Raw genomic sequence first — 57,671 nt, 5'->3', positions numbered from 1 at the left:
TATACAATATTGTAGTTGCCAGCGATAACCCGCTGCCAAAAATCCCTCTTTTTTTGTTTGACGGAGAAGTAATTATAAACAAGATGCAAAAGGAAAGCGTAGACTATGTCCGCAATTCTACAAGTTTCAGGTTAGGAAATTCCTTGCTCAGCCCTTTTATTTTTATTAAAAGATTGATTCATAAATGAACCGGGCCCGCATCATAGCTTATTATTTGCCACAATTCCACCCTGTTCCTGAAAACGATGAGTGGTGGGGAAAGGGATTCACGGAATGGACCAATGTGGGAAAGGCTAAACCGCTTTTTAAAAAGCATGACCAGCCAAAACTTCCTGCAGATTTGGGCTATTACGATCTGCGTATTCCTGAGGTCAGGGAGGAACAGGCCCGGCTTGCCAAATCTTACGGAATTGAAGGATTCTGTTATTGGCATTATTGGTTCGGAAATGGCAAAAGACTACTTGAAAAACCGTTTCAGGAAGTGCTCGAAAGCGGAAATCCGGACTTTGGATTCTGCCTGGCCTGGGCAAATGTAAAATGGGGAGGACTTGCCTATGGCGACCTGTTTAAAAGATTGCTTATAGATCAGGAATATCCTGGTATAGATGATTATACCGCGCATTTTAATGAATTGCTGCCGGCTTTCCTGGATAAGCGCTATCTGCGAATAGACAATAAGCCCATATTCACTGTTTACAATCCTGCCGGCTTACCAGACCCAAAGTTATTTACAGATCATTGGCAGAAGCTGGCCAAGGCAAATGGTCTGGATGGAATCTACTTTATCGCTTACCAGCATTTTGGTTATCCCTATTCCGAAAACGGGTTTGATGCATTGACTCCACCAAGCCCCAGTCACTTATTCCTTCGCATAAAGAGTACATTAAAAGAAAAAATCGTCAGGAAATTAACGCCGTACAAATGGCTTCAATATAAGTACAGATCCTTTCATCTGAGGGATTTATACAGGCATTCGCAGCTTGTTGATGCAAGTGATTATTCCGATGTTCCCAAAGACATCAAATTTTTTCCGAGTTGCGTGCCGAATTGGGATCATACGCCACGAAGCGGGCATAAAGGTCAGGTCATCGTTGAAGCATCTCCGGAACATTTTTACAGGAATCTGCAGAATTGTTATCGCAGAATCAAGGATTATAAACCTGATGAGCAGATTATTTTCATCAAAGCTTGGAACGAGTGGGCCGAAGGGAATTATCTCGAACCCGACCAGAAAACAGGCTTCGCAAACCTGGAACAGATACGTAAATTCCAGGATGGACTAAACAATCAAGACGTACCGGACAAGCGATAGAATTAAACAGCAAACTATGCGAATCGGTTTAAATCCGCACAAAGACGTTCCCCATAACCCGACAGATTTTCTGCATCAGGTAATCATTCCAGTCTATATTCCGAATTTTGACGGATATTTTGAAGAGGCATTCGAGATTTTTAGGTTATGTCTGTCTTCAGTCCTTTCTACATCACACGAAAGAACATATATTACTATTGTAGATAATGGAAGTTGCAGGGAGTTGTGCGAATTTCTCGATGCCGAATTCAAAGAAGGCCATATCCATGAAGTCATACATACTTCAAACATTGGAAAACTAAATGCTATATTCAAGGGAATTGTCGGGCATAACATGGAACTAGTGACCATTTGTGATGCCGATACTCTTTTTGTTTCAGGATGGCAGCAGGAAACCATAAAAATATTTGCAAACATACCCAAGGCGGGCATTGTTGGCATTGTTCCCCAAATGCGTCAATTCAATTACGCCACCGGACCTGTAATATGCGATAATCTTTTTAATGGTAAATTGAAATTCGTCGAGGTGCCAGATTCCGAATCCATGATGAAATTTTATGACAGTGTAGGTTGGAAAAGAGATTATCCGGAAATTTGCACAAAATTGTCACTTGGGCTTGAGTGGTCAGATGATTTGAAAGTACTCATTGGGACCGGACATTTTGTTTCAACGTACAAAAGGGATATTTTTAAGGAAGTCCAATCCTTCATTCCCTTTAAACTTGGAGGTATCAGCGAAAGATATCTCGACCATAAATTGTTGGAATATGGATACTGGCGGCTAAATACCCTGCATAATTACGCGTTCCACATGGGCAATAAAGTTGAGGACTGGCTGAAAGATTTTAAACAACCTGAACAGGAAATGCCCGTAATGGAATATGGGTTTCCGACGTTCAAAAAAGTTTCAAAAGTCTCACTTTTCTTAAAGAACAAATTCAGATACAGGATGTTCAAAAATGAATTCATATTCAATTCATTCCTGACTTGGGCAAAATTGCCTAAAAAGTACCATGACGCTTTTTCCATAAAATAAGTTGCATATGGATACACTTTCGCAGAATCTGAAGACCCTGACGCCGACAAAAAATACAGCTCCAAGGTTTGCCATCCTGATTTCCACCAAAAACCGGTGCCGTGATTTAGAAATCACATTGAAGTCACTATCGGCATTTCTCGACAAAGAAAACATTTCCTGCACTGTTTATGACGATGGATCAGCTGACGGGACTTCGCATATGATTAAAACTCAATATCCGGAAGTAACCGTATTGCGAAACGAAATCAGCAAAGGGTATCTTTTTTGCCGAAACCAAATGCTTAATGCTTCCAATGCAGACTATGCCATTTCACTCGATGACGATGCCAATTTCCTTTCGGCCGACGCATTGGGAACCATCTCAGCCTGGTTTGAAACGCATCCTGAATGCGGACTGATTGCATTTCGGATTTTCTGGGGGCTCGATTTGCCAAAAAATGAAACTGATTTGTCAGAGCCGCAGCGCGTCCGTGGTTTTGTAGGTTGCGGCCACGTATGGAAAATGACTGCCTGGAAGGCAATTCCAGATTATCCCGAATGGTTTGGTTTTTACGGAGAAGAGGAATTCGCAGCCCAACATTTATTCCTGAAAAGGCTGGAGGTACATTATGTACCATCAATACTAGTACATCATCGGGTCGATATGAAAGGGCGGCAAAAAGACAGTTCGTATAAAATACGAATGAGACGTTCGCTGGCTTCGGGCTGGTACTTGTTTTATTTATTCCTTCCGCCTGAAAAAATTGCCAGAAAAATGGCTTCTTCAATCACGGCAAAAATTAAATTGGCTTTTCGTGAAAGAACCATTGTTCCCATACGATTGTTGTTTCAGGCAACCGCAGATCTAATAGCCAAAACACCCTTCCTGATTCGCGAACGCAGTGCTTTTTCACGGTCGCAATACAAAGAATTTCAGCAAATTCCCGGAACAAAAGTATATTGGAACCCCAACGGTGATGACATATGAAAACAATAGCTATCATACCTGCCCGCGGCGGATCCAAAAGACTTCCGGGAAAGAATTTGCTTTTACTTGGTGAAATCCCGCTTATTGCCCACAGCATTCTGTATGCATTGGCCCAACCTGAAATTGAAGCTGTTTTTGTTTCTACAGATGATCCCGACATTGCCGCTACTTCGAGTCGGTATGGAGCAGAAGTCATTATACGTCCACACGAAATTTCCGGAGATCACGAACCGACAGTTACTGCGCTTCAGCATGTTTTGGAGCATACGGGTCTGGCCGACGTGGATGTGGTGTTGTTGCAACCGACGAATCCGTTGCGACCAAAGGCACTTTTTTCAGATTGTTTTCGGATTTTTTCAGAAGGAAACCATCCGGGTCTTTTTACCGTGAGTCGGCACCATCACAAACTCGGCAAAATAGAAGGTGAGCGTTTTCTGCCATTCAATTATGAGCCGGGCCAACGCAGCCAGGATCTCGAACCTCTGTTTTATGAAAACGGTTTATTGTATATTAGCCGGGCTGAGGTCATACGCGAATCCAAAGTCATTTCCGGCGATGCGTTCCCATATGTAGTCGATCATATTTTCGGGACTGTAGATATTGATACAGCTGATGATTTGGACTACGCGGCATATCTTTTAAAAAAGCACCAACACTAACAGCATGAATCCATTTATTGAAATTTCCGGCAGAAAGATCGGTCCAGATTTTCCGCCACTTGTCATAGCCGAAATAGGCATCAACCACGAAGGTTCGCTACAGACCGCTTTTGAAATGGTCGATGCCGCACACAGGGCAGGGGCCGAAGTGGTAAAACACCAGACCCACATTGTGGCCGACGAGATGAGCTCCGTCGCCAAAAAAGTAATCCCCGGCAATGCCGATGTCTCGATCTATGAAATCATGGAACGGTGTGCGTTAGACGAAGACGAAGAACTCCAACTCAAAAATTACGTCGAAAGCAAAGGCATGATCTTTATTTCGACACCTTTCTCAAGGGCCGCTGCCGAACGTTTAAAAAAGTTCGATGTCCCGGCTTACAAGATCGGATCGGGCGAATGCAACAATTATCCGTTGCTCGAACATCTGGCATCATTCGGGAAACCGATTATCCTCAGTACCGGAATGAACACGATAGAAAGTGTTGCAAAAGCGGTGGCCATTTTCGATAAACACAATGTTCCCGTAGCCTTATTGCATACGACGAATCTGTATCCGACGCCAATCCATTTGGTTCGTTTTGGAGCCATGACGCAACTTCACGAAGCATTTCCAGATAAAGTTTTCGGTCTTTCTGACCATACGCTGAATAACAACGCCTGTCTTGGAGCCGTCGCCCTTGGAGCATCGATACTTGAACGGCATTTCACCGATCACATGGCCCGCACCGGTCCGGATATTATCTGCAGCATGGACGAACAGGCTTGCCGCGAACTGATCGTTTCATCAGAAGAAATCTGGCAGATGCGCGGCGGGACAAAAGAGCCTGCAAAAGAAGAACAGGTCACCATAGATTTTGCTTTTGCTACCGTTTGCAGCATCAAACCCATTGCAAAAGGAGAGACGCTTACCAAGGAAAACATTTGGGTAAAGCGTCCCGGAACCGGAAAAATCCTGGCGGAACATTTCGATTCCTTGCTTGGAAAACAGGCGACCCGCGACATTTCACAGGACGAACAACTTGATTTTTCAGATTTCAACTGACGAATAAGCATGCGTAAAGTACTTTTCCTCACCGGGACACGCGCTGATTTTGGCAAGATAAAATCCCTCATTACCGTTCTGGAAAACGAACCCGGATTTGAGGTATTTGTTTTTGTAACCGGAATGCACCTGCAAAAAGAATACGGATACACGGTATTGGAGATCGAACGCTGCAATTTCCGCCATGTCCATACCTTTGAAAACCATACGCATGAAACTACCATGGATCTTACTTTGGCCAGAACCATCGAAGGATTGTCGGCTTATGTAAAACAAAGTGAACCTGATATGATCGTAGTCCACGGCGACCGGGTTGAAACCCTTGCCGGCGCCATCGTGGGTTCGCTCAATAATATTCTTGTAGCGCATATTGAAGGGGGCGAATTGTCCGGAACGGTGGATGAACTGATCCGGCATTCGGTAAGCAAGCTGAGCCATGTACATTTCGTGGCAAATGATGAGGCACACAAGCGCCTGATCCAGATGGGCGAACTGGAATCTTCAGTCTTTATTACCGGCTCGCCAGATATTGATATCATGTTCTCTGATTCATTGCCGGAACTTGAGGAGGTCTTCAACTATTACGAAATCCCGTTTGATACATATGGGATAGTCATGTTTCATCCTGTCACTACGGAATCGACGGAGATGGAGCAATATGCCACTGATTTTGTCGATGCGCTTTTGGAAGACAATCGTAACTACGTAGTTATCTATCCCAATAACGACCTCGGTAGCCGATACATTCTCGACGCCTATAAAAAACTGACCGGTTCGCGCTTCAGGGTTTTTCCATCGCTGCGGTTTGAATATTTCCTGACATTACTCAGGAATGCCTCTTTTGTGATCGGGAACAGCAGTGCCGGAATACGCGAGGCACCATATTATGGAATTCCGGTCATAAATATCGGAACGCGTCAGCAGAACAGGGCTCTGAATGCAGATATTATAAACTGCGGATATGGTGCCGAAGAAATAGCCGCATCATTGCAGGTAATAGAATCCCATAATGTAAATCCTGTAAGCGAAGGTTTCGGATTGGGGAATAGTGCCAGGCTTTTTGTTGACTGTCTTAAAAATGAGGCGTTATGGATTGTGGATCATCAGAAACAATTCCGTGATGTCAATTGAAAAAATGTTTGAGCGATCTGGTTTAACGCGACTAGTGTGAATCAGGTAAAATTGTATCATTGCAAAAATTCCAATACATGAATCTTGATTCGATCCTGCCTCTGATTGCAAAAACACAAAGTTCGTTTTCACCAGAGGAATTCCATCACGCGGTAAATGTGACATTTCACAATATTGAAGCAGAATCTTATGATACGCTTCACGCGGGAATGTGGGAAAGCCTTTTTGAGCAGATTGATTTGTTGTCTTCAGATGCCATGGGTGCCACAAATACAGGTGACAACCTAAAAATGCTCGATGTTGGATGCGGAACCGGCCTTAGTTCCCAATTATTGCTTAGGACCAAGCTTGGAAATACAGTTTCAGATGTTACCCTGCTCGACACTTCTCAAAACATGCTTGCCCAGGCCGAGTTGAAATCGCGGAGTTGGGGTAAAAAAGTGGAATGTATCAATGATTCCATAGATGGTGTCGAAGGTGTTTTTGATATCATCATCATTTCATCTGTATTGCACCACATTCCGGATCTCAACAGTTTTTTCAGCAAAGTATCTGATTTGCAAAAAGCAGGCGGAATTCTCATTCATCTCCAGGATCCGAATGGAGATTATTTCAATGATCCGGAATATATCGAACGAACACGGATATTATCCGGACTCAACAGACAGGATTCAAATGAATCTGCAAGTATCTTAAATACGGTAAAGAAAATTTTACGTCCGTTATTCGGAAAGAAAAGTTATATAGACAGGGTGAATGATGATCTGATACGTCAGAAGGTGATAAAACGTCGCATGACTTCTGAGGAAATTTGGAGCGTAACCGATATCCATGTTGAAAATCTTCCGTTTTCCATCGGCAAAGGCATATCGATGCAGAATGTAAAGACGATGCTTGAACAATACAGGTTGGCATCTCAGCGGTCTTATGCTTTTTTTGGAGACCTTAAAAGCGATCTTCCAGCGGAATTGCAGGAAACAGAAGCAGCCCTGATAAAAAGCCGGGCTCTGAACGGGCGCAATGTATCGGCTGTGTGGATAAGAGAATAAACTACATTGTCTAATCTGAATGAACTACTAAAGTTTCAGCAACAGATTTTAAAAATTATCTTTGGCCCGCCATGATTCCTGATACGCAAAACAAGATAGTCATACTGCTTCCGGACGGGGTCGGGTTACGGACTTTTGCGTACACCAAACTGCCGCAACTTGCCACAGATGGCTCATGCGATTTGATTTTTTGGAACAACACGGCAATGTCACTGTCCTCTCTGGGTTTGAATGAGGTCATTTTTTCAGGGTCACGTCTACATCCTTTAACAGATTTATACAAAAACGCCCGTAAGGAAATCGAGCTGAATCTTTTTTCCGGAAGGTTCAAAGACAACGTGTATGATACGTATCGTTTTCCTCTAAAGGCCAGGAATTTCAAGTCAGGAATGCGCATCCTGTTCACAAAGTATCTGATAACACGCTTTGGTTCAGATACTGGGCTGGCAAAAATCAGGAGTCGCATTCATCAACTGGAAAGAAGTACAGAAGCGTATAAAAAATCGGTGGATTTTCTTAAAACGAATAAACCGGATTTGCTTTTCTGCAGCAATCAGCGCCACAGTTCGGCTATTGCCCCCATTCTCGCTGCCCGGGATTTGGGAATAAAAACAGCGACGTTCATTTTTTCATGGGACAATTTACCCAAAGCGACAATGGTACTCGAATGCGATTACTATTTTGTTTGGAGCGGGTTGATGAAAAAGCAACTTCTGGAATATTACCCTTACATAAGCGAAGAACAAATCGTGGTTTGCGGAACGACCCAATTTGAATCGCATTATGACGAAAACGAAATGCTGTCCAAAGAAGTGTTTTTCCGCCTGAACAACCTTGATGCTTCCAAAGAGTATGTTTGTTATTCGGGTGATGATATCACTACCTCGCCAGATGATCCTTCATATCTCAGAGATACGGCATTAGCCATCGAAAAGCTCAATTTACAAGGTTATCAATTGGGTATTCTGTTCCGGCGATGTCCTGTAGATTTCAGTTCCCGTTATGATGATGTCCTCAATGAATTTTCGCATCTGATTACTGCTGTTGATCCAATTTGGGAAGCTCGCGGGGAATCGTGGCAATCTGTCGTAGCCATGCCTGAAGATTCGAAGCTGCTTGCCAATACGGCCCGTCATACCTTTGGGGCTATAAATTTAGGGTCTTCTATGGTTTTTGATTTTGCGGCCCATCAAAAGCCATGCGCTTATATTAATTACAATCATCCGGAACGCTCAGACAAATCATGGGATATCGATAAGATATACAAATATGTGCATTTCAGATCCATGCCTTCGAAGGAATCGGTCATTTGGCTCGATTCACCGGAAAGCATAGCTGGCGCCATCCTGCAAATGCTCGAAAATCCAAAACCGACGATAGATCACGCAACGCAATGGTTTGAAAAAATCACATTGATGCCAGCCAATTCCGCATCAGAACGTATCTTTAAGGCCATGCAAGAAATAATAACCGGAGCATGACTGTAAAACAAATTCTTCAGCAGGATCTTTTACGCTATGACATACGTAAGCCCGTGAGCCTGTTTTTGCTTCTTAAATTAGCATTTACACATGTGGCTCCGGGTGTCAAATTCAGTATTGCATTCCGGTATTGCCAGCATTACAGGCGCAAGAACCGGGTGCTGTTTTATTTCTTCTTCAGATTACTCAGACGTGTAAAATACAAATATGGCTTTGATATTTCTTACAGGACCGTCATTGGGCCAGGTCTTTACATTGGGCATTTTGGAGGCATCGTGATTCACGGAGATACGGTAATCGGTTCTAATTGTAATTTATCGCAAGGAATGACCATTGGTGTTTTGGCCAGAGGGAAAAATGCCGGAATACCTAAAATAGGAGATCGTGTTTTTATTGGTCCCGGAGCTTTGATTCTGGGAGGAATTTCTATTGGTAACGATGTTCTTATAGGAGCAAATTCTGTTGTTACGTTTGATGTAGCAGATTTTAATGTTGTAGCTGCTCCGGCTTCCGCCGTCATTTCTCAAAAAGGCTCGGACGGATATATCATAAATACGCAATGACTACGACCGTAGGTTTCATCACACCGGAATATCCGCACGGTTCTGTTCGTCAAACCGCAGGAATTGGTACAAGTCTGGGCAATCTGGTACCTGAGCTTGTGAAAAAGGGCATACGAGTCATCTTATTTGTTTACGGACAGGATGCCGATGAGGAAATTGCAGAAGACGGTTACATTCTGTATCGTATCAAAAACAGGAACTATCGTTTCGCAGGTTGGTATTTCAACAGAAAATTTCTCCAGGATTTCATCAGCCAAAAAATAAGAATCCATACTATAAATATAATCGAAGCTCCTGACTGGACTGGCATTACAGCCTTTTGTAGTTTTCCGGTCCCGTTGGTAATGAGGTTTCATGGTAGCGATACCTATTTTTGCCATCTGGAGAAACGCCCGCAAAAATGGAAGAATCGCTGGTTTGAAAAAGTTGCCGCCAAAAATGCAGATGCTTTTGTAGCACCCACAAAATTTGCCGCAGAGCTCAGTGCATCGTTACTGGAAATAAAAAAGCCCGTCGAGGTAATTTACAATGGGTTGTCTACTGATAAATTCAAGAATCAGACTCCTTTGGATTTTGATTCCGGTTTGCTGCTTTATACCGGAACGCTGATTCGGAAAAAAGGAGTTCTCGAATTACCTGCCATACTAAAAGAAGTATGGAAAAAATATCCAAATGCCAGGCTCGTTTTGATAGGAGGTGATGCGCCTGACATAAAAACCGGACATCAATCTACCTGGCAATTGATACAGGAAAGCATAGATGCAGAAAAGCGACATCTGGTAGAATGGCTAGGAAAAATACCGTATCAGCAAATGCAGCAGCACATACTGAAAGCACAAGTTTGCCTATATCCAACATTTGCAGAAACAATGGGAATGGTAACTATTGAAGCCATGGCGATGCAAAAGCCGGTTGTGAGCAGTAATTTTGGCTGGGTCAGTGAAATCATGGAAGATGGCAAAAGTGGTTTTATGGAAGATCCGACGAATCACGGTGATTTTGCCCAAAAGATAGCAATGCTTTTATCTGATAACGAATTGTGTTACCAAATTGGAAAAAATGCACGCGAATTTGTTTCGGCAAAGTTCGATTCAAAAATGATTGCAGAAAAAAACATCGCTTTTTACCAACAGATTTTAAAGAATCTAACTCAAACATGAGGTCATGTTGCCAGAATCTGTTTCTTTTGCCACGGGCAATCAAAAACCAAATAATCCATTAGAATAGTTAAAAGAATGACGCATATCGGATTTTCCCGATTCACCACATCAAACGGCGAGACCATATTGTACAAAGGTTCACCGAATTTACCTATGCTCGAAATGCTTGCTGATGGCCCTGGAGATATTTGGCACAGTTCGTTGGATTTTGGATTCAGGGATGCTTTTCCGGATTTGGTGTACCAAACGGCTACGTTCTTTTGGTTTTTAAATGACTTTCACGGGCTCGACCAAAGCGTAAGCTGGCGCCTCGACCCGGATAATTTTGCTGTACGTGAAACGGTATGGGATCAGTTGGGAGGTTTTGACCTGATTTACACAAATCCGTTCATGCAAGCTCTTGATTTTGCCTATAATGCACTGCGGAATCAAGGTGCGGTTCCATTGTATCAAAAGGGGCTTTTTACAAATGCGGCTCTAAATACGCATAGCATCAGCAGAGAAGATCGCTACGGTTTTTTTGCCAGGAATTTTAAAAAACAACACTCGTTATTCATGCTATATCGCAAAGGTTTTTGGAATATAGCAGAATGGGTTGCGTTGTCAAAAGCCAGGAAAAAATATCCTTTTCGTCCAATGACTGCTTTTATTCCTTCGCGCAATCTTGAGCCATTGAAAGGAAAGCCTGCTGTAAGTTACATCATCCCGACCATGAACCGTCAGGATTACACACTGCAGTTGCTTGATGATTTGCAAAACCAGGAATATTTGCCTTTGGAGGTTATTGTGGTTGATGCAACCCAGCCGGATATGAGAGATGAATCGCTATATGATCCTTCAAAATACAGTTTTGACCTTAAAGTTTTCTGGCAGCAAACCAAAGGAAGTTGCCGCGCCAGGAATGAAGCAATAACTGCTTGTACGGGAGAATATATCCTGTTTGGTGATGATGATATTCGGATTCCACCAGATTTTGTCGAAAAACATTTGCGGTTTCTTCAGACAAATAAAGTAGATGCTTCCGGTGGCCTTGATATTCGGGCAGATGATTACAGGGATAACCTTTCACAGTTGACCAGCAAACTGGCCGGGTTGGAAAAACGGGAGTTTGCGGCTGGTGTAGTTCGGATTTTCAGTAATTCAAACGGATGCGTCAAACGCGATAAGGTTCTTGAAGTAGGTGGAAACGACATCAATTATGATGGAGGTTATGGCGAAGATGGAGATTTTGCCTATTCGCTGATCAAGCAAGGTACGCTTGTCCTGACGAATCCGTACTCAGTCAACCTACACCTCAAACCGCCCGCCGGAGGATACAGGGTTTGGGGTGCGCAGGCCAGGCAATTGGGCAAGACCAGAAAAATACAGCCTTGGGAATTGGATCATCCTGTAAAATGGCTCAGGCCGGCTCCAAGTCCTACGGTCATGTATTTTTATTACAAGCATCACGGGAAAGAACTGATCAAAGAGTATAAGCACAAATACTTCTTCACCTTTCTTTTTAAAGGATCGTTGACAAAATTGCCCAAACGTCTTTTCAACCTGCCGTACCGAATCATGCAGTTCAATAAATCTGTCGGATATGCAAAACGACTGGTTGATCTTGGAAAAAGAAGTTCCTGATGAAACTCAGCCTTATCATTTGTACATATATGCGGCCGGAGCCATGTAAGAACTTACTTGAATCCATTAAGGTTCAGACCTTATATCCGGACGAAATCCTGATTATTGACGGATCGAGAGACGAATTTACCAAAGGCATGATTGAATCATCTGGTTATGAAAACGTCCAATATTTTAAAGTCCCTGATGAGTCACGTGGACTGACAAGACAGCGTAATTATGGTCTCGATCGTGTGGATCCATCGTCAAAAATCATTTGTTATGTAGATGATGATACGATACTGGAACCCGATTATTTTGAAAATATCGTCGACACATTTGAGAAAAATCCTTTGGTAGCCGGAGTAGGCGGAGTTGCCATCAATGAAAACAAGTGGTTGCCGGCTATTCCAGGAAAGGCATATGATAAACACAAGTATTATTGTTTGGATGGATTCGTTTATCGTGACGGACAACGAAACGTGATTCGCAATTATCTGGGGCTTAACAGCCCTTTACTGCCCGGATGCATGCCGGATTTCTCACATGGGCGTACTTCCGGTTATCCGTTGAACGGCAAACAATATGAAGTGGATTTGCTCATAGGCATGTCCTTCGCATTCAGGCATGACGTCTTCAATCAAATACGTTTTTCCCAATATTTTGAAGGCTATGGCCTGTATGAAGATGCCGATTTTAGCCTAAGGGCAAAGAAATTCGGAAAAAACATCATCAATACCAAAGTTCGGCTGAGTCATTTTCACGATCCCGGAGGACGTCCGGATAAATATAAATATGGAAAAATGGTAGTGCGTAATGGCTGGTATGTTTGGCGTGTGGGCTATCCGAAACCATCTGTAAAAGCAAAAATCAAATGGCATGCAGTGACGCTTTTGCTCGCAACCATAAGATTGGGGAATAGCTTTACGGAGAAGGACAAGAAAGAAGCCTTTCGGGAGGCGATGGGACGATATTCGGCATGGTTGAAACTACTTATAATCAAGCCTCAAATAATTTCCTGAACAGATATTAAAATCATTTCATCTGTTAAAACAAAACAATTTATGCGAACCGTACTCATTGCCCATAATTATTCAACCGATTCGTTTGCGGCAATGAGCCACGAATTGGCCCATTATCTGGCACGTCAGGGTTTCAGGGTTATTTTTGTTTCCCATCGGCCTTATTTTAAAGAACCGTTCCATGCGAATGTTTCGCCGGGTGAAGTAATCGTTTATTCCTGGCCTACCCAAAATCGTCCCGGCTCAATGGCTGATTTTTACTGGTTTGCAAAACTATTCAATAAATACAAGCCACAAAACGTCATTGGGCATTTTGTGGGTGCCAATATTGTTATTCCCGTTGCCAAGATTCTGTCGCTGGGCAGATGTAAAACTATTGGCCATTACCATACAATACACTTTTTTGAAAAGTCCAAGTCACTCTTTCAGCGTATTAAGGAACTGCGCAAACGGGTTTTGTATCATGTTTTTTGCGATACCATAGTCTGTCCCTCGGCGGTGGCCCAGCGTGATTTAAAACAGAATTTCAATTACACCAAAACACATGTGCTGCTTAATCCGCTGCCAGATAGATTTAAAGGGTCGTCATCTGTAAAAAGCCAGGACACTATCATTCTGGTTTATTTAGGACGAATGCTACGTTCAAAAGGGGTGGAAGTGCTGCTCAAGGCATTTGGAAATCACATCAGGAAATTTCCCCAATCTAAATTGCGTCTGACTTTGGCGGGGCCGGGACAAAAGGAAGAAATAGAATCAATGCTTACATTAGCGCCAACGGCCATTTACGATGGAGTTAAAGATTACAGCGAGATTGATTCATATCTTCGCACAGCCGATTTTGTAATCTTGCCTTCACTTGCCGATACATTGCCGCTGGTTGGTGTCGAAGCACTTATGAACAAAGTTCCGTTGCTCATTTCTACGTTGGCCGGTATTTCGGAATATCTTGAAGAAGACCGTGAGTGCCTCAAATTTTATCCGGATGTCGATTCGATTCAAAATCTTTTGGAACGGGTAGAACTGGAATCTTTCGATTGGCATCGGCTACAAAGTAATTCGCGATTGACATATAAAGACCTTTTTTCAATGGAAAGTTATTGCGCTAAATTTCTTGGGTTACTTTCCTGATTTCGCGTTGATTTATTGTGTGTAAAGTGTGGTTTTATAAGCTCGGATAAAATCCAAAAGACTAAATTTGCCCGAATCTTCTTCTTTCTGTATACGCCACAACAATTTTATGGATTTGAACTTTATCAATACCTTTTGCCAGCGGCTGAACCTGCGTTTGCAGCCAGTTGTTCTCGTCTTAAGTGTATTGTATGTTGTTCTTATGGCACTTGTTTTTCTGTCACGGCCAGCCCACGGAGATGAATTTATCTTTATAGGCGATTTGCAATTTGTAATGGATAACGGATTTTGGGCAGCATCGGCCAGTCAGGTTTCATTACCCCAAATGTTACTTGCCTACCCCTTGGCATTACTGTTTAGCCCGCTTGTGGCATTGCGGACAATCAATGTATTGATTATGCTTTTTCTGCTGTACTATATAGTCAGAATTAGGAAACTCAATACAGACGTGGTCATTTATTTCCTGTTCTATTTCGGTACGGCCCATTTCTTTTTTAGCGGAATTAGCGATGTTTTATTCATTGCAGGTATGGTTGTCTTTTTTACCGAAACCATGCTGTATCTGGACGATACAAAGGACAGTAACCTTAATTGGGGGTTTTTAGGTCTCATTGTTGCTTTTTTTACCAGGGAGATTGTTCTTTTTTATCTTCTTGCAGTCATTCTGGGATGTTATCTTGTTTACAGTACCGGATGGCGCCCTCGATTGAAAAAGTCAATCCCACACCTTTTTCTGATAACATTTTTTGTGGTACTGAATATTCCCGGCATGCTGCGTAACGGTAAACTTTCCTATGATGACAGGGTTCCTGAAACAGTCAAAAATGCCAATATGTGGCAATTGAGGTATTTGTCCCGGATTATGATCGACCAGGGGTTTATTGCTGATTACACCTATGCAGACTGGGATGAAGTTTTGTATTACATGGAAGAAAACGGGCAGCAATCATTACCTTCAGATGCATTGGGAACACTTGTCACGAATCCCGAACTGACCATTATTGAATTCTTTCAAAACCTAGCCGACAGCGTCTTTTTTTCGGTACACGCTATTGGTTTTATGATGTTGTTTTGCTTTTTCTACTTTATGAGAGGCTACTTTTTTGGCAATGAAGGCCTGTTTGGATTGTTTGTTCCAATGAGTTTTGCATTTGTGATGATATTGGTTTCATTAATTGCCATATCCTTTATTGAATCACGTTGGTATGCGTCCATTCTGTTGCCGGTCACCATTTTTTTTTCAGAACAAGCCAGAAGAGAAAAATACAGTCATTCTTTTTTGACGGCAAATTTTGCCACACTTTGTCTCATGATGCTGTACGGAATGTTTATCTTACAATAAGCCACAATTCATGACTTTTGCCATAATAACCCATGTAGTGCATACAGAATACGGCTCCCAAATTTTCGGATACGGACCTTATGTACGTGAAATGAACTTGTGGAATGCCAAGGCCGATAAAATCCTTATTGTAGCTCCTATTTCCAAAAAAACGCCGGATCAAATCGATCTGCCTTATGACAAACCCGTAACGTTCATTTCGGTGCCGGCATTCAATGTCACTTCTGTAAAAGATTTTTTTTTGACGCTTGTAAATATCCCGGTTATTTTGTTCCGGATTTTTTCGGTCATGAGAAAAGCCGACCACATCCATTTGCGTTGTCCCGGAAACATGGGGCTGTTGGGATGTTTTGTCCAGATATTGTTTCCCCAAAAAAAGAAAACGGCCAAGTATGCAGGAAATTGGGATCCGGAATCAAAGCAACCGTTTAGCTACAGGCTCCAGCGATACCTGCTTTCAAACAATTTCCTGACCCGCAACATGACGGTTTTGGTCTATGGCGATTTTAACGACAAATCGGCTAACATAAAACCGTTTTTCACGGCGACTTACAAAGAATCAGATAAAGAGCCAGTTGCAATCCGGGAATTCAATCAACCCATCCGGTTTTTGTTTGTCGGCAGTTTGTCAAAAGGGAAACGACCAGAATACGCGATAGACATTGTGCGGAATCTGTATCGGAAAGGCAAAAATGTAAAGCTCGATATTTACGGAGATGGATTGCTACGCGATGATTTAAAAGCCTATATTCAGCAAAATAATGCTTCGGATTACATCGAACTCCACGGCAATCAGCAGGAACAGGTAGTCCGCAAAGCCTATCAGTCACATCATTTCCTTGTGCTTCCGTCAAAAAGCGAAGGCTGGCCCAAAGTCGTTGCCGAAGCTATGTTCTGGGGTTGTGTCCCAATCTCCACCAAAGTTTCCTGCGTGCCTTACATGATTGGAAATGGTGCAAGAGGAAATTTGCTCGAAATGAATTTATTGGCAGATGTCACTCAAATAGAAAATCTGTTGGGTGACGAAACAAAATACAGTAACATGGCAAAACAGGGCATTTCGTGGTCACGCCAATTTACCTTAGATTTGTTCGATAGCCAAATAGCGCAATTGATGCAGGAATGAGAATCGTCCAGATTATAGATTCACTCGAAATTGGAGGTGCCGAACGCATGGCTGTGAATTACGCAAACGCCATTTTCAAGAGAACCGGATTTTCTGCCCTGGTCAGCACAAGGCATGACGGGCCTTTGAAATCGGCTGTTGGTGATGATGTAGTAACGTTATCTCTCCAACGAAAAAATACGCTTGATTTTGGGGCGATTATGAGGCTTCGGAAATTTTGTGTCGCCCATAACATTACACATGCACACGCACACGGCACAAGCTATTTTGTGGCGGCAATGCTAAAATTCGTCTATCCGGGTATCAAAGTAATCTGGCACGATCACTACGGATTGAGCGACTTTCTCGACCAACGCAAATTTGGGCTTCTGAAAACATTTTCCGGATATTTTTGTGGAATTATTACGGTCAATGAAAAGCTCAGAGCTTGGGCAATCAATGAACTCAAATGTCCCAAAGTCATCTTTCTGCCCAATTATACAAATTTTGGAGTCGATGAAATCCGTCAGCATGAAACTTCAGTACTCTGCGGAAATCCCCAAAGTAAAATTCTGTGTCTGGCGAATTTACGTGAACAAAAAGATCATTTCCTGTTGATAAAGGTTGCGCAAAAGATTCGTTTGGCATTCCCTGACTGGAGTTTCCATCTGGTAGGAAAAGATTTCAAAGATGAATATTCGCGTGAGCTTCGGGAAACCATCCAAAACGAAAATTTAGAAGGAAGCGTCTTTTTGTACGGATCGCGTCCGGATTCCGCAAAAATAATTTCCGAATCTGAAATTTGTATCCTTACCTCAAAATCAGAAGGTTTGCCCGTGGCGCTCATTGAATACGGAATGCAGCATAAAGCAGTTGTGGCAACTTCGGTCGGTGATATTCCAAAAGTGATTGCCGATGGCGAAACTGGTTTTCTTGCAGAATCCGGCAATGAGGCGGAATTTTCGGAAAAACTTATAAAACTGATGTCTTCCCGCGAACTTCGGGCAGCGTTTGGATCGAAACTCAAAAAGACCATTGAGGAAAACTATTCTGAAAAGGCAGTCATAGAACAGTATTTTAAATTCATACAGCAGTCATGTCCGTAATCAAAACTATAACCCGGACAGAATTCAGGAAAATGATTTACGAGAAATTGAAATCGAAATACCTGGAATGGTCTGTATATGGAATGGTGCTTTCGTATTTCTACAATATGTCTGTCATAACGTATAGCGCTACAGGAAATAATGAATTGAGGCTGTATGATTTTGCAGGCTTTCTTTTGGTTTTTCATTACTTCCGGAATTTTGCCCTAATCAATACTTATATAAGAAGCGTAAAGGTTTTTAGTGCTTTGTATGATTTTCTGGTATATGCGCTGCTTACTCTTTTCTTTACTGCCATTTCAAGCATTACGTCAAATAAACTACTTTATATAATCCAGAGTTTTTTATACTACTATCATTTTTTTATTTTTTTCCTTAACGGCGTTTTTATTTCGATACTAATTTTAAAGCCCGGATTTATTGAAAAAATAACAAAATTCAGCCTTTACTTATGTTGTGCTGCTCTTTTGGTTGTAATTCTTCAGAATTTTGGGGTAATCCCTTTTTTATGGAATGAAGAATACAGGAGAAGTTATCTTGGTTTTATGTCTGGGACTTTTGGCCCAAATAAGATTGTGGTAGGGATGACCTGCGTGCTCATTTTGGGTATGTCCATGGGGCTTGTTAATGAAAAGCGCATCAAACTCAATAAAATTTTGCTGTTAATAACAATAGTGCTTTGTCTTATAACGCTTGTCATGTCCGGGTCAAGGACATCTTATGTAGCCGGAGCCATTTTGCTGGGATATTTTTCACTCAGGGAACCGTTAAGTTTTGTTTATTCGTCTATCGCAATTTTTTTTATTTCAATTGGGTTGGCAACATTTCAGCCTCAGGTTATAGAAAAGGCATTCGAAGTCTACCAGGGTAGGGTCGAAAAAAAAATTAACAACCCTGATGATATCCAAGAGGCTAAAGTGGGGGATTTATATGAAGATCTTGGTGCAGGTAGAAAGGAAATTTTTGTGAAATATATAGGGCTCATTGCAGAAGAATTTTATTACATCCCTTTCGGCAGGGGATTTAATAACCGTCTTGAAACCCGGTCGTCAGCACATAATATGTATTTAAGTCTTATATATGAGGTGGGATTGTTGGGAATGGTATTCTATTTCCGATGGCTTTGCATGTACCTTTTTGTTAAGATGCCACATTTCAGGAAGTTGCGTGTAGCAATGCAGGGATTGACAATATCTGCATTGGTATCGTTATTTTTTGGGGAGCATTTTTATGTTTACCGGGCTTTGTTTGGGCTGCTGGGATTATTTCTGTTTGTAATGACAGTAATGTCTTCCCCTATATTTTTGATAGACGAAGAAGAATAGCAAGATCAGGTTGGATTTTATGTGCTTTGCGGGATATTTCATCCTCGGAAATCAATGGAATCCCGATTATTTGAATTTTTCAAAAATCTTCATGTCTGTGTCCGGTTAATAGACCGTTTATTATATTTGCAAGTGACCTGATAAAACCCTGTATAAAAGTGATAATCTCAACTCTACAGTTGCCATTGCAAAGCCTTTAGAATGAAGAAAATTTTGTATATCGGCAACAAGCTAATGATTCATGGACAAACGGCTACTACAATAGAAACACTTGGCCCTATGCTTGAATCCGAAGGTTTCACGGTATATTATGCCTCAACGGTCAAAAATAAGTTCTTCCGGATGTGTGATATGATTGGGGCTTTGTTACGTCGGTCTTTCTCCATAGATTATGTCATTATAGATACTTACGGAGCTGTTAACTTTTGGTACGCGTTGATAATAAGTCAATTGTGCCGTATGTTGCATATAAAGTATATTCCTTTTCTGCACGGAGGTGATTTGCCCAAACGCCTCAACAAGAGCCCGTTCTTTTGCAGGTTGCTTTTCAACCATTCGTACAGGAACATTGCTCCGTCCGGATATTTGATTTCGATTTTCCAACAAAAAGGATTTTCAGATATTAAATATATTCCAAACACCATAGATATCGCTAATTATCCATTTAAAAAACGTTCATCCGTTCATCCGAAATTATTGTGGGTGCGTGCCATATCTACCATTTATAATCCTGTAATGGCTTTGGATGTCTATGAACAGCTCCTTAAGAAATTCCCGGGATCGAGCCTTTGCATCGTCGGTCCTGATAAGAATGGATATTTGCCTAAAGTTATTTCCCACGCCAATAAAAAGAATCTCGATGTGCTTTTTACCGGGCGATTATCAAAGCCGGAATGGATTTCCCTATCTCAGGAATATGATGTTTTTATCAATACCACGCGCTACGATAATATGCCGGTAAGCGTAATAGAAGCGATGGCTTTAGGATTGCCGGTCGTTTCTACCAATGTGGGCGGAATACCTTTTTTGCTTAAAAATGAAGAGACGGCTTTACTCGTAGAAAGCGAAGATGTAACGGCAATGGCCAATAGTATTTCCAGATTAGTTGAAAATCCAGAAATGTGTGAAAGAATGGTTGTTAAGGGCAGAGAAATGGTTGACGATTTTGATTGGAAAATTGTCCGTCAAAAGTGGTTTGACGTTTTAAAATAACCCAGAGGTCGGATATTATTCCTTAAATTGCGGCCTGAACGCCAAAACGACACTTTCACATGAACGCTAAAAAGATGCATTTCGAGATTTCGGAGCGCAAACTGCTTTTGAGGATCTTCGACATCCTGGCGGTTTTTGGAGTGCTCTTTTTTCTTGAAAGCGTCAGTCAGTTTGACTACCTTATTTTATCCGGAGAACGGTTGTGGCCATCCATTTTTCTGGCCTTTTACATTACCGTTGTCGGAAGTGTGTTCGAAATGTATAACCTTCAGGTAGCCAGCAATCAGTTCCAGATTACAAGAAGCATCATGCTTACAGCTTCGGTGACTGTCCTGGTCTATCTCCTTACGCCTATATATACCCCATTGCTTCCGTCGAACAGGATCCAGATTCTGTATTTTTATCTGGCTGTGCTTGGGGCGCTTTTTATCTGGAGATCCATTTATGTACGTTTTCTTGCATCGCAACGGTTTTTGAAAAAAGCGGTGCTTATTTGCGATGGGGCTCAGTTGAAAGAACTGGTAGCAGGGTTGAACACCACATATCCTCACTACACTATTGTAGGTTTTGTGAATACCGATAGCCAGGGCAGCAGCAATCCGGTCTCTAAAAATATAGTCGGAATAGATCCATCAGATTTGACTCTTTTCGCCCAGAAAAACTCGGTTTCAGAAATTGTTGTCGCATCCCAAAAGACAGATGGCATCACCACATTACTTTACAATCAGCTGATCCATATGCTCGAAGGAGGTTTCATTATTCGTGAATATACCCAGGTGTATGAAGAAATTACACAACGCATACCGGTTCAATATGTGTCTCAGGATTTCTACAGATATTTTCCCTTCAGCAGAAGCAACCAGAACCATTTGTACCTACTTATCATACGGATACTTGAAATTCTCTTTTCAATAACCGGAATCCTTATTGGTCTTAGCATTTTGCCGCTCATTGTAATTGGCAACCTCATTGGCAACCGCGGAAAATTATTCTACACCCAAGAGCGTGTCGGGAAAAACGGGGAAATTTTCAACATCCTGAAATTCAGGACCATGGTTAAAAATGCCGAAGCCAACGGAGCTGTCTTTACCACGACGAACGATGCGCGTATCACGCCTTTTGGCAAGTTCATGAGAAAGGCGCGTCTGGATGAATTTCCTCAATTCATCAATATCCTGAAAGGCGATATGGCCGTCATAGGTCCGCGGCCGGAACGACCTGTCTTTGTAAATGAAATCGCCGAACTCATGCCGTTTTATGAAACACGTCATGTTGTAAAACCTGGACTTACAGGTTGGGCTCAGGTCAATTATTCTTATGGGGATTCTATTTCGGACAGTCTTATGAAGTTACAGTATGACTTGTATTACATCAAGCACCGAAGCATTTTTCTCGATGTCAACATTGTGGTCAAAACGCTTAGTACAGTACTTTTCTACCGCGGTCAGTAGTTAATTGTTAACAGATAACGGTTAACAGTTACTTGTTTTGCAGAAAAGCATCCGTTAGTTAGTCTATATACTATTGGTTTTGCCTTATTTTGATTAAACCGAAACCAGCAGAATCAGTAACTTATTTTTAGAGATAACCGATAACTGTTATCTGTCAACCTTTAACCTTTTTCTAGATTGAAGTGCCCAAGTAAGCAGGATAATTCCGTGAGCGACTATCATAGGAAGCATGATTAGCAGATGGATTTTGGTAATCATGCAACCCAGATACAGCAAAAGACAAATCAGGTTAATCCAGCTCCATATAAATAGCTGCCTGTCTGATTTGCGCAGGTAAGCGATGACCAGTCCGAATAGCAACGGATTCACCAAGAGGGCGTTGTAATCCCATTTCAATTCTTCATGGAACGAGTACAATCCCTGAAAACAAAAGAAAGCACCGAGTAAGGAAACAATCGTAAAGTAAGACAGTACAAGGGTTTTATTGCGCCAGAAAACAAGCAATGCGAGGAAAATCAGATAAACAAAAACATTGTTCCAGATTGAAAACGGCATGACCGGATCGTCAAAAACAAGCCATGAAATGTTCTTTTCCAACAAAGGTTTGTTCCGATATTGAGCTGCATTCACACTTTCCCAAAGTTCGATCGGCAGGAAAATATTTTCGGCTTTTCGGTCTACTTTCGGCCCGAAGAACAAGCTCGTTCCCCATTGCTCGAAAAAGTGGCCTTCAAAACCAGTGTACATCAAATCCCGGTAACTGACTTCTTTGTTTCCAACTTTCTTAAGCACTTTACTTCCCAAAACATCATTGATCAATTCCATGACTTTGGTCGTGCAGTTGTTGTCGAGGAACTTGTAGGTGTAGAATTTTTCGGGTCCTTGGAGCGATTTATTCAGCCGGTCAAAAAGTACCTGTTTCTTATCCTGCGGAAAATTGAGCAACTGTTCGAATACCGATCGTTTGTCGTATTGGTATTCATATATAAAGTCATTGAACGAACTCGCCGACGCAAAGTACTGCATATCGCCCTTTACGAAACGCAACACGAAATTCGGTGTCCGGAAATCAAAAGTGCCGTAATTGTAAACCCTGTCGATTCCGGTTACAGGATCATTGATCCGCAAAGCCGTATGTCCGAAAAGCGAATACAATTGATCGCCCTTTCCACACGTAATAAGGCTTACGCGAGCTTTGTCCGATAAGGTCTGGGAAAAGGCCGATACAGTAAAAAGGAATAGCAAAAATGCCTTAAACGGGAATCGCATGGAAATAGATTTGCCGCAAGTTACGAATTAGCGGAAAATGCCAAGGTCAACCTTGACCGAAAAGATATTCGAATACAACGCCGCACTCTGGTCGCCCAAATCGGTGAGTGCATAATCGATTTGTATGCCTTTGTATTTGAAACCGACGCCCACATTTGGCTGGAAACCGATTCGGTCCGATCCGTCAAGCTGCGTCAGCGTCTGGAAGTTGCCGACACCTGCGCGTAAAAAAACCATGTCGATGTAACCGCCTTCGAATCCCAAAGCCGGATCGATACTTACTGCAGATGTGGAAATGATGTCGTTCGTCTGCTCAAAGCGTGCATTAAGATTAAACGCAGCAAGCAGTGTCATTTCATTATGGAATTCATATAGCCTTGAAATTCCCAGAGCTAATTTTGGCATCGTAATCTCGGCACTTTCCGGTAGTTCCTGATTTTCGCCGGGAATGGCACTGCTGATTTTCTCGTATTCCTTCTCGTCTATGGACCAAACGTTATATGTGGTGGTGATGTCGCGTGCCATGATCCCGAATTTCCAGTCGTTGCGCTCGAACTGTATGCCCACGTCAAAACCGAACCCCCACGAATTGGCGAATTTTCCAATGACCCGACGAATCACTTTTGCATTTACGCCGTATTGCCAACCCGGAACCTGGAGTTTCCGTCCGTATGAAAATACAAACGCATAATCGGCGGTAGAGAATAAGCTGATGCGGTTGTAATCGATGTTTCCCTGTTCATCTATGAGCTGGGTGGTATTCATGATGTCGTCGACCCCGAATCGCATGGCCGAAAAACCAAAGGCGCTTCGGTCGTCTATCGGCATTGCAAACCCAATATAATCGTATTGGGCAATGTTTGCGAAGTAACTTGCGTGCATCGCGCTGACCTGTTTGTCTTCGAGATTGATGAGCCCGGCCGGATTCCAATAGACCGAATTCACATCATTCGTACTTGCGACAACGGCGTTCGACATACCCAAAGCGGCCGCATCGACACCTATATTCATGAATTCATTGGAGTATTTCCGCACAGCTTGGGCCTGACCAATGCAGGCTGTCAGTAAAAGCAACAGCGGAAATTTTTTCAAAGCAGGTTTTTTTTAACTTTTTGGTCCGATAGTTCGGCCCGCGTGCAAAAGTAAGGTTTTTTTGTGTGCGCCAAAGACCTCCAAAAGCGCGTAAAATCTGATTTAAAACGGCTTTGGACCCACAATATTGTGCTACATTTGTACATCAACCTTAACTTTTGCGAATGCGCTTATTGTCCCAGCTTCCCAATTTGCTGACCCTTCTTAACCTGTTTTCCGGCTGTATCGCTTTGGGTTTTGCCTTTTCCTTCGGGCCTGAAAATTACTGGCTTCCGTTTGCATTTGTCGCCCTCGGGATTTTCTTTGATTTCTTCGACGGTTTTTTTGCACGTATGTTCAAGACCTCTTCAGAGCTCGGCTTGCAACTGGATTCATTGGCAGATATGGTTACAAGCGGCGTAGTTCCGGGATTGATACTTTTCAGGATGCTCGATCCACAGATTCTTTCAACATTCGGATTACCATTATGGCTTCAATATGCCGCATTTCTGGTCACGTTGGCTTCGTGCTGGCGACTGGCTAATTTCAACCTCGATACACGGCAGACGGTTTCCTTCATCGGATTGCCAACACCTGCAAACGCATTGCTTATCACAAGCCTTCCGATACTCAAATTCGAAGGCTCATTTATGTGGTTCGAACTTTTGATAACGCCATGGGTTTTATTCGGGCTGATTGTTTTCAGCTGCTACATGCTCAACGCCGAAATTCCCTTGTTCTCGCTCAAGATCAAAAAGACGGGCCTTAAGAATTATTTGCTGCCGATAGGATTTTTGCTGTTTTCATTGCTGATGCTGATTGCCTTCGGAATAAAATCGACACCGGCCATCATTCTCGCTTACATCGCAACATCCATCGTTTCCAATTTCTTTAAAAAAACGAATGGCAGCCACGCGTAAACGGTCTTCGGCCAAACCCGCAACCCGACGAGGTAAAAAAGGCTCCAGGATAAAATGGGGCTGGATTGCTACTTTGGTTTTTGTAATGGCATTGGCTTTTGCAGCCTGGCATTACAGAAGCGGGATTGCCTATTATTTCAGCTTTAAGTCGCGTTACGCAAACCAGCAAAAAGAAGGGACGCTTTCTGCCGTGCACACGATCCAGGTTTTGTCAAAACACGAAGGAAAATCCATTGGGTTCGATGTGTCTGAATACCAAGGAAAAATTACATGGGACGCGATTGGCAAAGCCGAAGGGAAATACCCGCTCGATTTCGTATTCATCCGTTCCACGGCCGGAAGCGACAAAACCGATAAAAAATTCGACGACAATTGGACGGGTGCCAAAAAAGCGGGATTCATGCGTGGTGCCTACCATTATTACCGTCCCAACGAAAATTCGCTTCAGCAAGCCGGAAATTTCATCCTCAATACACCGTTGCGAAAAGGTGATCTGCCTCCAATCCTCGATATTGAACAAATGCCTGAGAACCAATCTATGGACAGGCTCAAACTTGGGCTTCACAAATGGCTCGATGCCGTCGAAAAGCACTACGGCGTGCAACCCATAATCTATACAGGCGAAAAATACTATGATTCTTTTTTGGCCGAAGAATTCAGCGAATACACGTTCTGGATTGCGAACTACAACTTTTTTGTCGAAGAAATCGAATCCGGCTGGATGTTCTGGCAATTTACCGAGAGCGCTGAAGTTCCTGGAATTCCGGGCAAAGTAGATTTGAATGTGTTTAACGGACCAAAAGAACGGCTGGAGTATTTTGGGATGGAGTAGTTGGGCGTTATCGTTGCTGTCGATATTTCAACTCATCGACATAAAATTTTAGGTAACTTTACTCTCAATCGAATACTATTTTAAGCCTGCAACCAACGGCCATCCGCGAAATAGCTGCAAACACAATGATAGGAAAAACGACAACACATATTACTTTATCGGCTCTGCTTGTCTTCTCATTTTGCAAAGCCCAGAGATCTGATTTTATCGTCACCACATCACATGATACCATTTATGTCGATAAGACGGATCTGACCGATTTTGAATTCAAGACCGAGACTGCGGGCAAAAAGAAACGATACAGTTTTGATGAAGTAATCAATTATTACATTTCCAGCGAGGACAAACATTACGAGCGGATACCACTTGAAAAGAAAGAGCCCAAACCTGTAGACAGATATGATTATAAAGCAAATGACGATTCTTATGTCACGGATTATGACAGCCGTAAAAAATACAAGTACCTGCAAAGACTTACCGTTGGCAAAGTAAAATTATTCACCGAAGTGGTCATGGAAGGCACGCTTATCGTCGGCATTGGCGGTGCGTCCAGTGGTGTAGCCGCGCGCAAAAACGAAATTTTCTATATTTCAGTCTACGATTCAAAACCGGAACTTCTTAGTGACTATGGGAAATTAAAACTGACAAAGGAAGTAGCCGAATTGCTAAAGGTGTATCTGTATGGAGATGACCAGACAAAGAATCGATTGGATCAGTTGCTGTCAGCAAAGCCTGTCGCCGGCCAGGATCAGATTGTAAAGTTGATTAATGAGTATAATGCCAGGATAGGATTGGGCAAATGACGTTGGCAGCTGTTTCAACCGGTGCGTAAAGCAATTAAGAAAACAATCGCCTGTAATACTGAATGGTCTAGTGCGGGAAATAGGAATGGTATCGTGCTCAAAAAAGAATTATTCCTTCACGGAAAAATCAATCTTCTTCTTCCGCAACTCAAAATTCTGTCCTAAATAAACGCGTCGGACCATTTCATCCTGAACCAATTCCTCAGGCTGGCCGGCCTTTAAGATGCCACCTTCAAACATAAGATAGGTTTTGTCAGTAATGGCAAGGGTTTCCTGTACGTTATGGTCTGTAATGAGGATGCCGATATTTTTGTTCTTAAGTTGGGCCACGATGCGCTGGATGTCTTCTACGGCAACGGGATCGACACCTGCGAATGGTTCGTCAAGCAAGATGAACTTTGGATCGGTGGCCAATGCACGTGCGATTTCGGTGCGTCGTCTTTCACCTCCGGATAATAAATCGCCGCGGTTGGTGCGTATATGCTGAAGCGAAAACTCGTCGAGAAGTGATTCCATTTTGGCTTCCTGTTCCTGTTTGGAAAGTTTGGTAAGCTGTAATACGCTGAGGATGTTGTCTTCTATGCTTAGTTTCCTGAAAACCGATGCTTCCTGCGCCAGATAGCCAATTCCGTATTGGGCGCGCTTATACATAGGAAAGTCGGTGATTTCCTGATCGTCAAGCCAGATTGATCCCTGATTTGGCTTTACTAAGCCTACGATCATGTAGAATGAAGTGGTTTTCCCGGCACCGTTCGGCCCTAAAAGTCCTACGATTTCACCTTGGTTGACTTCTACCGAAATGCCTTTTACAACAGTTCTTTTTTTGTAGGTTTTGATAAGATTATCAGCACGTAGGATCATAATTTGAAAATTGGGTAATTTGAAAATTTGAAAATGACTCGCTATAATAATCAAATATCAAATTTGCTCACAAAATAACTGGATTTAAACGGTAAATCGTAAGATGTTAAGAAATATTTCTTAGGTCATTGCTCATAGTTAACTGACCGATTTACTCGTTTGCCCATTTCCAAGTTTTCAAATTTTCAAATTCTCCTCATTCTCCAAAGCCTCCCAAAACTCATAAGCGCGTCTCAAATGCGGGATCACGATAGTTCCGCCAACAAGCGTCGCGATGCTCATGGCTTCCATCATTTCCTGTTTGGTGACACCTTCTTTGTATGAGGTTTCAAGATGGTATTTGACACAATCGTCGCAACGCAAAACCGCCGATGCTACAAGCCCGAGCAATTCCTTGGTCTTAACATCGAGCGCTCCGGCCGAATAGGCGTTTGTGTCTAGGTTGAAGATGCGCTTGATGACAAGGTTATCGTCGGCAAGCAGTTTTTCGTTCATTTTAGAACGGTAGTCATTGAATTCCTGGACTTGGTTTGACATAATCTATTCGTTAACTTTTGCCTGATTTTCGGCGGCTAATTCAGCTTTTGTTTTTTTGTTCCCGACGATGGCTGCAATCCAAATGCTGGCTTCATAGATGAGCAACATCGGGATCGATACGATAACCTGTGAAACAACATCGGGAGGTGTGACGATAGCCGCTACGACCAAAACCCCTACGATAGCCCAACGACGGTATTTCCTGAGGAATGAGGCCGTTACCAATCCGAGTTTCGCAAGGAAATAAATGATGATCGGCAATTCAAAGAAAAGACCGGATGCAATCAGCGATGTCTTCACCATGCCCATGTAAGAATCAATGTTGAACTGGTTCTGGACTACGGCACTCACTTTGAATGTCGCGACGAAATTGACCGACATGGGAATAATGAGGTAATACCCGAACAAGACACCCAGGAAAAACAATATGGATGAAATGAAGATGAACGTCAGCGCTCCTTTTCGTTCCTTTTCATACAAAGCCGGGCTGATGAAGCGCCAGATTTCCCAAAGAATGTACGGAAACGCAAGGATAAAGCCTCCGGCCACGCACATCCACACGAGAATGTTGACCTGGCCTTCCATTTCTGTATTCTGGATGATAAAGTTAAAATCGTCCGCGGTGATGCAGATATCGGATAAATTCCAGTCGTGGGCCAATTCACAAAAGTAAGTATAGGTAAAGAAATTGGCATTCAGCGGAGCAAAGACAATGTGGTCAAAGATAAAATCGCTGACAAAAAACACGACTGTGGCACCAATCAATACGCCGACGGTGCAACGAACCAGAATCCAACGCAGTACTTCAAGGTGATCCATGAACGTCATTTCGTCCATGTTCTTTTTTTCGCGTTTGGCCATTATACTACTCCTTCTTTTAAAATATCATGTAAATGTATCACGCCTTTATACTGGGAACCGTCGAGCACGATGAGTTGCGTGATTGAAAAATCTTCCATAAGGTTCAGGGCGTCGGTGACCATATCGGTCGGTTTGATGCTTTTTGGGCTTCTTGTCATAATGTCTGCGGCTCGTAAATCACTGAAATTGTCTCGGTCATTGAGCATACGCCGGATGTCGCCATCGGTAATAATCCCGACTACATGACCCTCTTCAACTACGGCAGTAACGCCCAATCGGTTTTCGGAAATCGAAACAATGACGTTTTTTATAGGTGCGTCACAAGAAACTTCGGGTTTGCGTGAACCGTCGAGCATATCGGCCACACGCAACAATAATTTCTTTCCGAGTGCGCCGCCCGGATGGTATTTCGCGAAATCTTCGGCCGAAAATCCCCTCATTTCCATCAGGCACACGGCAAGTGCATCACCCATGACGAGTTGTGCCGTCGTGCTGTTGGTGGGAGCGAGGTTGATGGGGTCGGCCTCGGCATCTACATGGGTATTTAAAATGAAATCCGATTGTTTCGCCAAAAACGACGTAGTGTTTCCTGTTATGGCGATTAATGTATTCCCGAATTTTTTGATGATCGGAACCAAAACCTTGATTTCCGGACTGTTCCCGCTTTTTGAAATACAGATGACGACATCGTCTGGCTGGACCATTCCCAAATCTCCGTGGATGGCTTCGGATGCATGCAGGAATACGGACGGAGTTCCCGTGGAATTCATCGTAGCCACGATTTTCTGGGCGATTATGGCACTTTTGCCTATACCGGTAACAACAAGTCGCCCGCGAGACTCGAAAATGGTTTGGACAGATCTTGAAAAATCTTCGGTCAAAAGTGTTGTCAAATTCGCAATCGACTGGCTTTCAGTAAATATGGTGCGTCGGGCCGATTCCAATATGTTATGAGAATTCATCAAATGTGATGCGGGGTAAAAGTTGTAATAATAAAAGTTTATCGTATCTTTAGGGAAACAAACGTACAAAAAATACCATTATTTCTCAGGATGACCCCACCCGAAATTGACATACACCAACAATTAAGGAAGTATTTTGGTTTTGGCCAATTCAAGGGATTGCAGGAACAAGTCATACGCAGCATTCTTTCCAAAACGGATACGTTCGTAATCATGCCTACAGGCGGTGGTAAATCCTTATGTTACCAATTGCCGGCATTAATGCAGGAAGGAACCGCGATTGTCGTTTCGCCCCTCATAGCCCTAATGAAAAACCAGGTTGACGCCATTCGCGGACTGTCTTCGGAAGACGGTGTGGCGCATGTGCTCAATTCTTCGCTGAACAAAACCGAAATCACCCAGGTTAAGAAAGATATAGAATCAGGAAAGACCAAATTGCTTTACGTCGCCCCGGAATCACTGACCAAAGACGAATACGCCGATTTCCTCAAAGCCCAGAAATTATCTTTTGTCGCCATTGACGAAGCCCATTGCATTTCTGAATGGGGCCATGATTTCCGTCCGGAATACCGCAATCTCAAAAGCATCATCAAATCTTTGGGCGATGTGCCAATCATAGGCCTTACGGCAACCGCGACGCCCAAAGTCCAGGAAGACATCCTCAAGAATCTCGATATACCGAATGCCGCTATTTTCAAGGCATCGTTCAACCGTCCGAACCTGTATTACGAAGTGCGTCCCAAAACCAGGAACGTAGAGGCCGACATCATCCGCTTTATACGTAACCATCGTGGAAAATCAGGGATTATTTATTGCCTGAGCCGTAAAAAAGTAGAGGCGATTGCGCAAGTCCTGCAGGTCAACGGGATCAGTGCGGTTCCGTATCACGCCGGTCTCGATGCCAAAACTCGCGCCAAGCACCAGGATATGTTCCTTATGGAAGATGTAGATGTGGTTGTAGCGACCATTGCGTTCGGAATGGGAATCGATAAGCCCGATGTGCGTTATGTGATCCATCACGATATTCCCAAATCACTCGAAAGCTATTACCAGGAAACAGGTCGTGCCGGCCGTGACGGGGGCGAAGGACATTGCCTCGCGTATTATTCATATAAGGATGTCGAGAAGCTGGAGAAATTCATGTCTGGAAAACCGGTAGCCGAACAGGAAATCGGCTTCGCGTTGTTACAGGAAGTGGTTTCGTATGCCGAAACATCCATGTCAAGGCGTAAATTCCTGCTCCATTATTTCGGAGAGGAATTCGACAGTGAAACGGGTGACGGAGCCGAGATGGACGATAATATGCGCAATCCGAAAAAGAAAACCGAAGCGCAGGAAGATGTCAAACTGTTGCTCACCACAGTCCGTGATACCAAGCATTTATATAAAGCCAAAGAAATCATTTATACGCTTACCGGAAAGATCAACGCCATGATTAAGGCGCACCGTACCGATTCGCAACCGTTTTTCGGAGCCGGGGCAGATAAGGAAGAACGGCATTGGATGGCTTTGATCCGGCAGGTTTTGGTTGACGGCCATCTGTCCAAAGACATAGAAACCTACGGAATCCTCAAAATCACCGAGAAAGGCCTCGATTTCCTCAAGCATCCGGTTTCGTTTATGATGACCGAAGATCATGAGTATGATGAGGATGAAGACGATTCCATCACAACAGCATCAAAAACGGCAGGAGCTACAGATGAAGTCCTGGTTTCCATGCTTCGCGAGCTTCGGAAAAAAGTAGCGAAAAGTGCCGGTGTTCCGCCATACATCGTATTCCAGGATTTTTCGCTCAACGATATGGCACTCAAATATCCGCTCACGTCAGAGGAAATGAGCAATGTTCAGGGCGTAGGCGAGGGCAAGGCCAAAAAATACGGAAAGGAATTCCTCGATCTTATCGGGAGATACGTAAAAGACAACGATATCACAAGGCCTGACGATCTGGTCGTGAAATCTACCGGTGTCAATTCCGCCAATAAACTCTACATCATCCAGAGCATCGACCGTAAGTTGCCGCTTGACGACATCGCTTCGGCCAAGGGCATGAATATGGATGCGTTGCTGAAGGAAATGGAGCAGATTGTCTATTCCGGCACACGCCTTAACATCAATTACTGGATACACGATTTGCTCGACGACGACCAGCAGGAAGAAATCAACGACTATTTCATGGAGGCTGAAACAGACGAAATCGAACTGGCGCTAAAGGAATTCGACGGTGATTACGACCTTGAGGAATTGCGTTTGATGCGGATTAAGTTTATTTCGGAAGTGGCGAATTGAAGATCGGAAGATCACGGGTTCGAAAGATCGGAAGTAAGAGCGTTATGGAATGTCTATTATAATGCTTCGTTCGTTTACGCTAAAAAAATCTCTGTATCTTGATGATGAAAGCGATAAGTTGCACCGAAGCATTTTCTCCCGTCAAAATTCAATGTTCTTCGTAAACTTCCCCCCGATGCGGCTTCAAAGCATCGCGAACGCCAATCATTTCGGCATCTGTCACCACCATAAAAGCGATTGCGTGCATATCGTTGAGGACCTTAAATCCTGTGATATTGAGCGGCAATTTCTCCATAGCGATATATTCCTTCAGATGGATTTCATGATGTTCTGCGGTTTTCTCCGCTGACGGCCCACGGAAATCCCAAATCAGTTTTATTTTTCTCATGCTGCAAATTTAAGGTCATTCCGGCTAATGGAAATACCAAATTGGCTACTTGTGAAGCAAATTGTTGACAGACCTTTGTCATCTTCACCCTCATTGTTAATTATTAATTATATGATACCATCCAAAGGATACGCCGCCCAAGGCCCGGAAACCAATTTAGCCCCATGGAATTTTGAACGCCGCGATGTAGGCCCGCACGACGTTTTGATTGAGATTGCCTACTGTGGCGTTTGTCACACCGATGTCCATTTGACGCGAAACGAATGGTTTCCCGGAATTTTCCCGATGGTTCCCGGCCATGAAATCACCGGACGCATCAAAGCCGTCGGAAATCATGTCAAAAATTTCAAACCAGGCGATCTGGCCGCAGTCGGGGTCATGGTCGATTCGTGCCTGGATTGCGAAGATTGCCACAACCATCAGGAACATTTTTGCCAGGTAAGTCCAGTGTTGACGTATAACAACCTTGATCACGATGGAAAACCGGCTTATGGAGGTTATTCGAATCTTATCGTAGTTCCGGAACATTTTGCGCTCCATGTTTCGGAGAAGCTCGACCTTGCTGCAGTGGCGCCTTTGCTTTGTGCCGGAATCACAACGTATTCGCCTTTGAAACGATGGAAAGTCGGGAAAGGCGATAAGCTTGCGGTCGTCGGTTTGGGCGGATTGGGTCACATGGCCGTTAAATTCGGGGTGGCGTTCGGAGCCGAAGTTACGGTGTTGAGTACGTCCCCAAACAAAGAAGAGGCGGCAAAAAAACTCGGAGCGCATCATTTTGTCGTCACCAAAGACGAAGCACAGATGGAAGCCGCCAAACGATCGTTCAACTTTGTCATAGACACGGTTGCGGCAGATCACGACATCAATCCGTATCTCGCGACTTTAAAAACCAACGGCGTTTACATTAATGTTGGAATGCCATTGAAGCCTTTTGAAATACCATCGTTTACCTTAGCGACCGGAAACAAAGTCGTGGCGGGTTCAGGGGCAGGTGGTATTCAGGAAACCCAGGAAATGTTGGATTTCTGTGCCGAAAACAACATCGTTTCAGATATCGAGCTGATTGATATCAAAACTATTTCAACCGCTTTCGACCGAATGCTCAAAGGAGATGTATTGTATCGTTTTGTAATCGATATGGCAACGTTATAAATTCTATCTTTACGACAGATGAAAGCATCCGAAAAGCCATTTTTCTTCGAATCGATCCCGGAATTCCACAAGGTCCTGGGTTTGCCGGCTCCGTTGCATCCGCTTATCAGCATCAACAATTACAAAGACATTACGGCAGATACGACGGAGATTGCCAAAGGAATGATCCTGAATCTCTACAAGATTTCCTATAAAAAAGAGTTTTCAGGAAAGGTGAAATACGGGCAGCAGCATTATGATTTCGACAACGGCGGATTGTGTTTCGTTTCTCCGAACCAACTGATTTCCGAATCACGACCGGCCCGGAATTACGACGGCTTCACCCTGGTTTTCCATCCGGATTTCATCCGCAGGTATCCGCTGGGAAAAAAGATAAAAGACTACGGGTTTTTCTCCTATTCGGCCAATGAAGCCCTGCATCTGTCGGAATCGGAACTCACGACACTGATGGAAATCTTCAAACATATCGAAATGGAACTGTCGCGTCCCATCGATTCGTTCAGCCAGGATATCATCGTTGCCCAGATTGAATTGCTGCTGCATTACAGCGACAGGTTTTACAACAGGCAATTCCTGACGCGAAAAGCGGTCAACCATGATTTGCTCACACGGCTCGATGAGGTCTTGTCTGATTACTTCGATACGGAAAAAGCGCTTGTCGAAGGTTTGCCATCGGTACACTATATTTCAGACCAGCTCAAAGTTTCGCCAAGGTATCTGAGTGATATGCTTCGGTCTTTGACGGGCCAGAATACGCAGCAGCACATTCATAACCGATTGATCGAAAAGGCGAAAGATATTCTGAGTAATTCAAATGCCACGATATCTGAAATTGCTTATCAATTGGGCTTCGAGCATCCGCAGTCGTTCAACAAAATGTTCAAACAAAAAACACAATTAACGCCAGTTCAATTCAAACAAACTAGTATCAATTAATGTCATACTGCACTGTTATCCCGAATATGCCCGAGCCGCGCCGCTCGTTACACGCCAACTACCATGATAATCATTACGGTTTTCCGATTCATGACGACAACGAACTTTTTGGTCGGCTGATCCTGGAAATCAACCAGGCGGGTTTGAGTTGGGAAACCATTTTGAAAAAAGAAGAATCGTTCAGAAAGGCATACGACAATTTCGATATCAAAAAGGTTGCGGCTTATTCTGAGAAAGATCGCGAACGATTGCTCGCCGATGCCGGAATCATCCGCAACAAACTCAAAGTCAATGCAGCAATTGAAAATGCCAAGACGATCCTGGAATTGCAGGCGGCATTTGGTTCATTTGAGAAATGGCTTGAATCAAACCATCCGAAGACAAAAGAGGAATGGGTCAAACTTTTCAAGAAGACATTCCGGTTCACGGGCGGCGAAATCGTCGGGGAATTTTTGATGAGCATCGGATACCTCAAAGGCGCCCATGATGCGCATTGTGAAGTGCAGGAAAAGATTGCCAAAACGAATCCGATGTGGGCCAGATGAAGCATTTTTTCTATTTGATGGTTCTCGCAAATCTGTCTGGTTTTTCACAGCAGCTATCATTGTCTGATGCCAATCGTCTCGCATCACTTCCACTCAAATGCATGCAGCAGCAGTATCCGAACAAAACGGGTCAGCTCATCAAGGATTCGACTGAAATTGCTTCGCCAAAGCAAATGCATCCGGCATTTTACGGTTGTTTTGACTGGCATTCGTCGGTTCACGGACATTGGTCGCTCGTATATCTGCTCAGGAAATATCCGCAATTGGAGCGTCGGGACGAAATCATTTCAAAGCTCAAAACCAATCTGTCCAAAGAAAATATCGATCAGGAAGTGGCTTACCTGATGCGCGAACATGAAAAGTCCTATGAACGAACGTACGGCTGGAACTGGGTATTGAAATTGCAATTGGAACTCGATTCCATGAACGAGGCTTGGGCCAAAGAACTATCCGATAATTTGCGGCCGCTTTCAAAACTCCTGGTGCAGCGATATGAAGAATTCCTTCCGAAATTATTATATCCGATCCGCTACGGAATGCATACCAATACGGCTTTCGGATTGACGTTCGCCTGGGATTATGCCGTGGCTACGAATGATGTGGTTTTCCAGAAAAGCATCCGTGACAATGCCATCCGTCTTTTCAAAAACGACGAGGATTATCCGTTCCAATGGGAGCCGAGCGGAACCGATTTCCTGTCGCCCGGAATGGAAGAAATAGCCATCATGCAACGGGTTTTGCCTCAAAAGGAATTCCTCGACTGGATCAAAAAATTCGCGAGGCCACTCACCAAAAAAGATTTTACGTGGGAAACTGCCAAAGTGAGTGACCGGACAGATGGTCATTTGGTTCACCTCGACGGATTGAACTTTTCCCGTGCGTGGAATTTTTACAGCCTGATCCGTCAGTATCCAAAAGAATTCGGGCATTTGAAAAAGCTGGCGGACGAGCATTTGAATTTTTCTTTGCCTGCCATAACCGACGGAAATTACGAAGGCGAGCATTGGCTGGCGACTTTTGCGTTACATGCGTTTGAGGAAAGAAGTTTCTTGAAAGATTAAGAATGAAGGAAGATAAATCGCCGTTTTGGAACAACCTGTATAACTATCAACAGTATAAGTTCGGAGTGGTGATCATTTTGCTTGCCATAGTCTTGCTTGCCGGATTTTTTAAATGGCTGATTGGGATACTGTGGCATTTTGAACTGTGGACTTTTAAAAATCTACAAGTTTAAAATCCACAAATTGGAAAAAGAAATGAAGCAACATACGACGAATCATATAAACACGCTGATCCTGCCGGCAGAAGATGCACCGGTGCATCATTCGGAATTGCCGCCAGTAAAAGACAAACCATCAGTCGCTAATTTGCAGTTGGAGTTGATCGCGGCAAATCCATATACATACACTTCGGACGATGTCTTGTTCACGGTTTTTGCCGACAGGAACAACATCCCGCAACATAAACGAAAGGAAGCGCGTGAAGAATTCTTCTCGAAAGGACAGGCCTGCCTGCGGGCTTCACCCTTGACCAAACGCTATGGGTGGGCCGTTCATAATGATGCGGAAGGAAAAGTGGCTCTGGTAGATACTTCTTCGCAGGAATTCACGGAGTTGAAATCAGACGAATCCATCCTCAAAGTAAAAGCAATGCGGAGTTCGAGAAAGTAAGTTTGTAACCATACTTTACAATTGGCTACTTTTGCCACATGCCCAAAGAACTTCTCACACAAGTCGCACCAGCTGTCGCCGCCGATTTAAATCAAGTCAAAGAGCACGTTTCCAAAATGCTGCGTTGTTCTCCATTTGATATTTCGCACCTTTCGATTCGCAAGCGTTCCATCGATGCCCGACAGAAGTCCATAAAAGTGAACCTCAAGCTTGATGTTTATTTTCAGGGAGAAACTTTTGTAGAACAAGCACCTGAACTTCCCGATTACCAAAATGTAGAAAATGCCCGCGAAATCATTGTAATAGGGGCAGGCCCGGCCGGTCTGTTCGCGGCTTTACAACTTATTGAATGTGGGCTAAGGCCGATTGTGATTGAAAGAGGTAAAGACGTTAGAGGCAGACGTCGCGACCTCAAAGCCATCAACCGCGACCATATCGTAAACGAAGATTCCAATTATTGTTTTGGGGAAGGCGGAGCAGGAACGTATTCCGACGGAAAATTATACACCAGATCCAAAAAGCGGGGCGATGTGGACAGAATCCTCGAATTGCTTGTCGCTTTTGGTGCTTCTGATGAAATTTTGATTGAGGCACATCCGCATATCGGAACCAATAAACTGCCTAAAATCATTGAAGACATCCGGAACAAGATCATCGAATGTGGCGGAAAAGTGCTGTTCGACACCAAAGTTGTCGATATTCTTACGGAATCGAATCAGGTCAAAGGAATCGTGACCCAAACCGGCGATAAAATCCTGTCGGATCATATCATTCTTGCCACGGGCCATTCCGCACGAGACATTTTTGAGCTGCTCGACAGAAAGAAGATTTTCATCGAAGCCAAACCGTTTGCATTGGGTGTTCGCGCCGAGCATCCGCAGACCTTGATAGATCAGATTCAATACTCCTGTGATTTCCGCGGCGAGTTTTTACCGCCTGCGCCATATTCCATCGTAAAACAGGTCAACGGTCGCGGCATGTATTCGTTTTGTATGTGTCCGGGCGGCGTGATTGCGCCTTGTGCCACAAGTCCGGGTGAAGTCGTCACGAATGGATGGTCGCCTTCCAAACGCGATCAGGAAACGGCAAATTCAGGAATCGTAGTGGAATTGCGGTTGGAAGATTTTGTTCCGTTTGCCAAATTCGGGGCGCTTGCAGGTATGGAATTCCAGAAAAGCATTGAACAAAAAGCGTGGAATGTAGCTGGACAGACCCAAAAAGTTCCGGCCCAGCGCATGATTGATTTTACACAGACGAAAGTCTCTGCAGATATTCCAAAAACATCTTACGTCCCGGGGACGACTTCGGTGGAATTGGGGCGGGTTTTTCCGGGTTTCATCACGCAAACGTTGCGTCAGGGATTTGTGGAATTCGGCAAGTCGATGCGCGGTTACCTGACCAACGATGCTGTTTTGCATGCACCGGAATCCCGGACTTCGTCGCCCGTAAGGATTCCGCGTGACGCGGTTTCTCTGGAACACGTCCATCTCAAAGGACTGTATCCGTGTGGGGAAGGAGCAGGTTATGCAGGCGGTATCGTATCGGCTGCCATCGACGGTGAAAAATGTGCACTGAAGATTGCCGAATCTATCCGTCGTTAAAATTTATCCCTGTATATTTGAGAGATACTCAATCGTCTTTCAATGAATTCAAAACTAGTCGCACTCGCTTTCTTTTTGGCATCGGCAGCACTTCATTCCCAAAAAACAAACAATTTAGTCCAGCCCAACGAAAACCTGGTTACGGTCAATATTCCGGAAATCAGCAAAGACCTGGCGGCAACTGTCAGAAAATATACCGAGGCGCGCTCTGCTGTTTTGGACGATATCAGTCCCGATGGAAAATCCATCATAATTGGAACCCGATTCGGGAACACGACACAATTGCATCAGGTTGTCCAGCCTATGGGAGCACGGACACAGCTGACATTCTTTGAAGAGCCGGTCAATTTTTGCTCTTTCGAACCGACTCAGGGAAAATATCTGGTCTATTCCAAAGACTCGGGCGGGAACGAATTCGGCCAATTGTACAAACTCGATTTGCAGACACTTGAGTCCACATTGCTGACAGATGGCGGACGTTCGCAAAACGGGGAACTTGTCTGGCGCAAAGATGGCAAAGGATTCTATTTTGCATCGACCAAACGCAACGGAGGCGACCGCGACTTGTATTACATGGATATGGAAAATCAACCAACCGCGAAACTGGTTCTTGAAGTCAAAGGTGGCGGATGGGGGATTTCTGATATTTCTGACGACGGAAAATCACTGCTCGTTTCGGAATACATTTCGGCCAATGAATCCCATATCTGGATGTTTGATACCGCGACAGGAAAATTGTCACAGGTGACAGACAGAAAATCAAAAGGTGTCGTTAACCAGGAAGCCAGTTTTTCATCTCAAACAGATTTGATATGGCTTATTACGGACAAAGACAATGAATTTCAGAGGCTTGCCACATATAATCTCAAAACCAGGAAATACGAATTTTTTACCACTTCGATACCTTGGGGCGTAGATAGCTTTATACTTTCTGAAGATAAATTCCATATCATGTTCGTGACCAATGAAGCCGGAACCAACAAAATGTATAAGATGGATACTGCCGATAAAAAAATCTCTCCGATAGCAGGAATTCCGGTAGGGCTTATTGGGAATATGCAGTTCACCCGCGATGCAAAAAGCCTGTACTTCTCACAGGCAACCGCAAAGAGTTCTTCGGATGTTTACAAAATTGAATTTCCTTCGGGCAAGATCAGGCGGTGGACGCAAAGCGAACTTGGCGGCATTCAGGAAAGTGATATCTCAAATCCGGAATTGATCGAATGGACGAGTTTCGACAAACAGAAAATCTCAGGGTTTTATTATCCGCCAGCTTCGAAATTTTCTGGAAAAAGACCTGTAGTCATCGTAATCCACGGCGGGCCTGAAGGTCAGTCGCAGGCAGCTTTTCTCGGCGGAAACAATTACTTCACGAATGAAATGGGCGTGGCCCTTATACTGCCGAATGTACGCGGATCATCTGGTTACGGAAAGACATTTTTACAAAAAGACAACGGGATGTTTCGGGAAGATTCGGTCAAAGACATAGGTGCTTTGCTGGATTGGATTGCACAACAACCTGGACTCGACAAAGACCGTATCATGATCATGGGCGGCAGTTATGGAGGTTACATGACGCTCGCGACGGCTTTTCATTATGCCGATAAAATTCGTTGTTCGATAGATATTGTGGGGATTTCAAACTACAATACGTTCCTCAAAAACACCGAGGAATACCGCCGTGATTTGAGGCGTGCGGAATACGGGGACGAACGCGATCCTAAAATGGCGGCTTTCTTTGATAAAATCGCGCCTTTGAACAACATCGATAAAATCAAGAAGCCGTTATTCATCATTCAGGGAACGAATGATCCACGAGTGCCGGTTTCAGAAGCAATACAAATGCGCGACAAATTACAGGCGGCCGGAAATACGGTTTGGTATCTGGAAGCCAAAGATGAAGGCCACGGTTTTAGAAAGAAGCAGAATATCGATTACCAACGTTTGGCCACTATTCGTTTCATGCAGGAATATCTGGTCAATTAATCAGCGCTTTGCCATCAAGGCATCGATTTTTTTGAGGACTGATGCATACGGCTTGAAATTCTGTTTTTCAATCAATCCGTACAACTGAAACAACGCGTCATCGCGTTGGGTTTTGTCCTTTTGATTAGAAAATATGCTGTCGCACATGGTGTCCAGCAATGCTTTCGACTGAGCCGTTTTGTAGGCGCAGACCGCATTTTGATAATCCTGGTTGGTATAGAATGACGGCGAAGCTTCTTTGAGTGTCCCAAAGAAACCCGCATCGGGAAAATAAGAAATCGCTAAATACGATTTTTCCTTCTGCTCTTTCAGGAATGTTACATCTGACGGATTTTTGAACCGCGCCAACGTAGCCAGCAATTCCTCGGACGCATACTTGCGGGCAAAGAATTTTATGCGTTCGTAGTTTTTGGACTTGTATTGAAGCGTCTCGAAAATCTGGTTCAGCGTCTGCGGATGTACTTCGTTTTTGGCCAGGGCCATCGCAGTCAGTTTCGGCAGGAAAGCATCACATTCGGCAACTGTCCATTTGGTGCTGTAATCGCGTCCGAACAAACCTTTAAGCTCGTTCTGGACATTCTTGGAATTCGTCTTTTCGTAGTATTTCTTGCGTTCGGCTTTTTCCTTCTGACGTGCTACGGCCGAAAATAACTCAGCAGCCGAAGTGGTTTCGTAAGAAATCGAACCTAGTTTTTGAATGACAGTCCGGTTATCTTCAAGAAAATCCCGGAACAATTGTTCTGTTTTGGGTGATTTGCGCTCGACGAGTTCGGTAGCGATTGCAATTTTTGTTTCGGAATCGGCATTTTTGGCTGCGAGAAGCAGTTCGTCATCTTTTGCCGTTTTGAGATCGGGTGTCGTAGTGGCTGTATGTTTCTGGATTGATTTTTCAGAATCGTCCGCCTGTGCAATCAGTTGTGCAGCTGCGTGATTCTTTTGGGAAAATCCGGCGACACATACTAAAAATAAACTGCAGGTAATAAATGATTTCATACGTTCCATGTAGGTTAAGATTTGGGTTTTTTAACGGTAGAATCGTCTTTTTCAATTAATTATATTCAGATTTGGGACTCTAAAACTAAACAAAAAATGCAATCGGCTATCGTACTCTTACATTTTTAACACTTATGTCTTGTCATAAAAACACCAAAAAAGGCCTTTCAATTTTGTATTTTTGAAGCCTATGTCTCAAAACCAGGAAGAAAAAGTAATACTTGTCGACACCCAGGATCGTGAACTCGGCTTGATGCCAAAACTCGAAGCCCATGAAAAGGCGGAGCTGCACAGGGCCTTTTCTGTTTTTATCCTCAACCATAAAAATCAGGTGATGTTGCAACAGCGTGCGGCCCATAAATATCATTCGCCTTTGTTATGGACGAATACCTGCTGCAGCCATCAAAGGCCCGGAGAGGGAAATGCCGAGGCAGGAATGCGACGACTTAATGAAGAAATGGGGTTTAGTGTCCCGCTCAAAGATTTGTTCCATTTTATCTATAAAGCACCTTTCGACAACGGTTTGACAGAACACGAACTCGATCATGTTTTAATTGGCTATTATGAAGGAGCGCCGGTTATAAATCCGGAAGAAGTCGCCGATTGGAAATGGATGGACATTGATGAATTGCGTCAGGATATGGAAGCTAATCCGGCAATCTACACGGTATGGGCACGTATTATTTTTGACGAGTTCTATCACTTTTTGGAAGAGCATAAAAGTTAACAGATAACAGTTAACGGTGAAATTCGGGCTGAAAAATCGAATTAATAAATAGGCTTTTTAATAGTGATAGCATATTTTGTATCTGACAATATTGTAGTTAGCAAATAGTAATGTAAGTTTTAATATAAGAAAATAAATTGTCTAACTAGATTAACTGTTAACCGTTGACTGTTAACCAAAACAAATGATAGTAACCGTTTCCCGCCACGCCCATTTCAACGCAGCCCACAGGTTGTACCGCAGCGACTGGTCTTTTGAACAGAACGATGCTGTTTTCGGCAAGTGCAACAATGCGAATTTCCACGGACACAATTACGAACTCATCGTCAGTGTTACCGGTGAAGTCAATCCTGAAACCGGATATGTCATGGATATTAAGATGTTGGCCGATATCATTCACGAAGAAGTGGAAATTCCGTTCGACCATAAAAACCTCAATCTCGATGTTCCCGAATTCGCCAATCTGAATCCGACAGCCGAACACATCGCTTACGTCATCTGGAACAAACTGCGAAAACGCGTCGACCCAAAAGTATCGCTGGAAGTAAAGCTCTACGAAACCCCCCGCAATTTTGTAACCTACAAAGGAAACTGATTCCAAAAACCCGAAATCAAATCAACGAATCAATACATCAACATCAATGTCCTTCAAATCCTATCCCTTCCAATTCCAACCCATCCTCAAAGAAAGAATCTGGGGCGGAACCAAATTAAAATCGGAACTAAATAAACCCATAACATCCAATATAACCGGCGAAAGCTGGGAATTGTCTACCGTAAAAGGCGACGTCAGCGTTATTGCAAATGGCGACTATGAAGGCAAATCACTTCAGGAAATCATTGAAAACTATCCGGCGGAGCTTTTGGGCGAACGTGTCTACAAAAAGTTCGGTGCCGAATTCCCGTTATTATTTAAATTCCTCGATGCGCGTGAAGACCTTTCGATACAGGTGCATCCGAACGACGAATTGGCCCAAAAGCGCCATCATTCTTTCGGAAAAACCGAAATGTGGTATGTGATGCAGGCCGATGCAGGTTCAAGAATCATTGCCGGTTTCAAACACGATTCCAATCGCGAGGAATTTTTATCGCATGTACACAACAATACTATCGTAGATATTCTTGGAGCCGTTCCTGCAAAGGCCGGAGATGTATATTTTCTCGAAACCGGAACTGTCCATGCCATAGGTGCCGGCGTTTTGATTGCAGAAATCCAACAGACATCGGACATCACGTACAGAATTTATGATTTCGACAGGGTCGATGCCAACGGAAACAAGCGGGAATTGCACCTCGATCTATCGCTTGATGCCATAAACTACAAGGCGTCAACGGCATTGCAGTCTCATACTGACGAAACCAATAAGGTCAATACGTTGGTCGATTGCCCCTATTTTACGACCAACCTTATTCCGCTTGACGGGGAATATAAATCGGATATTCCAGGTGGTACTTTTTCGGTTTACATGCTGGCCAAAGGAAATGCGACAATGACGGTTAACGGTTCGGAATATCAATACAATCAGGGAGATACAATCCTGATTCCGGCCGATTTGAAAGGTGTCAGCTTTTCCGGAAAGGCAGATTTGCTTGAAATTTATATTTCCTAGTTGGCCAAACTGTCGTACTTTTGCGCCAATCTTAAAAAGAAGCTATCATGGCAAATGTCAGAAATTTAAAAAAAGACATCAATTACGTTTTGGGTGACATCATCGAAGCGGTTTACATTCATGAGATGACAACCGACGGAAAACCGACACCTGCAACCAATGCACTTATCGATGAGGCGATTACCGCTTTTGATGATTTGATCCGCAAGGTGAACGCAAAAGGTGTTGAAAATAAAAAAGCACACTTCAAAGCAATTACTGCCGAGTTGGAAACGTCTGCAAAGAAACTAGTTGACAAAATCAACGCCTTGTAACATGATAAATTTTCCCGGATTTGTTGCAGAATAGAATCCGGGAATTTATATTTGCACCACAATTGAGTCGCCGGTGTAGCTCAGCTGGCTAGAGCAGCTGATTTGTAATCAGCAGGTCGTGGGTTCGAGTCCCTCTATCGGCTCAAAATAAAAACCACCTTTTTACGGGTGGTTTTTTTTATGCCTTATATTTTTGTCAATTATTTGGATGAGTTGGCTGCAGTATCTTCTGTCTTATGTCTTTCTGCTACATATTCCCCAAATATTTTCCCGTATTTCGATTTTGCGATTTTCGGCGTAAGTGATTTGTTTATCGTATCCATGAATTTCAATCCTGCATCAGGTATTTCAACGATAGCCAGATAAGGTGCAATTTCCTTGTCTTTATTGGTCATGATGAAATTGATGGTATACAAATAACGCCTGCGTATCAAAGCATCATATTTGGCTTTGTCTTCTGCCGGCAGTGTCGTTTTGTTTTTGAAGGCTTCAAGATCTTTTGCCGTAATTTCGAGTTCCTGGCCTACGAAACGTGACTTGATCACCTTGAATTTATCGTACAGTTCCTGATTCTTCGACCCGGTGATTTTGGCTTTTGCATAAAACGTTTCCAGATTGGTGTCGATGTTCATCTTTCCGGGTTCTGCAAAAAACGCAAGGCTGTTGTCTATGGAATTCGTGGTGCCGCGATCCAGGAATAAATACAGCATTTCAGGCTCGGCAATATCAATCACTGTCGAAAATTTTGAATCGCCGGCAATCTGGATACTGTCCAGGACAACAAGGCTGGTATCTTTTTTCTGCTTGATATAAAGCGTTCCTTTACTCAGGCCGTGCACGTCGCCCGTAATGGTAAGGTTACCTTTTTTTTCTTCTTTCTGACAAGCCACAAACAATAGAGCTGCGGCAAATACGGTGGTAATTTTCTTCATATACATTGGTTCGGGCGCAAAAATAAAAAATCCCCGACATCTTTGAGGTGTCGGGGATTAATATGTTGCTAATTTGGAATTATCCTTTGAGCCAGGCTTCACGAAGTTGTGCTTTCGATTCGTCTGAAATTCTGTAGCCGACGGCTTCTTCGTATGTCAATTTCACTTTTCCTTTAAGTGTGGATTCTGTACCGCCGCGTTTTACGACCATGGTAATATCGTCGTCTTCCTTCCAGCTCTGGCTTCCCATAAGCATATCATAGATGTTGTCCAGATTGTAAGCTGTCCCGTTTACAGATACCAAAATGTCGCCACCTTTAAGCCCCAATGATTTCATAAAATCTGTCTGTTCGATACCTTCGATCATGATGATTTCCTTGGTTGTCGGATTTACGGTAATCAAGGGTTGTTGCCCTTTGATGAACACGTTCCCCGGAACTTTGCGCGTCGACTTGGTCACCCCTACTTTAGCGAAAAACTCGTCATAATTGATAGGAGTCGTTCCCGCAACATAGGTTTTGAGGAATTCACCTACTTCCGGATAGGTCAATGAAGTGATTTTTCCAAAAAGATCGGCATCTTTGAACGGTTTGTCCATGCCGTATTCACGTGACAGTTTCTGCATCAGATCAAGAATGCCACGCTGTCCGTTGCTTTTTTCACGGATGATGATGTCGATGCACATTCCAATCAACGCGCCTTTTTCATACACGTTCAGGTATTGTGCCTTATACGGTTCAACCAAAACGTTTGCACTCATTTGGGTGAATGACATGGTGTCGTTCATTTTTGAAGCGTGGTCGATTTTGCCGGCCATCCTGTCGAAGAAATCATCTTCTGAAATCAATCCCTGGTTCACCTGGAACAAATTCGCGAAATATTCCGTAACTCCTTCGTACATCCATAGATGCTCAGACATCTTCGGATCGGCATAATCAAAATACTGGATTTGTTCTGCGTGGACCGTCAACGGCGTCACGATATGGAAGAATTCGTGTGAAACGGTATCGATAAGAGCGGGAAGCAACTGATCCTTAGGCATCGCTTCCGGGAAAACCACAGTTGTGGAAGTATGGTGTTCCAACGCCCCGAATCCTTGTGCATCAGGCTTGGTCATATCGCTCATATAAAGCAATACTGCATATTTCTTGGTTGAATTTACATTGCCAAGGAATTTTTTCTGTGCCTGCATCGTGCGTTCCAGTTCCGGCTTCAGCGATTCTGCTGTAAAAGCCCCGTTTGGCGAATACACAGCAAGAAGGATTTCCATGTCTCCGGCTTTGAACGTTACATAATCCGGCTTGGAATACATAATCGGGTGATCGCCCACTTCAAAATAGCGCGAATATTTGAACAGGTCTTTGGTGTCTGAACTATCGTCATCCGTCAGTGAAGTCGCACCCCAAAGTGTAGCCGGATGCGTAATGGTCACTTCATAAGGCAACTGATCCAATCCCTGGAAATACCCGACAAATCCGTGCATGTTGAGCATGAAGTTCTTCCCGGCATCAATGTTTGTTCCGGCAGGTGAGAAAATATCGTGTTCGTCTTCGATATCGTAGGTGTCGTTGACTAAATAGGTCACTTTTGCCAGTTTCTTCGCCCCTGAAATTTCCCAGGAATTATCGTCGGTTTTTTTGGTCTCGAGCGCTTTTCCTTTGGAGTCGAACGCTTTAAGGTCGTCGATGTATTTTCCGTAGTTGTCGGTGGAATACGTACCCGGAACTGTTTTAGGAATGTGGAAAACAGCTTTGTCCGATTTCATTTTAGGTGCATCCAATGTCACCTGTACTTTGTCATTCGTGACATTGTTCAGGTCGATGGCGGCCTTTACAGTCTCTTTATTTTGGGCAACGGCCGAAACACCGTAAACAGAAGCGGCCCAAACAAAGGCCAGAAGGATTTTTTTCATTAATTGGATTTTTTGAACCGATAAGTGCGCGAAGATAGAAAATTGTTACGCGTTAAATAGCTTTTAAGAATTGGTTAACTTGTGTAACGAGTTCAGGCGAAATGGGTAAAGTCGGATTATTGTAGGTCGCCATATTGTCCGCATCGCTCCCTGTCACGGTCTTGAGCACATGGTTCATGTTTTTGATGATGGCATATTTGGCCGATGGAGCCGCTTTTTTGAGTGCTTCCGCATCCGAAACAAAAACCTGCAAATCCTTATCGCCGTTTACGATAAGCACCGGGATTTTAAGTTTGGCGATTTCTACAACCGGATCGTATTTCATCCACGAAATCATATATGGCTGGACCGTTTCGCGGAAAATACTGTTGAGCATCTGGTTTTCGTTTTTAAAAGTTTGCCCTGTTTTAAGGATTGCAAAATCCTTTTCGACTTCATCTTTTAGCATTGGGGCATTTTTCCCGATTTGTTCGGTGATTTTTTTGTCGATGGATGTTGCCGGGCCGGATAATGAAATGAATGCATCGGCGGTTTCATTGGCGGCGACCATCCCAATCAGCGAACCTTCCGAATGTCCGGCGATTATGATTTTCTTGTACGGATATTCTGCCCTGAAAAACACGATGGCTTCTTTGCAATCGTATATATAATCGTCAAAACGCATCGACTTCTCATCGGCGGTTTTTTGCTTGATTTGCTGTACGATACGTTTGTCATAGGCAAATACGGCAGTTCCGCTTTGGGACAAGGCTTCGGCCAGCATCTTTAGTGAATTGTTCATCATATTTGGCGGCTGGTTTCCGTCGCGGTCTGTCGGGCCTGAGCCTGCAATCAGGATTACGAGGTAATCGTTCTGTGGTTTTTCAGGCGTGTATAATGTTCCCGTGCACATGCTGTTTACGGTAATTTCTTTTACGTTTTGGGCTTGTAAAATAGCCGAAAAGGCGAGAAGGAGTATCAGTTTTTTCATTGATGTTGGTTCGGTTTACGCAATTTGGTGAACGGCAATGCGATAAGTTTTTTTAAGTTGTTGTGTTCGGACGGATGATGGTGCGTATCGATTCCATAGACAATATCGGCACGGTCGCGTTTTTCAAATGTACCGAACAATCTGTCCCAAATTGAAAAAATATTCCCGTAGTTGGAATCGGTATATGGCAACTGGTAATGATGATGCACCTTATGCATGTCCGGCGAAACAAATACGTAGCTGATCCATCTGTCCAAACCAACCGGAAGACGCAGGTTGGCATGAGTGAACTGTGAAAAGACCACCGACAAAGATTGATACAAAAATACCAGCCACATTGGGCTTCCGCTGACCAGAACAGCCAAAACGGTAAACAAAAACCGGATCACGCTTTCTCCCGGATGATGCCTGTTGGCCGAAGTCGTATCGATCCACGTATCTGAATGATGTATCAAATGGAACCGCCACAAGACTGGAACCTTGTGCTGCACAAAATGGGCGAGCCAGGCACCTATCAGATCTAAAAGCAGCAATCCCAAGATCGTATAAATCCAAGGATACGATGATGAAATCCAGTTAAGTAAACCGAAGTCGTTTTCTGCCACCCAATGTGCCGTCAGCAATAAAACAAAAGCCAGAAGGAAATTGACCACAATGGTCGTGAACGTAAAAAAGATGTTTATCCCAGCATGCTGCCATTTTTTGTAATCCATCTTAAAAAGCGGAAAAGCGTTCTCTGTGAGCCAGAAAACAGTGATTCCGCCTGCCAGGATCAGCGCCCTGTGCAATGACGGAATCGTAGAAAAATAGGCAATAATGCTATCCATTTCTTTTATTTTGCAAACCGCACGCTGAATGTCGTTCCGCTATGGCCGTCGCTGCTTACCGAAATCTTGCCGTCGAGGTTCTCGATTTGCGCTTTGGTCAAAAACAACCCAATCCCTTTGGCATCCGGGTGTTTATGGAACATTTGGTACATCCCGAAAACCTTGTCGCCGTGGCGTTTGAGATCGATTCCGAGGCCGTTGTCTTTTACATGCAACACGACCTGGCCGTTAGATACTTCAGTATACACTTTAATCACAGGGTCGCGGTCAGGCGATTTATACTTCATGGCATTCCCGATTAAATTCTGAAGCGTACTTTCCAGATATACTTTTGAAAAAGCCACATGTTGGGCAGCGCTAAAATCAGATGTGATCGTGGCATTTGCCGTCAGTATATCACCTTGGAGCGTTTCGGTAACCTTGGTGAAAACATCCTCAAAAGTTACGATTTCTTTCTGGATTTCGACACTTTTTTTAACGCGGATCACTTCAATCAGTTCGTTGAGGGAGTCGTTGAGGTTCTGCGCTACTTTTTTGAGCATGCTGAAAATATTCCAGTATTCCTCAACCGTGCTGTCTTCTTCGACCATTGAAATCAAAGCCGTCATGTTCGCCGCACTCGAACGCATATTGTGTGAAGTGATGTTGGCGAAATCATTAAGCTGGCGGTTCTGGAAGGCCAACTCGTCGGTCAATGTCTTTTGTATTACATTGTCTTTCATAATGATTTTGGCACTTCTGCGAATACGTCTGTAGCCCAGGAATATCAGGATCAACGTGATGCCTGCAAACAAGAAAAAGTTTATGTTGCGCTGATTGACATTTTGGTCTGTTTCGGCCAATTTGCTTGAAAGTAAGGCAACTTGTTGGGACTGGTATTCGGCAATGGCATCGCGGATCGAATCCATGATGAGTTTCCCTTTTCCGGTTCCGACCAATTCGGCGGCCTGTTTCAAATCTTTGTTCTTTCCGGTTTCGAGGATAAGATCGGTAAAGGCTTTTTTGTCTTCGATAAGCTGATAAATCTTCTCGATGTGTGGATGTTCATCCGGCGAATTCTTCTTCAACCGCTGCAAGGAATCCTGCCACATTTTGAGCTTGGTCTTTCCGGAATTATAAATGTCAAGGAAGTTGTCTTTTCCCGTAATGGTATATCCACGCACGCCGGTTTCGATATCGATGGTATTTGAAAGGATTTTTTCAAGTACGGTGTTCGTAGTGTACGTTTCTACTATAATCTTGCGGTTTGCCGTGACTGCGCGCGCGCGATTATAAGTGGCATAGACCAGGACGGCGAATATCAGTAAGACCACGCCAAAGCTGATATCTATCCTGTTTTTTAGGGACAGGCTTTTCATCTTGTTGTTTGTTTTTGGAGTTTCTAAAATAGTTCAATTCTTTTGGTTACGAAAAAAAAGAATGTCTGGCTTTCACCGAAGCGGTATTTGTGAAAGAAAAATGAGGTGGAACGATGGTTTTATGAGGTTAATCAATTGATTTGTAATTCATCAGTACGATAGCAAAAAGTATTATCGATATGCCAATCCATTGAACCGGACTTACGGATTCCTGTAAAAAAAGCCAGGCCATTCCAACAGATACAGGAAGTTCAAGTGCCGAAACGATACTGCCAAGCCCGATTCCCGTTTTCGGAAAACCCGCATTGAGTAAATAAGGAGGCAAAATAGTCCCGAAGACAGACAGCAGGATACCCCATTTATAAAAAATATCAAAATTGTAGGGCGTGCGTTGCGTAGCCAATGCGAACAAGAGTACGATTACGGCACCACCACATAGCATGTAGAAACTGCGTCGGCCCGCGTCCAGATCTAATGCAATCCGGTTGGCAGAAAACATGGTCGCCGTAAATGATGCCGCGGCACAAAGGCCCAAAAGAAGCCCACGCCAGTCGAGTTTATCCAAATCCGAACTTAATTTTGCCGCCAGAACGGTTCCCGCAAGTACAAGTATGACCGATACTATTTTGATAACGGATGGCCGCTTTTTGTCCAATATCGCCTCGAGCAAAACCGCCATCCAGACCGTTTGCATGAGCAACACGATCCCTATAGACACAGGGATAAACTTAACCGCGAGGTAATAAAAAACACTAGTCAAGCCCATTGAAGTTCCGGCCAGCATCAATTGACGAATGTCTTTTGAAGCCGGTTTTGGAGTTGGCTTTTTGCGTCGGGAAATGGCATTGATACTAGAAACACCTATCAGTCCGAGGGCAAATTGTGATGTAATGACTTCTGCCGAGGTGAACGGTAAACCTGAAATTCCGATGTCGTGATACGCCATTTTTACAAAAGTCGCCAGCATGCCGTAACTGCTTGCGCCCAATGCGACTAAAAATGCGCCTTTCAGTTTGTTTTGTCTTTGTTCCATTGCGGCCGCGAAGATACTGATGGATTGACTTCAGCGCGCTATGGGGTTAACAAAAAGTACATTAAATTTAAGGTTCAATCGAAATTTGAAACTGAGACAAAAGTCCCGCAATTCCCGACTGTGAGAATTTTGCCTTTTTCAGTTTATTATTTGTCGGGTCAATAGTGTAGCCAGATGCAGATCTAAAGTCACATTGTTCCAGATTCGTCCGGTCAAAAACAGCCTGGTTCATATCGGAACCGGAAAAATCAGAACCGAAGAAATCGGCTTCACTCAAATCTGTTTGTATCAGCCTTGAATTGAGGAATTTTGTTTTTGGCAGCCGGCATTTGTAGAATGAAGCGTGGTCAAGCTGACACGAATCGAATGAAACCTGAAGGCCGAATGCGTCGCAAAGGTCGAATCGGAAACCAAGTAATTTCGATTCGGAAAACGAACAATCCCTGAAAGCAGTTCCTCGGCATTTGGCATTGCTAAAATTGCATGATATGAATTCACAGTTTTCAAATTCGGAACCTGTCAAATCCAGCGTTGCGAAATCACAGTTCCTCAAAACACATTGGTCTAAGCTCGCTTTTTGCCATGACTGTATTTCACTGTCGGCAGGCCCGAATTCCCTGTCGGTAAAAACTTTCATACTACAGATTTGAAAAGTTCGTACGATTTTTTGCGGTCTTCCCAGCTTTCGGCAGGTGTAGCAATCATGATTTCGTCGGTTTCGTATTTCTCCGAAAGTTTGTTCAATTCGGCTTTCATCTGATCCGGCGTTCCGGCAATGAAACGACCTTTGTTATACACCATCCGCGCTTGCTGTTGCAATGTAAAAGACATTTTTTTGATTTGCTCCAACGATGGGAATTCCCCTTGTCCGCCCATTTCTATGAACAACATCCGAAACTGGAAATCGGTGATCCAATCCCGCACTTTTTCTTCATCTTCAGAACAGAATCCAAAAATCCCGACATTGACTTTGGGTTCAGTAAGATATTCCGACGGTTTGAAATTGTGTCGATAGAATTCGGCTGTTTCATCGCCTCCGTTCGGGTTGATGAAGTGTGCGAAAGAAAGCCCCATTCCCAAATGTGCCGCAAATTGGGCGCTTCCGCCACTTGAAGTCAGCAGCCAGTATTCGGGTAAAATCTCGGGTTGCGGATATGCCTGTACTTTTTCCATGACGCTGCCATCTTCCTGGCTTCCCGAAAGAAAAGCCTGGATGTCTTTCAATTGCTGAAGGAAATCGGCTTCGCTGAACGTATTCGACGGATTGAGCAGATAAGCCGAAAGTCTGTCGCCTCCTGGTGCGCGCCCGATTCCAAGATCGATCCTTCCCGGAAAAAGTGTGGAAAGGATGCCAAAATTTTCAGCCATTTTGAGGGTGCTGTGATTCGGCAACATGATTCCGCCCGAACCGATGCGCAGCTTTTTGGTTAAAGAAGCGAGATAGGGAATAAGTACTTCGGGAGCTGTTCCGGCCACTAGTTTGAAATTATGGTGTTCCGAAACCCAGAACCTTACGTAATCGAGTTGTTCTGCGAGTTGGGCCAATTTTCCGGATTCCAAAAGTGCTTCGGCGGCATTCGAACCGCGTCTTATCTGGGATTGGTCCAGGACCGAGAGGTTAATTTTAGACATAAAGCAAAGTTACGCAACCGTCTCCGTAATAAACCAAAATTTGGGTTAAGGCTTGCTAACCGCCAGGTAACAAACTATACAAAAGTGCAGGAATCTTGGTTTACGAATTGAAATCGTATTTGCGTTCTACAGCGAACCGGATCAGATCTGTTTTTCCGTGTATCTGTATTTTGCGAAGAATGTTTTTTCTATGTGTATCGACCGTTGTCTTTCCAATGAACAAAGTGTTTGCAATTTCCATCGATGTCATTCCTTCGCCAATCAACCTTAAAATTTCGCGTTCACGCTGGCTCAGCAGGATTTCTTCTTTCGTGTGTTCGTTTTTGGCTGAAATGGAATCATCGTAGAATTCTTTGTTTACGGCAACAGCCCGAATCGCTTCGAGCAGCTTTTTTAACGGGGAATTTTTCATGATATATCCGCTGGCGCCCGCTTGTTTCATTTGGCTCACGGCTTCAGGCTGGTCAAACATGCTAAAGGCGATTACGCTGGTGTGCGGAAATTCTTTTTTGATGATTTTGGTGGCTGCGATACCGTCGCATTTTGGCATCCTTATATCTGTTATGACAATTCTGGGTTGTTTCAACCGCACGAGCTCAATCAATTTTTCACCGTCATTGGCTTCTCCTACAATGTGCATATCGTCTTCCGGTTCAATGTAAAGACGTATTCCGTCAATCAGCGACTGATGGTCTTCGGCGATGGCGATTGTGATCATATAGGTAAATCGATTATAAGTGTTGTTCCGCTCCCGGGAGTTGAATCAATTGTGAATGTCCCGCCGAGTTGCTCTATTTTCTTTTCTATGTTTTTGAGGCCGATGCCGTCTTTTCTCGTGATTTCAGATACATCGAAACCTTTGCCGTTATCTTCAATGAGAATGTTGAGCGATTCGTCTTCGTGCTGGTTCAGATATATGTTGATTTCACTCGCCGATGCATACTTCATGGCATTGGTACACAGTTCCATGATGATGCGGAATAAAGTGACTTCTGTTGTGTTCTCCAGCCTGTTGGTCAACCCGAATGGAATGACGTTTACCTGTAAGCTTCCCGGAATGGACATTTTCTCCGCCATTCGGTTGACAGATTGCAAAAGCCCTTCACTGGCCGCCACGCCAAGATTTTTCAAATGCGAAATACTACGGACTTTCTGGTAGGTTTGGTCTATGAGTTCGTCTGTTCTTTCGAGCCATTTTTTTTCGGCAGATGCCAAATCTTCACGTAGTTCCAAATGTTGGAAATTCATCTTCAAAGTGGCGAGCATGCTTCCGAGGTCGTCATGGAGTTCATCTGCAATACGCTGTCTTTCTTTTTCCTGGGTTTCGAGCATTTTATCAATGTGCTGCAATTCCTGCTCACTGATTTTGTTTTCAAGCCGTTGGGTCTCGATGATTTTTTGTTGCTCGGCGAGCTTTCTTTTGCGGGTGATGTTTTTGTAGGTGATGAAGGAGATGATGATGATACCGCCTAAGGTTGCCGCTATGGAATATGTTGCTATTTTGAGGCGAAGGTTTTCAGATTCACGTTCCTTTACAGCTAATCGGTTTATCAGGTTGTTGATGTAAAGTGTTTGGCCTATTTCACCAAGATTTTCATTGACTTTGACGTATTGATTTCGATATTCCAGCGCTTTTTCATAGTTGCCAATGCTATCAAAAAGACTTGATATATTTTCAAGGATTACGAGCCTCGTCTTTCGTTCATATTTTGGTAATGGTACAGCCTTGGCTTCAAAAAGTTTATCAAGAGCGATTTTATATTTTCCAAGTGAACGATAAAGTGAGGATTCATTGATAAGAATATTACAAAGAGTCCCCGAATCATTTTTGGGTCTGAAACGTTTGGCTTCCGCTATACATACTGCCGAACTTTCGGGAAGTTCAATAATGTCAGAGTAGACAATTGCCATATTGCAACGTATTGTGGATTCAAGTAGGCTGTCCCGAGATATTCTATTATATTCGAGTGCCTTGCGGAAGTGCTGCATGGCTGTTGTGAACTTTCCATCAAAAAGATCAGCCGTACCCATGGATTTATAAAGTTTGACAAAATTTATGGGTAATTTTGACTTGCGCGAATAAGATGCAAATTCATTCAGGTAAGACTTATACATTCTGTTTTCGCCTTCCATTGTCAATAATAGGTTGGCAAGATCCAGATTTGTTTCGGCAACCTTTTCTTCCAAACCATTTTCAATATATATTTGTCGGCTTTCAAGGAAATTACGCACAGCTTGGTCACCATAATTCAAATTGGTATTCGTTAAAGCCAGCAAGTGGTAATATTCTGCTTTCTTCAAATCTTCGAATTTATCCGGATCTAGGTTCAACAAAGCAGTTTTACAGTTATAAAAATCCTTTTTTTTAAAATAAAATTGTGCTTTTTCCCACGATTGAGAATAAATCGGGAAAAAGCACAAACAAAATGGTAGTAAAAACTTTTTTCTCATTGTGTAGTATGGGTAACGACTCCCGTACAGAATTTTCGGGGTTTAAGAACTAGTACAGAATCTTTCTTTTTATAGGCATAATAAACTTCGGATTCACATTTGACTTCACATTTGCACGGTTTTTTGGCATGCATAAGTACATCTTCGATATCTACTTTATCACTGTGGTGGACAATTACATTAATATCGTTTTGGACATCTAAATCACTTCCGAAATTTTCAATTTCCTTGAACTTTTTTGTAAACGTTATGGAGGTCAATGTTGAATCTTTAATACATTCATCGTCATCTACCATATTTCCATTGAGTTGTTTGGCTTTAGCTTTAATATAAACGATGAGCAGATGAGGGTTAGGGGATATCCAACGTAATGTGTCGAAAACCAATAATTCCCCTTTATCATTTTTTGCAGGTATACGCATTGTTAATTTGATAGAATCACCAATAACCTGTCCCCGGCTTTGATATTTACCCAAGCTTGTTTCTTGAGTGGGAATGGAACAGTCTGTCTGCATAATCTCCAAAGCAGTTTTTGCTTTTTTAGTATCAGTTTGCGGGTCTTTTTTGCATGAATACAATCCCATGCACAAGGCTGTCAATAGAATAATTTTTCTCATGATGTTTGTTTTGTTTCCTCAAATATCCCAAAAAAGCAAAAAAAAAATATCCCCAATAATAGGGATATTTAATGTCAACCGATTGATTTTTAAATATTTCTGTTTAAATCATTCAAAAAGACCTTTTACGGAAGCATTGTCGATTCCTATTTTAGAAGCGTCAAACTGTAACTTCTGTTTCAATATTGCCGAATAAACACTCCTGAAGTCAATCGAGTGTTTCAAATCGCCGTTGTCCAAATCGGCCAGGTCAGGATTATTACCGATGATTTTTCCGCTGTTGTTTCCGCCAATGACGAACATGGGAGCCGCCGTTCCATGATCCGTTCCGCGTCCGTTATCGTGTACGCGCCTTCCGAATTCTGAGAATATCACAAGAGTTATCTGAGACAATAATCCGGCAGATTTCATGTCCTGATAAAAACTGAAAACGCCATCGTCTACCATTTTTAGCGCATTCCGATGCAATGGAATCTGTGTGTCGTGCGTGTCAAAACCACCAATGGAAGTATAATAAACCCGTGAATTGAGTTTGCCTTTGATTAGTTTGGCAATCCATTCCAGGTTTTTTCCAAACGGATTTTTCGGATACGATGCATCAGGCTGAGGCGCATTAGCAATAGCTTTCTGTACATCATCGGCTCCTTCTGAAACGGATCCGGCCAGCCTTCTGACAAAATCGAGTTGAGGATTTCCCGACAACGAAATCGTATCATCTGAAGCGACATTGCGGCTCTGGAAAACTTTCGGATCGCGAATGGTCATGCTGTTGGGGTCGAAACCGCGAAGAGCCAGGTTGTCAATGCTGTCAATGTTTATGGCGCCTATGGGATTATGATGGTCTTTGCACTGGACGTCAAGATATCTGCCCAGCCAGCCTTCGTTGATATATTCATCACTTCCGGAACCTGTCTGCCATATTTCCCTGCTCCTGAAGTGAGATCGCACCGGATGCGGATAGCCTACATTTTGTAAAACTGCCAGATGTCCGTTCTGCTGAATCTGACTCAATCCTTTGAGCGTAGGATGGAAACCCATTCCATTTTGCGAGACGATAACTTCATTTTTTGGAATGGCTATGTTTCGCCTGGCATCGTAATACCTGTCATCCAAATAAGGTATGAAGGTATTCAGCCCGTCGTTTCCGCCGTTAAGCTGCAAAAAAACCACGCATTCCCCGCCGGTCACAAGACCCGGTTGCATGGAATAAGAATACAGGAAATCTGGCAAAACGAGCAAGCCTCCGGTAAATGTTCCTGTCAGGGTTAAAAATTTTCTGCGATCCATGGTCTAAATAATTTGGAATTCAGGGGTTTTTATCATGGCATTGAAAAGTCGCAGGACGGCGCTGTCGGCGCTTTCATCATCCGGATTGAAATCGTAGGGGAGCAGTTTTTCAAAATCGGCTTCAGAATCTGCATCCGTTTGGCATAAAAGCCGGCCTGAGAGTTCTGAGATCACTTTTTTATTATCGCCTTTTTCCCAAGTTAGTTTTCTGGAAAAGCCGCCATTTTCGTTGGGAATGATCGCTTTCCCTTTGATGTTTTTGCCCAGGCAGAGTAAATCGGCAACCTGATACCGTTGTAGCAGGATTTGGCCTGTAAGCCAGCTTCTGCCGCCATCCCAGCCTTTTACACTCGGCGGATTCAGTAAGTCCATGCCTTGTTTTTTAAGGAAAAGTCCTGTGAGTGCCAGATTGGGTTTAGCGACTTCGAGCTCATTATACAATTGCAGAATGTATGTAAGCGGATCTTTTATTCTCATGGCGACATTCGGTTTCTGGAATTCTTCGGTACAGATTTTTACCAGAAGCGGTTTGATTTCGAAATCTGATTTCCGGAAATAATCACCGTAATATGTAACCAGTTTTTCATCGGGATTGTCATAAATGAACCATTTCAGGATTTTACGGGTAA

General features: G+C 43.4%; 56 protein-coding genes and 1 tRNA gene (2 of these 57 only partly in view). 36 read left to right on the top strand and 21 right to left on the bottom strand.

Going from position 1 to position 57,671, the window contains the following annotated elements:
* The 20 genes from G6047_RS15725 to G6047_RS15630 all read left to right on the top strand — a co-directional run.
* Positions 1 to 188 carry the final stretch of a class I SAM-dependent methyltransferase gene (locus G6047_RS15725; RefSeq protein ID WP_169528576.1) on the top strand. Its footprint begins 640 nt before the window's first position, so the window shows 188 of its 828 coding nt (coding positions 641-828); the start codon falls outside the window, past its left edge; it ends in the stop codon at positions 186 to 188.
* Entirely contained in the window at positions 185 to 1,312 is a 1,128-nt protein-coding gene (locus G6047_RS15720) for a glycosyltransferase WbsX family protein (protein WP_169528575.1), read from the top strand. The genes G6047_RS15725 and G6047_RS15720 overlap by 4 nt, the downstream gene beginning before the upstream one ends.
* A 16-nt stretch (positions 1,313 to 1,328) precedes the next feature.
* Positions 1,329 to 2,348, top strand: coding sequence for a glycosyltransferase family A protein (locus tag G6047_RS15715; protein ID WP_169528574.1), 1,020 nt, complete (start codon positions 1,329 to 1,331; stop codon positions 2,346 to 2,348).
* A gap of 7 nt (positions 2,349 to 2,355) precedes the next feature.
* Positions 2,356 to 3,318 carry a glycosyltransferase family 2 protein gene (locus G6047_RS15710; protein WP_169528573.1) on the top strand — a complete coding sequence of 321 codons (963 nt, stop codon included), beginning with the start codon at positions 2,356 to 2,358 and terminating at the stop codon, positions 3,316 to 3,318.
* Positions 3,315 to 3,977 (top strand): acylneuraminate cytidylyltransferase family protein, encoded by a 663-nt coding sequence (locus G6047_RS15705; RefSeq protein ID WP_169528572.1) that lies wholly within the window; start codon positions 3,315 to 3,317, stop codon positions 3,975 to 3,977. The genes G6047_RS15710 and G6047_RS15705 overlap by 4 nt, the downstream gene beginning before the upstream one ends.
* Before the next feature lie 4 nt (positions 3,978 to 3,981).
* Positions 3,982 to 5,022 (top strand): N-acetylneuraminate synthase family protein, encoded by a 1,041-nt coding sequence (locus G6047_RS15700; protein WP_169528571.1) that lies wholly within the window; start codon positions 3,982 to 3,984, stop codon positions 5,020 to 5,022.
* 9 nt (positions 5,023 to 5,031) lie between these two features.
* The gene (gene neuC, locus G6047_RS15695; RefSeq protein ID WP_169528570.1) at positions 5,032 to 6,153 is read left to right on the top strand and encodes a UDP-N-acetylglucosamine 2-epimerase; all 1,122 of its coding nucleotides are present in this window, start codon (positions 5,032 to 5,034) and stop codon (positions 6,151 to 6,153) included.
* Between the two features lie 77 nt (positions 6,154 to 6,230).
* Positions 6,231 to 7,202 carry a class I SAM-dependent DNA methyltransferase gene (locus G6047_RS15690; RefSeq protein WP_169528569.1) on the top strand — a complete coding sequence of 324 codons (972 nt, stop codon included), beginning with the start codon at positions 6,231 to 6,233 and terminating at the stop codon, positions 7,200 to 7,202.
* 71 nt (positions 7,203 to 7,273) lie between these two features.
* Entirely contained in the window at positions 7,274 to 8,683 is a 1,410-nt protein-coding gene (locus G6047_RS15685) for a UDP-glycosyltransferase (protein ID WP_169528568.1), read from the top strand.
* Positions 8,680 to 9,246 carry a serine O-acetyltransferase gene (locus G6047_RS15680; protein WP_169528567.1) on the top strand — a complete coding sequence of 189 codons (567 nt, stop codon included), beginning with the start codon at positions 8,680 to 8,682 and terminating at the stop codon, positions 9,244 to 9,246. Before G6047_RS15685 ends, G6047_RS15680 begins: the two co-directional genes overlap by 4 nt.
* Positions 9,243 to 10,406 carry a glycosyltransferase family 4 protein gene (locus G6047_RS15675; protein WP_169528566.1) on the top strand — a complete coding sequence of 388 codons (1,164 nt, stop codon included), beginning with the start codon at positions 9,243 to 9,245 and terminating at the stop codon, positions 10,404 to 10,406. Before G6047_RS15680 ends, G6047_RS15675 begins: the two co-directional genes overlap by 4 nt.
* A gap of 75 nt (positions 10,407 to 10,481) precedes the next feature.
* Complete coding sequence (locus G6047_RS15670; protein WP_211165466.1) at positions 10,482 to 12,029, top strand: glycosyltransferase; 1,548 nt, start codon at positions 10,482 to 10,484, stop codon at positions 12,027 to 12,029.
* Entirely contained in the window at positions 12,029 to 13,030 is a 1,002-nt protein-coding gene (locus tag G6047_RS15665; RefSeq protein ID WP_169528565.1) for a glycosyltransferase family 2 protein, read from the top strand. Before G6047_RS15670 ends, G6047_RS15665 begins: the two co-directional genes overlap by 1 nt.
* 42 nt (positions 13,031 to 13,072) lie before the next feature.
* A complete protein-coding gene (locus G6047_RS15660; RefSeq protein WP_169528564.1) occupies positions 13,073 to 14,158 on the top strand; it encodes a glycosyltransferase family 4 protein in 1,086 nt (361 codons plus the stop codon).
* Between the two features lie 109 nt (positions 14,159 to 14,267).
* Complete coding sequence (locus tag G6047_RS15655) at positions 14,268 to 15,500, top strand: hypothetical protein (protein WP_169528563.1); 1,233 nt, start codon at positions 14,268 to 14,270, stop codon at positions 15,498 to 15,500.
* Between the two features lie 10 nt (positions 15,501 to 15,510).
* A complete protein-coding gene (locus G6047_RS15650; protein ID WP_169528562.1) occupies positions 15,511 to 16,626 on the top strand; it encodes a glycosyltransferase family 4 protein in 1,116 nt (371 codons plus the stop codon).
* Complete coding sequence (locus G6047_RS15645) at positions 16,623 to 17,711, top strand: glycosyltransferase family 4 protein (RefSeq protein WP_169528561.1); 1,089 nt, start codon at positions 16,623 to 16,625, stop codon at positions 17,709 to 17,711. The genes G6047_RS15650 and G6047_RS15645 overlap by 4 nt, the downstream gene beginning before the upstream one ends.
* 32 nt (positions 17,712 to 17,743) lie before the next feature.
* On the top strand, positions 17,744 to 19,036 hold the full coding sequence (locus G6047_RS15640) for an O-antigen ligase family protein (RefSeq protein WP_169528560.1): 1,293 nt from the start codon (positions 17,744 to 17,746) through the stop codon (positions 19,034 to 19,036).
* 201 nt (positions 19,037 to 19,237) lie between these two features.
* Positions 19,238 to 20,248, top strand: a complete 1,011-nt coding sequence (locus G6047_RS15635) for a glycosyltransferase family 4 protein (RefSeq protein WP_169528559.1) — start codon at positions 19,238 to 19,240, stop codon at positions 20,246 to 20,248.
* 59 nt (positions 20,249 to 20,307) lie between these two features.
* Positions 20,308 to 21,699: an exopolysaccharide biosynthesis polyprenyl glycosylphosphotransferase gene (locus tag G6047_RS15630; protein WP_169528558.1), complete on the top strand. Its 1,392-nt coding sequence runs from the start codon at positions 20,308 to 20,310 to the stop codon at positions 21,697 to 21,699.
* A gap of 147 nt (positions 21,700 to 21,846) precedes the next feature.
* Here the strand turns inward: G6047_RS15630 and G6047_RS15625 are convergent, their stop codons facing one another.
* On the bottom strand, positions 21,847 to 22,968 hold the full coding sequence (locus tag G6047_RS15625; RefSeq protein ID WP_169528557.1) for an Lnb N-terminal periplasmic domain-containing protein: 1,122 nt from the start codon (positions 22,966 to 22,968) through the stop codon (positions 21,847 to 21,849).
* Between the two features lie 27 nt (positions 22,969 to 22,995).
* Positions 22,996 to 24,060, bottom strand: coding sequence for a putative type IX sorting system protein PorV2 (locus tag G6047_RS15620; RefSeq protein ID WP_449404256.1), 1,065 nt, complete (start codon positions 24,058 to 24,060; stop codon positions 22,996 to 22,998).
* A 164-nt stretch (positions 24,061 to 24,224) separates the two neighbouring features.
* Between G6047_RS15620 and G6047_RS15615 the strand changes: the two genes are divergently transcribed.
* The 3 genes from G6047_RS15615 (at position 24,225) to G6047_RS15605 (ending at position 26,594) form a co-directional block, all read left to right on the top strand.
* A complete protein-coding gene (locus G6047_RS15615) occupies positions 24,225 to 24,959 on the top strand; it encodes a CDP-alcohol phosphatidyltransferase family protein (RefSeq protein WP_169528556.1) in 735 nt (244 codons plus the stop codon).
* Complete coding sequence (locus G6047_RS15610; RefSeq protein ID WP_169528555.1) at positions 24,943 to 25,791, top strand: GH25 family lysozyme; 849 nt, start codon at positions 24,943 to 24,945, stop codon at positions 25,789 to 25,791. The genes G6047_RS15615 and G6047_RS15610 overlap by 17 nt, the downstream gene beginning before the upstream one ends.
* Before the next feature lie 125 nt (positions 25,792 to 25,916).
* Positions 25,917 to 26,594 (top strand): hypothetical protein, encoded by a 678-nt coding sequence (locus G6047_RS15605; protein WP_169528554.1) that lies wholly within the window; start codon positions 25,917 to 25,919, stop codon positions 26,592 to 26,594.
* Positions 26,595 to 26,702: 108 nt separating this feature from the next.
* On the opposite strand, the gene lptB is transcribed toward G6047_RS15605, so the two are convergent.
* The 4 genes from lptB to G6047_RS15585 all read right to left on the bottom strand — a co-directional run bounded on the left by lptB (position 26,703) and on the right by G6047_RS15585 (position 29,818).
* The gene (gene lptB / locus G6047_RS15600) at positions 26,703 to 27,455 is read right to left on the bottom strand and encodes an LPS export ABC transporter ATP-binding protein (protein ID WP_169528553.1); all 753 of its coding nucleotides are present in this window, start codon (positions 27,453 to 27,455) and stop codon (positions 26,703 to 26,705) included.
* Positions 27,456 to 27,632: 177 nt separating this feature from the next.
* A complete protein-coding gene (locus G6047_RS15595) occupies positions 27,633 to 27,992 on the bottom strand; it encodes a carboxymuconolactone decarboxylase family protein (RefSeq protein ID WP_169528552.1) in 360 nt (119 codons plus the stop codon).
* Between the two features lie 3 nt (positions 27,993 to 27,995).
* A complete protein-coding gene (gene tatC / locus G6047_RS15590; protein ID WP_235946573.1) occupies positions 27,996 to 28,853 on the bottom strand; it encodes a twin-arginine translocase subunit TatC in 858 nt (285 codons plus the stop codon).
* The gene (locus G6047_RS15585) at positions 28,853 to 29,818 is read right to left on the bottom strand and encodes a KpsF/GutQ family sugar-phosphate isomerase (protein ID WP_169528551.1); all 966 of its coding nucleotides are present in this window, start codon (positions 29,816 to 29,818) and stop codon (positions 28,853 to 28,855) included. Before G6047_RS15585 ends, tatC begins: the two co-directional genes overlap by 1 nt.
* A gap of 87 nt (positions 29,819 to 29,905) precedes the next feature.
* Here G6047_RS15585 and recQ point away from each other — a divergent pair, with 87 nt between their 5' ends.
* Positions 29,906 to 32,101: a DNA helicase RecQ gene (gene recQ / locus G6047_RS15580; RefSeq protein ID WP_169528550.1), complete on the top strand. Its 2,196-nt coding sequence runs from the start codon at positions 29,906 to 29,908 to the stop codon at positions 32,099 to 32,101.
* 148 nt (positions 32,102 to 32,249) lie between these two features.
* Here the strand turns inward: recQ and G6047_RS15575 are convergent, their stop codons facing one another.
* Positions 32,250 to 32,489 carry a hypothetical protein gene (locus tag G6047_RS15575; protein WP_169528549.1) on the bottom strand — a complete coding sequence of 80 codons (240 nt, stop codon included), beginning with the start codon at positions 32,487 to 32,489 and terminating at the stop codon, positions 32,250 to 32,252.
* 111 nt (positions 32,490 to 32,600) lie between these two features.
* Here G6047_RS15575 and G6047_RS15570 point away from each other — a divergent pair, with 111 nt between their 5' ends.
* The 7 genes from G6047_RS15570 (at position 32,601) to G6047_RS15540 (ending at position 40,379) form a co-directional block, all read left to right on the top strand.
* A complete protein-coding gene (locus tag G6047_RS15570; protein WP_169528548.1) occupies positions 32,601 to 33,641 on the top strand; it encodes an NAD(P)-dependent alcohol dehydrogenase in 1,041 nt (346 codons plus the stop codon).
* 18 nt (positions 33,642 to 33,659) lie between these two features.
* Positions 33,660 to 34,577 carry a helix-turn-helix domain-containing protein gene (locus tag G6047_RS15565; protein WP_169528547.1) on the top strand — a complete coding sequence of 306 codons (918 nt, stop codon included), beginning with the start codon at positions 33,660 to 33,662 and terminating at the stop codon, positions 34,575 to 34,577.
* A complete protein-coding gene (locus G6047_RS15560) occupies positions 34,577 to 35,122 on the top strand; it encodes a DNA-3-methyladenine glycosylase I (RefSeq protein ID WP_169528546.1) in 546 nt (181 codons plus the stop codon). The genes G6047_RS15565 and G6047_RS15560 overlap by 1 nt, the downstream gene beginning before the upstream one ends.
* Positions 35,119 to 36,183, top strand: a complete 1,065-nt coding sequence (locus G6047_RS15555; RefSeq protein WP_169528545.1) for a DUF2891 domain-containing protein — start codon at positions 35,119 to 35,121, stop codon at positions 36,181 to 36,183. The genes G6047_RS15560 and G6047_RS15555 overlap by 4 nt, the downstream gene beginning before the upstream one ends.
* 195 nt (positions 36,184 to 36,378) lie before the next feature.
* Entirely contained in the window at positions 36,379 to 36,792 is a 414-nt protein-coding gene (locus G6047_RS15550) for a DUF6157 family protein (protein WP_169528544.1), read from the top strand.
* Between the two features lie 38 nt (positions 36,793 to 36,830).
* The gene (locus G6047_RS15545) at positions 36,831 to 38,393 is read left to right on the top strand and encodes an NAD(P)/FAD-dependent oxidoreductase (protein ID WP_169528543.1); all 1,563 of its coding nucleotides are present in this window, start codon (positions 36,831 to 36,833) and stop codon (positions 38,391 to 38,393) included.
* A 42-nt stretch (positions 38,394 to 38,435) separates the two neighbouring features.
* Positions 38,436 to 40,379, top strand: coding sequence for a S9 family peptidase (locus G6047_RS15540; RefSeq protein WP_169528542.1), 1,944 nt, complete (start codon positions 38,436 to 38,438; stop codon positions 40,377 to 40,379).
* Here G6047_RS15540 and G6047_RS15535 read toward each other — a convergent pair whose 3' ends face one another.
* On the bottom strand, positions 40,380 to 41,372 hold the full coding sequence (locus G6047_RS15535) for a hypothetical protein (RefSeq protein WP_169528541.1): 993 nt from the start codon (positions 41,370 to 41,372) through the stop codon (positions 40,380 to 40,382).
* Between the two features lie 190 nt (positions 41,373 to 41,562).
* Between G6047_RS15535 and idi the strand changes: the two genes are divergently transcribed.
* The 5 genes from idi to G6047_RS15510 all read left to right on the top strand — a co-directional run bounded on the left by idi (position 41,563) and on the right by G6047_RS15510 (position 44,166).
* On the top strand, positions 41,563 to 42,099 hold the full coding sequence (idi, locus tag G6047_RS15530; RefSeq protein ID WP_169528768.1) for an isopentenyl-diphosphate Delta-isomerase: 537 nt from the start codon (positions 41,563 to 41,565) through the stop codon (positions 42,097 to 42,099).
* Between the two features lie 184 nt (positions 42,100 to 42,283).
* Positions 42,284 to 42,694, top strand: coding sequence for a 6-pyruvoyl trahydropterin synthase family protein (locus tag G6047_RS15525; RefSeq protein ID WP_169528540.1), 411 nt, complete (start codon positions 42,284 to 42,286; stop codon positions 42,692 to 42,694).
* Between the two features lie 46 nt (positions 42,695 to 42,740).
* On the top strand, positions 42,741 to 43,709 hold the full coding sequence (locus G6047_RS15520) for a type I phosphomannose isomerase catalytic subunit (protein WP_169528539.1): 969 nt from the start codon (positions 42,741 to 42,743) through the stop codon (positions 43,707 to 43,709).
* A gap of 47 nt (positions 43,710 to 43,756) precedes the next feature.
* Complete coding sequence (locus tag G6047_RS15515) at positions 43,757 to 44,023, top strand: hypothetical protein (RefSeq protein ID WP_169528538.1); 267 nt, start codon at positions 43,757 to 43,759, stop codon at positions 44,021 to 44,023.
* A 69-nt stretch (positions 44,024 to 44,092) separates the two neighbouring features.
* Positions 44,093 to 44,166 (top strand) — tRNA-Thr (locus tag G6047_RS15510).
* 57 nt (positions 44,167 to 44,223) lie between these two features.
* Here the strand turns inward: G6047_RS15510 and G6047_RS15505 are convergent.
* The 13 genes from G6047_RS15505 to G6047_RS15445 all read right to left on the bottom strand — a co-directional run.
* Positions 44,224 to 44,955 carry a DUF4369 domain-containing protein gene (locus G6047_RS15505; RefSeq protein ID WP_169528537.1) on the bottom strand — a complete coding sequence of 244 codons (732 nt, stop codon included), beginning with the start codon at positions 44,953 to 44,955 and terminating at the stop codon, positions 44,224 to 44,226.
* A 79-nt stretch (positions 44,956 to 45,034) separates the two neighbouring features.
* Positions 45,035 to 46,867 (bottom strand): M61 family metallopeptidase, encoded by a 1,833-nt coding sequence (locus tag G6047_RS15500; RefSeq protein ID WP_169528536.1) that lies wholly within the window; start codon positions 46,865 to 46,867, stop codon positions 45,035 to 45,037.
* A gap of 52 nt (positions 46,868 to 46,919) precedes the next feature.
* Positions 46,920 to 47,837: an alpha/beta hydrolase family protein gene (locus tag G6047_RS15495; RefSeq protein WP_169528535.1), complete on the bottom strand. Its 918-nt coding sequence runs from the start codon at positions 47,835 to 47,837 to the stop codon at positions 46,920 to 46,922.
* A complete protein-coding gene (locus G6047_RS15490) occupies positions 47,834 to 48,664 on the bottom strand; it encodes a sterol desaturase family protein (RefSeq protein WP_169528534.1) in 831 nt (276 codons plus the stop codon). Before G6047_RS15490 ends, G6047_RS15495 begins: the two co-directional genes overlap by 4 nt.
* A gap of 5 nt (positions 48,665 to 48,669) precedes the next feature.
* Positions 48,670 to 50,022, bottom strand: coding sequence for a sensor histidine kinase (locus G6047_RS15485; protein WP_169528533.1), 1,353 nt, complete (start codon positions 50,020 to 50,022; stop codon positions 48,670 to 48,672).
* Positions 50,023 to 50,149: 127 nt separating this feature from the next.
* Entirely contained in the window at positions 50,150 to 51,055 is a 906-nt protein-coding gene (locus tag G6047_RS15480; RefSeq protein WP_169528532.1) for an EamA family transporter, read from the bottom strand.
* A 67-nt stretch (positions 51,056 to 51,122) separates the two neighbouring features.
* A complete protein-coding gene (locus G6047_RS15475; protein ID WP_169528531.1) occupies positions 51,123 to 51,692 on the bottom strand; it encodes a pentapeptide repeat-containing protein in 570 nt (189 codons plus the stop codon).
* Entirely contained in the window at positions 51,689 to 52,687 is a 999-nt protein-coding gene (locus G6047_RS15470) for an LLM class flavin-dependent oxidoreductase (RefSeq protein ID WP_169528530.1), read from the bottom strand. Before G6047_RS15470 ends, G6047_RS15475 begins: the two co-directional genes overlap by 4 nt.
* A gap of 100 nt (positions 52,688 to 52,787) precedes the next feature.
* Positions 52,788 to 53,405 carry a response regulator gene (locus G6047_RS15465; RefSeq protein ID WP_169528529.1) on the bottom strand — a complete coding sequence of 206 codons (618 nt, stop codon included), beginning with the start codon at positions 53,403 to 53,405 and terminating at the stop codon, positions 52,788 to 52,790.
* On the bottom strand, positions 53,402 to 55,018 hold the full coding sequence (locus G6047_RS15460; RefSeq protein ID WP_169528528.1) for a tetratricopeptide repeat-containing sensor histidine kinase: 1,617 nt from the start codon (positions 55,016 to 55,018) through the stop codon (positions 53,402 to 53,404). The genes G6047_RS15465 and G6047_RS15460 overlap by 4 nt, the downstream gene beginning before the upstream one ends.
* 116 nt (positions 55,019 to 55,134) lie before the next feature.
* Positions 55,135 to 55,755: a hypothetical protein gene (locus G6047_RS15455; RefSeq protein ID WP_169528527.1), complete on the bottom strand. Its 621-nt coding sequence runs from the start codon at positions 55,753 to 55,755 to the stop codon at positions 55,135 to 55,137.
* A 108-nt stretch (positions 55,756 to 55,863) separates the two neighbouring features.
* Positions 55,864 to 57,042, bottom strand: a complete 1,179-nt coding sequence (locus G6047_RS15450; protein WP_169528526.1) for a DUF1501 domain-containing protein — start codon at positions 57,040 to 57,042, stop codon at positions 55,864 to 55,866.
* Between the two features lie 3 nt (positions 57,043 to 57,045).
* A protein-coding gene (locus G6047_RS15445) for a DUF1800 domain-containing protein (RefSeq protein WP_169528525.1) crosses the window boundary here: on the bottom strand, positions 57,046 to 57,671 show its end. It continues 742 nt past the right edge of the window; 626 of the gene's 1,368 nt are visible here — the last part of the coding sequence; the start codon falls outside the window, past its right edge — the gene reads right to left on this strand; it ends in the stop codon at positions 57,046 to 57,048.

Source organism: Flavobacterium silvaticum (genome assembly GCF_012911565.1).
In the GTDB taxonomy this organism is placed as follows: domain Bacteria; phylum Bacteroidota; class Bacteroidia; order Flavobacteriales; family Flavobacteriaceae; genus Flavobacterium; species Flavobacterium silvaticum.
This window is presented reverse-complemented; position numbering and strand designations above follow the sequence as displayed.

Coding starts and splice junctions, on each gene's coding strand:
- G6047_RS15720 (WP_169528575.1), top strand. CDS start 185: ATGAACCGGGCCCGCATCATAGCTTATTATTTGCCACAATTCCACCCT.
- G6047_RS15715 (WP_169528574.1), top strand. CDS start 1,329: ATGCGAATCGGTTTAAATCCGCACAAAGACGTTCCCCATAACCCGACA.
- G6047_RS15710 (WP_169528573.1), top strand. CDS start 2,356: ATGGATACACTTTCGCAGAATCTGAAGACCCTGACGCCGACAAAAAAT.
- G6047_RS15705 (WP_169528572.1), top strand. CDS start 3,315: ATGAAAACAATAGCTATCATACCTGCCCGCGGCGGATCCAAAAGACTT.
- G6047_RS15700 (WP_169528571.1), top strand. CDS start 3,982: ATGAATCCATTTATTGAAATTTCCGGCAGAAAGATCGGTCCAGATTTT.
- neuC (WP_169528570.1), top strand. CDS start 5,032: ATGCGTAAAGTACTTTTCCTCACCGGGACACGCGCTGATTTTGGCAAG.
- G6047_RS15690 (WP_169528569.1), top strand. CDS start 6,231: ATGAATCTTGATTCGATCCTGCCTCTGATTGCAAAAACACAAAGTTCG.
- G6047_RS15685 (WP_169528568.1), top strand. CDS start 7,274: ATGATTCCTGATACGCAAAACAAGATAGTCATACTGCTTCCGGACGGG.
- G6047_RS15680 (WP_169528567.1), top strand. CDS start 8,680: ATGACTGTAAAACAAATTCTTCAGCAGGATCTTTTACGCTATGACATA.
- G6047_RS15675 (WP_169528566.1), top strand. CDS start 9,243: ATGACTACGACCGTAGGTTTCATCACACCGGAATATCCGCACGGTTCT.
- G6047_RS15670 (WP_211165466.1), top strand. CDS start 10,482: ATGACGCATATCGGATTTTCCCGATTCACCACATCAAACGGCGAGACC.
- G6047_RS15665 (WP_169528565.1), top strand. CDS start 12,029: ATGAAACTCAGCCTTATCATTTGTACATATATGCGGCCGGAGCCATGT.
- G6047_RS15660 (WP_169528564.1), top strand. CDS start 13,073: ATGCGAACCGTACTCATTGCCCATAATTATTCAACCGATTCGTTTGCG.
- G6047_RS15655 (WP_169528563.1), top strand. CDS start 14,268: ATGGATTTGAACTTTATCAATACCTTTTGCCAGCGGCTGAACCTGCGT.
- G6047_RS15650 (WP_169528562.1), top strand. CDS start 15,511: ATGACTTTTGCCATAATAACCCATGTAGTGCATACAGAATACGGCTCC.
- G6047_RS15645 (WP_169528561.1), top strand. CDS start 16,623: ATGAGAATCGTCCAGATTATAGATTCACTCGAAATTGGAGGTGCCGAA.
- G6047_RS15640 (WP_169528560.1), top strand. CDS start 17,744: ATGATTTACGAGAAATTGAAATCGAAATACCTGGAATGGTCTGTATAT.
- G6047_RS15635 (WP_169528559.1), top strand. CDS start 19,238: ATGAAGAAAATTTTGTATATCGGCAACAAGCTAATGATTCATGGACAA.
- G6047_RS15630 (WP_169528558.1), top strand. CDS start 20,308: ATGAACGCTAAAAAGATGCATTTCGAGATTTCGGAGCGCAAACTGCTT.
- G6047_RS15625 (WP_169528557.1), bottom strand. CDS start 22,968: ATGCGATTCCCGTTTAAGGCATTTTTGCTATTCCTTTTTACTGTATCG.
- G6047_RS15615 (WP_169528556.1), top strand. CDS start 24,225: ATGCGCTTATTGTCCCAGCTTCCCAATTTGCTGACCCTTCTTAACCTG.
- G6047_RS15610 (WP_169528555.1), top strand. CDS start 24,943: ATGGCAGCCACGCGTAAACGGTCTTCGGCCAAACCCGCAACCCGACGA.
- G6047_RS15605 (WP_169528554.1), top strand. CDS start 25,917: ATGATAGGAAAAACGACAACACATATTACTTTATCGGCTCTGCTTGTC.
- lptB (WP_169528553.1), bottom strand. CDS start 27,455: ATGATCCTACGTGCTGATAATCTTATCAAAACCTACAAAAAAAGAACT.
- G6047_RS15595 (WP_169528552.1), bottom strand. CDS start 27,992: ATGTCAAACCAAGTCCAGGAATTCAATGACTACCGTTCTAAAATGAAC.
- tatC (WP_235946573.1), bottom strand. CDS start 28,853: ATGGCCAAACGCGAAAAAAAGAACATGGACGAAATGACGTTCATGGAT.
- recQ (WP_169528550.1), top strand. CDS start 29,906: ATGACCCCACCCGAAATTGACATACACCAACAATTAAGGAAGTATTTT.
- G6047_RS15575 (WP_169528549.1), bottom strand. CDS start 32,489: ATGAGAAAAATAAAACTGATTTGGGATTTCCGTGGGCCGTCAGCGGAG.
- G6047_RS15570 (WP_169528548.1), top strand. CDS start 32,601: ATGATACCATCCAAAGGATACGCCGCCCAAGGCCCGGAAACCAATTTA.
- G6047_RS15565 (WP_169528547.1), top strand. CDS start 33,660: ATGAAAGCATCCGAAAAGCCATTTTTCTTCGAATCGATCCCGGAATTC.
- G6047_RS15560 (WP_169528546.1), top strand. CDS start 34,577: ATGTCATACTGCACTGTTATCCCGAATATGCCCGAGCCGCGCCGCTCG.
- G6047_RS15555 (WP_169528545.1), top strand. CDS start 35,119: ATGAAGCATTTTTTCTATTTGATGGTTCTCGCAAATCTGTCTGGTTTT.
- G6047_RS15550 (WP_169528544.1), top strand. CDS start 36,379: ATGAAGCAACATACGACGAATCATATAAACACGCTGATCCTGCCGGCA.
- G6047_RS15545 (WP_169528543.1), top strand. CDS start 36,831: ATGCCCAAAGAACTTCTCACACAAGTCGCACCAGCTGTCGCCGCCGAT.
- G6047_RS15540 (WP_169528542.1), top strand. CDS start 38,436: ATGAATTCAAAACTAGTCGCACTCGCTTTCTTTTTGGCATCGGCAGCA.
- G6047_RS15535 (WP_169528541.1), bottom strand. CDS start 41,372: ATGAAATCATTTATTACCTGCAGTTTATTTTTAGTATGTGTCGCCGGA.
- idi (WP_169528768.1), top strand. CDS start 41,563: ATGTCTCAAAACCAGGAAGAAAAAGTAATACTTGTCGACACCCAGGAT.
- G6047_RS15525 (WP_169528540.1), top strand. CDS start 42,284: ATGATAGTAACCGTTTCCCGCCACGCCCATTTCAACGCAGCCCACAGG.
- G6047_RS15520 (WP_169528539.1), top strand. CDS start 42,741: ATGTCCTTCAAATCCTATCCCTTCCAATTCCAACCCATCCTCAAAGAA.
- G6047_RS15515 (WP_169528538.1), top strand. CDS start 43,757: ATGGCAAATGTCAGAAATTTAAAAAAAGACATCAATTACGTTTTGGGT.
- G6047_RS15505 (WP_169528537.1), bottom strand. CDS start 44,955: ATGAAGAAAATTACCACCGTATTTGCCGCAGCTCTATTGTTTGTGGCT.
- G6047_RS15500 (WP_169528536.1), bottom strand. CDS start 46,867: ATGAAAAAAATCCTTCTGGCCTTTGTTTGGGCCGCTTCTGTTTACGGT.
- G6047_RS15495 (WP_169528535.1), bottom strand. CDS start 47,837: ATGAAAAAACTGATACTCCTTCTCGCCTTTTCGGCTATTTTACAAGCC.
- G6047_RS15490 (WP_169528534.1), bottom strand. CDS start 48,664: ATGGATAGCATTATTGCCTATTTTTCTACGATTCCGTCATTGCACAGG.
- G6047_RS15485 (WP_169528533.1), bottom strand. CDS start 50,022: ATGAAAAGCCTGTCCCTAAAAAACAGGATAGATATCAGCTTTGGCGTG.
- G6047_RS15480 (WP_169528532.1), bottom strand. CDS start 51,055: ATGGAACAAAGACAAAACAAACTGAAAGGCGCATTTTTAGTCGCATTG.
- G6047_RS15475 (WP_169528531.1), bottom strand. CDS start 51,692: ATGAAAGTTTTTACCGACAGGGAATTCGGGCCTGCCGACAGTGAAATA.
- G6047_RS15470 (WP_169528530.1), bottom strand. CDS start 52,687: ATGTCTAAAATTAACCTCTCGGTCCTGGACCAATCCCAGATAAGACGC.
- G6047_RS15465 (WP_169528529.1), bottom strand. CDS start 53,405: ATGATCACAATCGCCATCGCCGAAGACCATCAGTCGCTGATTGACGGA.
- G6047_RS15455 (WP_169528527.1), bottom strand. CDS start 55,755: ATGAGAAAAATTATTCTATTGACAGCCTTGTGCATGGGATTGTATTCA.
- G6047_RS15450 (WP_169528526.1), bottom strand. CDS start 57,042: ATGGATCGCAGAAAATTTTTAACCCTGACAGGAACATTTACCGGAGGC.